The sequence below is a fragment of the Enterococcus sp. ZQ21 genome (assembly GCF_030053755.1).
Lineage (GTDB): Bacteria > Bacillota > Bacilli > Lactobacillales > Enterococcaceae > Enterococcus_B > Enterococcus_B lactis.
Genome location: NZ_CP125658.1, coordinates 2,467,672 through 2,525,342 on the forward strand (window position 1 = coordinate 2,467,672; position 57,671 = coordinate 2,525,342).

At 39.8% G+C, this 57,671-nt stretch carries 49 protein-coding genes, 3 pseudogenes and 1 other annotated feature (2 of these 53 only partly in view); of the genes and pseudogenes, 12 read left to right on the forward strand and 40 right to left on the reverse strand.

The window, feature by feature from the left end:
- The 5 genes from QK255_RS11945 to yfmF form a co-directional block, all read right to left on the reverse strand.
- On the reverse strand, nt 1-1,119 hold the 5' portion of the coding sequence (locus QK255_RS11945; protein WP_002293079.1) for a competence/damage-inducible protein A. Its footprint begins 123 nt before the window's first position; 1,119 of the gene's 1,242 nt are visible here — the first part of the coding sequence; the start codon lies at nt 1,117-1,119; its stop codon lies beyond the left edge, outside the window.
- Nucleotides 1,120-1,289: 170 nt separating this feature from the next.
- A complete protein-coding gene (gene pgsA / locus QK255_RS11950) occupies nt 1,290-1,868 on the reverse strand; it encodes a CDP-diacylglycerol--glycerol-3-phosphate 3-phosphatidyltransferase (protein ID WP_002293081.1) in 579 nt (192 codons plus the stop codon).
- Nucleotides 1,869-2,076: 208 nt separating this feature from the next.
- Nucleotides 2,077-3,000, reverse strand: coding sequence for a RodZ domain-containing protein (locus QK255_RS11955; RefSeq protein ID WP_002310444.1), 924 nt, complete (start codon nt 2,998-3,000; stop codon nt 2,077-2,079).
- A 491-nt stretch (nt 3,001-3,491) separates the two neighbouring features.
- Nucleotides 3,492-4,778 (reverse strand): EF-P 5-aminopentanol modification-associated protein YfmH, encoded by a 1,287-nt coding sequence (gene yfmH, locus QK255_RS11960; RefSeq protein ID WP_002293084.1) that lies wholly within the window; start codon nt 4,776-4,778, stop codon nt 3,492-3,494.
- A complete protein-coding gene (gene yfmF / locus QK255_RS11965) occupies nt 4,771-6,039 on the reverse strand; it encodes an EF-P 5-aminopentanol modification-associated protein YfmF (protein ID WP_002293085.1) in 1,269 nt (422 codons plus the stop codon). The genes yfmH and yfmF overlap by 8 nt, the downstream gene beginning before the upstream one ends.
- Before the next feature lie 250 nt (nt 6,040-6,289).
- On the opposite strand from yfmF, the gene mscL reads away from it, so the two are divergent.
- Nucleotides 6,290-6,751 (forward strand): large conductance mechanosensitive channel protein MscL, encoded by a 462-nt coding sequence (mscL, locus tag QK255_RS11970; RefSeq protein WP_002293086.1) that lies wholly within the window; start codon nt 6,290-6,292, stop codon nt 6,749-6,751.
- Nucleotides 6,752-6,811: 60 nt separating this feature from the next.
- Here the strand turns inward: mscL and QK255_RS11975 are convergent, their stop codons facing one another.
- The 12 genes from QK255_RS11975 to QK255_RS12030 all read right to left on the reverse strand — a co-directional run bounded on the left by QK255_RS11975 (nt 6,812) and on the right by QK255_RS12030 (nt 17,194).
- Nucleotides 6,812-7,258 carry a GNAT family N-acetyltransferase gene (locus QK255_RS11975; protein ID WP_002293087.1) on the reverse strand — a complete coding sequence of 149 codons (447 nt, stop codon included), beginning with the start codon at nt 7,256-7,258 and terminating at the stop codon, nt 6,812-6,814.
- Between the two features lie 92 nt (nt 7,259-7,350).
- Complete coding sequence (locus QK255_RS11980) at nt 7,351-7,596, reverse strand: Veg family protein (RefSeq protein WP_002287434.1); 246 nt, start codon at nt 7,594-7,596, stop codon at nt 7,351-7,353.
- A 114-nt stretch (nt 7,597-7,710) separates the two neighbouring features.
- A complete protein-coding gene (locus QK255_RS11985) occupies nt 7,711-8,289 on the reverse strand; it encodes a sigma-70 family RNA polymerase sigma factor (protein WP_002293088.1) in 579 nt (192 codons plus the stop codon).
- Between the two features lie 76 nt (nt 8,290-8,365).
- On the reverse strand, nt 8,366-8,896 hold the full coding sequence (locus QK255_RS11990; protein ID WP_002293089.1) for an NYN domain-containing protein: 531 nt from the start codon (nt 8,894-8,896) through the stop codon (nt 8,366-8,368).
- 3 nt (nt 8,897-8,899) lie between these two features.
- Complete coding sequence (gene rlmB, locus QK255_RS11995) at nt 8,900-9,760, reverse strand: 23S rRNA (guanosine(2251)-2'-O)-methyltransferase RlmB (RefSeq protein ID WP_002293090.1); 861 nt, start codon at nt 9,758-9,760, stop codon at nt 8,900-8,902.
- Complete coding sequence (locus QK255_RS12000) at nt 9,753-10,148, reverse strand: Mini-ribonuclease 3 (RefSeq protein WP_002293091.1); 396 nt, start codon at nt 10,146-10,148, stop codon at nt 9,753-9,755. The genes rlmB and QK255_RS12000 overlap by 8 nt, the downstream gene beginning before the upstream one ends.
- The gene (cysS, locus tag QK255_RS12005) at nt 10,145-11,557 is read right to left on the reverse strand and encodes a cysteine--tRNA ligase (RefSeq protein ID WP_002293093.1); all 1,413 of its coding nucleotides are present in this window, start codon (nt 11,555-11,557) and stop codon (nt 10,145-10,147) included. The genes QK255_RS12000 and cysS overlap by 4 nt, the downstream gene beginning before the upstream one ends.
- Nucleotides 11,554-12,090, reverse strand: a complete 537-nt coding sequence (epsC, locus tag QK255_RS12010; RefSeq protein WP_002293094.1) for a serine O-acetyltransferase EpsC — start codon at nt 12,088-12,090, stop codon at nt 11,554-11,556. Before epsC ends, cysS begins: the two co-directional genes overlap by 4 nt.
- An 85-nt stretch (nt 12,091-12,175) precedes the next feature.
- Nucleotides 12,176-12,416, reverse strand: a binding site (T-box leader).
- Entirely contained in the window at nt 12,413-13,873 is a 1,461-nt protein-coding gene (gltX, locus tag QK255_RS12015) for a glutamate--tRNA ligase (RefSeq protein ID WP_002293095.1), read from the reverse strand. It overlaps the preceding feature by 4 nt.
- A 169-nt stretch (nt 13,874-14,042) precedes the next feature.
- Nucleotides 14,043-15,200 (reverse strand): PIN/TRAM domain-containing protein, encoded by a 1,158-nt coding sequence (locus tag QK255_RS12020; protein WP_002287448.1) that lies wholly within the window; start codon nt 15,198-15,200, stop codon nt 14,043-14,045.
- 33 nt (nt 15,201-15,233) lie between these two features.
- On the reverse strand, nt 15,234-16,604 hold the full coding sequence (gene radA / locus QK255_RS12025) for a DNA repair protein RadA (RefSeq protein ID WP_002293096.1): 1,371 nt from the start codon (nt 16,602-16,604) through the stop codon (nt 15,234-15,236).
- Nucleotides 16,605-16,666: 62 nt separating this feature from the next.
- Nucleotides 16,667-17,194: a dCTP deaminase/dUTPase family protein gene (locus QK255_RS12030; protein WP_002293097.1), complete on the reverse strand. Its 528-nt coding sequence runs from the start codon at nt 17,192-17,194 to the stop codon at nt 16,667-16,669.
- A 229-nt stretch (nt 17,195-17,423) separates the two neighbouring features.
- On the opposite strand from QK255_RS12030, the gene proB reads away from it, so the two are divergent.
- From proB to QK255_RS12045, 3 genes are all read left to right on the forward strand, one after another.
- Nucleotides 17,424-18,230: a glutamate 5-kinase gene (proB, locus tag QK255_RS12035; protein ID WP_002287451.1), complete on the forward strand. Its 807-nt coding sequence runs from the start codon at nt 17,424-17,426 to the stop codon at nt 18,228-18,230.
- Nucleotides 18,227-19,474, forward strand: coding sequence for a glutamate-5-semialdehyde dehydrogenase (locus QK255_RS12040; RefSeq protein WP_002293098.1), 1,248 nt, complete (start codon nt 18,227-18,229; stop codon nt 19,472-19,474). Before proB ends, QK255_RS12040 begins: the two co-directional genes overlap by 4 nt.
- Before the next feature lie 75 nt (nt 19,475-19,549).
- Nucleotides 19,550-19,894: a hypothetical protein gene (locus QK255_RS12045; protein ID WP_002293100.1), complete on the forward strand. Its 345-nt coding sequence runs from the start codon at nt 19,550-19,552 to the stop codon at nt 19,892-19,894.
- Nucleotides 19,895-20,148: 254 nt separating this feature from the next.
- Here QK255_RS12045 and QK255_RS12050 read toward each other — a convergent pair whose 3' ends face one another.
- Complete coding sequence (locus QK255_RS12050; protein WP_002293149.1) at nt 20,149-20,469, reverse strand: hypothetical protein; 321 nt, start codon at nt 20,467-20,469, stop codon at nt 20,149-20,151.
- A 371-nt stretch (nt 20,470-20,840) separates the two neighbouring features.
- Nucleotides 20,841-22,043 (reverse strand): MFS transporter, encoded by a 1,203-nt coding sequence (locus QK255_RS12055; RefSeq protein ID WP_002329827.1) that lies wholly within the window; start codon nt 22,041-22,043, stop codon nt 20,841-20,843.
- A 116-nt stretch (nt 22,044-22,159) separates the two neighbouring features.
- Between QK255_RS12055 and QK255_RS12060 the strand changes: the two genes are divergently transcribed.
- Nucleotides 22,160-22,675 (forward strand): PadR family transcriptional regulator, encoded by a 516-nt coding sequence (locus QK255_RS12060; RefSeq protein ID WP_002310468.1) that lies wholly within the window; start codon nt 22,160-22,162, stop codon nt 22,673-22,675.
- A gap of 200 nt (nt 22,676-22,875) precedes the next feature.
- On the opposite strand, the gene QK255_RS12065 is transcribed toward QK255_RS12060, so the two are convergent.
- From QK255_RS12065 to QK255_RS12080, 4 genes are all read right to left on the reverse strand, one after another.
- On the reverse strand, nt 22,876-23,322 hold the full coding sequence (locus QK255_RS12065; RefSeq protein WP_002310470.1) for a DUF2798 domain-containing protein: 447 nt from the start codon (nt 23,320-23,322) through the stop codon (nt 22,876-22,878).
- 46 nt (nt 23,323-23,368) lie between these two features.
- Nucleotides 23,369-24,847: an ABC-F type ribosomal protection protein Msr(C) gene (gene msr(C) / locus QK255_RS12070; RefSeq protein WP_002329826.1), complete on the reverse strand. Its 1,479-nt coding sequence runs from the start codon at nt 24,845-24,847 to the stop codon at nt 23,369-23,371.
- Nucleotides 24,848-25,200: 353 nt separating this feature from the next.
- On the reverse strand, nt 25,201-25,830 hold the full coding sequence (locus QK255_RS12075) for a nitroreductase family protein (RefSeq protein WP_002310475.1): 630 nt from the start codon (nt 25,828-25,830) through the stop codon (nt 25,201-25,203).
- Nucleotides 25,814-26,278: a MarR family winged helix-turn-helix transcriptional regulator gene (locus QK255_RS12080; RefSeq protein ID WP_002315865.1), complete on the reverse strand. Its 465-nt coding sequence runs from the start codon at nt 26,276-26,278 to the stop codon at nt 25,814-25,816. The genes QK255_RS12075 and QK255_RS12080 overlap by 17 nt, the downstream gene beginning before the upstream one ends.
- Nucleotides 26,279-26,468: 190 nt before the next feature.
- Here QK255_RS12080 and QK255_RS12085 point away from each other — a divergent pair, with 190 nt between their 5' ends.
- Together QK255_RS12085 and QK255_RS12090 are read left to right on the forward strand one after the other, a co-directional pair.
- Nucleotides 26,469-26,675: a hypothetical protein gene (locus QK255_RS12085; protein WP_002342333.1), complete on the forward strand. Its 207-nt coding sequence runs from the start codon at nt 26,469-26,471 to the stop codon at nt 26,673-26,675.
- Nucleotides 26,676-26,740: 65 nt separating this feature from the next.
- Nucleotides 26,741-29,554, forward strand: coding sequence for a glucosaminidase domain-containing protein (locus QK255_RS12090; protein ID WP_196003305.1), 2,814 nt, complete (start codon nt 26,741-26,743; stop codon nt 29,552-29,554).
- A gap of 417 nt (nt 29,555-29,971) precedes the next feature.
- On the opposite strand, the gene QK255_RS12095 is transcribed toward QK255_RS12090, so the two are convergent.
- A complete protein-coding gene (locus QK255_RS12095) occupies nt 29,972-31,240 on the reverse strand; it encodes a glycoside hydrolase family 73 protein (protein WP_002329823.1) in 1,269 nt (422 codons plus the stop codon).
- Between the two features lie 353 nt (nt 31,241-31,593).
- Between QK255_RS12095 and QK255_RS12100 the strand changes: the two are divergent.
- Nucleotides 31,594-32,465: pseudogene (locus QK255_RS12100) on the forward strand (PRD domain-containing protein).
- Nucleotides 32,462-34,420, forward strand: coding sequence for an N-acetylglucosamine-specific PTS transporter subunit IIBC (gene nagE / locus QK255_RS12105; RefSeq protein ID WP_002329822.1), 1,959 nt, complete (start codon nt 32,462-32,464; stop codon nt 34,418-34,420). The pseudogene QK255_RS12100 and the gene nagE overlap by 4 nt, the downstream one beginning before the upstream one ends.
- A gap of 335 nt (nt 34,421-34,755) precedes the next feature.
- On the opposite strand, the gene QK255_RS12110 is transcribed toward nagE, so the two are convergent.
- On the reverse strand, nt 34,756-35,607 hold the full coding sequence (locus QK255_RS12110) for an SDR family oxidoreductase (protein WP_002329821.1): 852 nt from the start codon (nt 35,605-35,607) through the stop codon (nt 34,756-34,758).
- A gap of 122 nt (nt 35,608-35,729) precedes the next feature.
- Here QK255_RS12110 and QK255_RS12115 point away from each other — a divergent pair, with 122 nt between their 5' ends.
- Nucleotides 35,730-36,197: an Rrf2 family transcriptional regulator gene (locus tag QK255_RS12115; RefSeq protein ID WP_002314309.1), complete on the forward strand. Its 468-nt coding sequence runs from the start codon at nt 35,730-35,732 to the stop codon at nt 36,195-36,197.
- Between the two features lie 141 nt (nt 36,198-36,338).
- Here QK255_RS12115 and QK255_RS12120 read toward each other — a convergent pair whose 3' ends face one another.
- From QK255_RS12120 to QK255_RS12160, 9 genes and pseudogenes are all read right to left on the reverse strand, one after another.
- On the reverse strand, nt 36,339-36,821 hold the full coding sequence (locus tag QK255_RS12120; protein WP_002329820.1) for a GyrI-like domain-containing protein: 483 nt from the start codon (nt 36,819-36,821) through the stop codon (nt 36,339-36,341).
- 98 nt (nt 36,822-36,919) lie between these two features.
- Nucleotides 36,920-37,420: pseudogene (locus tag QK255_RS12125) on the reverse strand (GyrI-like domain-containing protein); the annotation flags it as partial.
- Nucleotides 37,413-40,802 (reverse strand): annotated as a pseudogene (gene essC / locus QK255_RS12130) (type VII secretion protein EssC); the annotation flags it as partial. The pseudogenes essC and QK255_RS12125, both read right to left, overlap by 8 nt.
- Nucleotides 40,783-41,952: a type VII secretion protein EssB gene (essB, locus tag QK255_RS12135; protein WP_002329816.1), complete on the reverse strand. Its 1,170-nt coding sequence runs from the start codon at nt 41,950-41,952 to the stop codon at nt 40,783-40,785. The gene essB and the pseudogene essC, both read right to left, overlap by 20 nt.
- Nucleotides 41,949-42,227: an EsaB/YukD family protein gene (locus tag QK255_RS12140; protein ID WP_002329815.1), complete on the reverse strand. Its 279-nt coding sequence runs from the start codon at nt 42,225-42,227 to the stop codon at nt 41,949-41,951. Before QK255_RS12140 ends, essB begins: the two co-directional genes overlap by 4 nt.
- Before the next feature lies 1 nt (nt 42,228).
- Nucleotides 42,229-42,738, reverse strand: a complete 510-nt coding sequence (locus QK255_RS12145; RefSeq protein WP_002329814.1) for a hypothetical protein — start codon at nt 42,736-42,738, stop codon at nt 42,229-42,231.
- Nucleotides 42,735-46,133: a type VII secretion protein EsaA gene (gene esaA / locus QK255_RS12150; protein ID WP_283341557.1), complete on the reverse strand. Its 3,399-nt coding sequence runs from the start codon at nt 46,131-46,133 to the stop codon at nt 42,735-42,737. The genes QK255_RS12145 and esaA overlap by 4 nt, the downstream gene beginning before the upstream one ends.
- A gap of 380 nt (nt 46,134-46,513) precedes the next feature.
- Nucleotides 46,514-46,807, reverse strand: coding sequence for a WXG100 family type VII secretion target (locus QK255_RS12155; RefSeq protein ID WP_002310516.1), 294 nt, complete (start codon nt 46,805-46,807; stop codon nt 46,514-46,516).
- A 559-nt stretch (nt 46,808-47,366) separates the two neighbouring features.
- A complete protein-coding gene (locus tag QK255_RS12160) occupies nt 47,367-48,254 on the reverse strand; it encodes an Rgg family transcriptional regulator (RefSeq protein WP_002329812.1) in 888 nt (295 codons plus the stop codon).
- A 459-nt stretch (nt 48,255-48,713) separates the two neighbouring features.
- Between QK255_RS12160 and QK255_RS12165 the strand changes: the two genes are divergently transcribed.
- Entirely contained in the window at nt 48,714-49,421 is a 708-nt protein-coding gene (locus QK255_RS12165; RefSeq protein WP_002315845.1) for an AzlC family ABC transporter permease, read from the forward strand.
- Nucleotides 49,408-49,731 carry an AzlD domain-containing protein gene (locus QK255_RS12170; RefSeq protein ID WP_002310520.1) on the forward strand — a complete coding sequence of 108 codons (324 nt, stop codon included), beginning with the start codon at nt 49,408-49,410 and terminating at the stop codon, nt 49,729-49,731. The genes QK255_RS12165 and QK255_RS12170 overlap by 14 nt, the downstream gene beginning before the upstream one ends.
- A gap of 85 nt (nt 49,732-49,816) precedes the next feature.
- Here QK255_RS12170 and QK255_RS12175 read toward each other — a convergent pair whose 3' ends face one another.
- The 6 genes from QK255_RS12175 to QK255_RS12200 all read right to left on the reverse strand — a co-directional run.
- A complete protein-coding gene (locus QK255_RS12175; protein ID WP_002336176.1) occupies nt 49,817-50,854 on the reverse strand; it encodes a zinc-binding alcohol dehydrogenase family protein in 1,038 nt (345 codons plus the stop codon).
- Nucleotides 50,855-51,178: 324 nt separating this feature from the next.
- Complete coding sequence (locus QK255_RS12180; RefSeq protein WP_002329810.1) at nt 51,179-52,162, reverse strand: tRNA dihydrouridine synthase; 984 nt, start codon at nt 52,160-52,162, stop codon at nt 51,179-51,181.
- A 289-nt stretch (nt 52,163-52,451) separates the two neighbouring features.
- Nucleotides 52,452-53,222, reverse strand: a complete 771-nt coding sequence (locus QK255_RS12185; protein ID WP_002287492.1) for an ABC transporter permease — start codon at nt 53,220-53,222, stop codon at nt 52,452-52,454.
- Nucleotides 53,215-54,150 (reverse strand): ABC transporter ATP-binding protein, encoded by a 936-nt coding sequence (locus QK255_RS12190; protein WP_002329808.1) that lies wholly within the window; start codon nt 54,148-54,150, stop codon nt 53,215-53,217. Before QK255_RS12190 ends, QK255_RS12185 begins: the two co-directional genes overlap by 8 nt.
- A gap of 315 nt (nt 54,151-54,465) precedes the next feature.
- Nucleotides 54,466-56,115, reverse strand: a complete 1,650-nt coding sequence (locus QK255_RS12195; RefSeq protein ID WP_002329807.1) for a MutS-related protein — start codon at nt 56,113-56,115, stop codon at nt 54,466-54,468.
- A 115-nt stretch (nt 56,116-56,230) separates the two neighbouring features.
- Nucleotides 56,231-57,671, reverse strand: partial view of a glycoside hydrolase family 38 N-terminal domain-containing protein gene (locus tag QK255_RS12200; protein ID WP_002329806.1) — the 3' portion only. It continues 1,163 nt past the right edge of the window; the window shows 1,441 of its 2,604 coding nt (coding positions 1,164-2,604); its start codon lies off the right edge, out of view — the gene reads right to left on this strand; the stop codon is at nt 56,231-56,233.

Here is a 57,671-nt window from a genome sequence, read left to right on the forward strand (position 1 = left end):
AGCGATCCATACTGTTCCTGCAGGGTGACCTTCTAACATGTCCGGTCCAGCCACTCCGGTGAAAGCTACACTGTAATCTGTTCTTGCTATCTCACGTGCTTGAATGGCCATCTGCTCCACACATTCTTTGCTGACTGTTCCATATTCTGCTAATAGCTCCGGATCAATCTCCAGAAAACCAGCTTTTGTTTGGAGCGAGTAGGTAACGAAGCCGCCTGGAAATACATCAGATACACCAGCAATATCGCCCAATGCGGCTTGGAAGGCACCGGCTGTCAAGCTTTCCGCCGCTGTTACAGTCTGCTTGTTTGCTTTCAGCAGTTCCACTACGACTTTTGCTAACGAATTATCATCGCCATATCCATAAAAATATTCTCCTACTCGTTCTTGAATCTTTTCTTCCAATGCTAAAAGAGCTTGATTTCCTGCCTGAACATCCTTTGTTTTCACTGTTAGACGCAATGTCACTTCATTTGGTTTGGCATAAGGAGCGATCGTTGGATTGATCTGTGTTTCAATCAGATCTTTTAGTTCAGTGACCAGTCGCGATTCACCAATCCCATAAAAGCGCAAAACTTTAGAAATCAGTTTTTCTTCAGAAGGAAAACGTTCCTCTAGTAAAGGACGTACTTGTTCCACAAACATTGGTTTCAACTCATTAGGCGGACCGGGAAGAAGGATATATGCATGTGTATCTGTTTGATAAAAAGTCCCTAAAGCAAGCCCTGTACGATTTGGTAGAGGAACCCCGCCTTCGATGATTTGAGACTGTTGCAGATTGTTTTTGGTCATTTTTCGATGGGTTGTTTCAAAATATGCCAATAATTTTTTGTATCCTTCCGTATTTTGTATGAGAGACTTACCGAGGTGAGCCGCAGTTGCTTCTTTTGTCAGGTCATCTTCTGTCGGCCCTAATCCGCCACATAAGAGTATGAGTTCACTTCTTGTTTCAGCTAGAGCAATCAACTCTTCTAAACGCTGCTGATTATCTCCTACGACTGTCTGATAATAAACTTCGATACCTAGATCAGCTAGCTGTTCTGACAAGAAAGTGGCATTCGTATTCACGACTTGTCCTAGTAAAAGTTCTGTTCCGACAGCTATTATTTCTGCTTTCATTACTTCCCGCTCCCTTATATAGTATACGCTGTACTTATATATTTTTTTATTTAAAAAGAGGGCAAGGCTGATCCATGGACCAGCCTCTCCCCAGTTCTTTTTTCATTATATGATCAAATTATTTTCGCTTTATCAAGAACCGACGAATCTGACCATCCACAAAACAATACCTACATTGATCCTTTGAACACGCCGCTATTTTTGATGAAGTAATCCGCACCTGAATAGATAGTAAAGATCAGACAAGCATAAAGCATGATTTGGTCTACTGGAATACCGATCAGATTGAATGGGATATTATTGATAAACAGCAAGATAATAGCAACCATTTGTGTAGCCGTCTTGACTTTTCCCGGCCAAGCAGCAGCCATGACTTCTCCATGTTCGACAAGTAGTAAACGTAAGCCTGTGACGGCTAATTCGCGGCAGACAATAATCGCGACTACCCAACCTGGGGCCTTTCCCTGGTCAACCAACATGATAAAAGCGGTCATAACTAGCATTTTATCTGCCAGTGGGTCCGCAAACTTGCCAAAGTTAGTGACAAGACCTCGTGCACGGGCAATTTTTCCGTCTAACCAGTCTGTGATGCTGGCTAATGCAAAAATAACTGCGCCTACTAGCTGCGTAACAGCCAGTGTGGTGTCCCCTACGTTAAGTTGTCCCCAATCTAACGGTAATCCTACAACCAAAATGAAAATCGGGATCATACAAATTCTAAGTACAGTTAATTTATTTGGTAAATTCACATTATCGACTCCTTTCTTCCCTATTCTACGTGACTATCCGCGAAGTTTCCACCGATATTATTTACTTTTCCGAACGAATTTATTCAACGGAGCACTTTTATTGAAATTGATCTTTTGGAAATAACGAAGAAGGACCGCGACACAGATTTGTCACGATCCTTCTTTTTTATACCTACAAGTAAATAGATGAATAAACTCATTTGTACGATCACTCTGCGTATTGGAGAGTCAGGTTCACATTTTTAGGACTCTGATTGTTTTCCCCTGGATTAACTGGTACGGATTCTCCATTCGCTTTGATCGTCGCATTGCTTGCTGCACCGATCGTAATGGTCGCATTGGCCGCTGTTTCCGGTAACACGGTACTTTGTGTTTCATTTGCTGCCAGTGTGCCTTGATAAACATAAGCATTGTCTACTAGTACACCGATCCACACACGATTGACAGCGGTAAACTCAAGAGTGACAGGCTTGGTAGCATCTGTAATATTTACTGCGATGGCACTACCGGAATCCTCTCCTGCAGCTATTGCCATTTTCTTTTCTTCACTTGATTCTGTTGTTGACTCTACTGTAGAAGACTCTTGGGTCTGCGTGCTTTGCTCTGAGGAAGAGGACTCCTCGACTGATCCTTCTACTTTGAGCGAAGAAGCTGTATCGCCGATTATTGGATCAGCTTGACGATCTTGCCAAGTCATATAGCCTACGACAACGACGATCGCCAAAGCAACCAATCCTAATAAAATGACAGGAAGACTTGTCCAAAAACGACTTGGATGCGATTCTTCTTGATGTATTGCTTTTCTGGAAGTACTTACTGTTTCAGGCTGCGGACGTTCAGGGACCGATCCTGTCAATTTGCTTTTTCCATCAAAAACATCGACTAAATGGTCTCCATCTTCTCCTACAGCTTCAGCATATTGCCTAATAAACGCCCGTACGTAAAACTTACCAGGCAATTGATCAAAATCATCATTGTCGATTGCTTCCAAATAACGTTTTTGAATTTTTGTAATCTGCTGTAATTCATCTAAAGATATCTTTTTATTCAGGCGTGCTTGCCGTAATTTTTCTCCGATGGTTTCAAAAGCCACTCGTTCATCTTCTCCAGTCTGTTTGATTCTCCGAAGCATCTGCTGTTGCAATGAAAGACGTTATGTTTGGGGGCTGTGACAAAAGTCGTGTCACAGCTCCTTTTTCCGAATAAACGGCGTTCTCCTGCCAATTCCTCGGTCAAAAGTCACAATATCCATAAAACATGAGCAGCTGTTTTGTGAACTTGTTCCTTATGACTCGGAGCTGAACGGCAGGCTCACGACCTCTTTCTTAAACGGTGTTCCAGAAGTAGCTTCTTCGGCAATAAGCCGAAATATCACAAAAATTTGAGAAGCAATTTTCGTAAATTCCTTCTTATTTCTTGAAGCTGACCACTTCTGTCACAACCTCTTTGATTACTTCGTTTGATTTTATTTTAATATAAGTTGATTAAAAGAGAGCATGATTTGTTTTATTTTCTCATTAATATTTCCAACACATCTAAGAATACCATAAAAGCTGGTTTTGGAGGAGGTTCCTGCTACAAGTCTAAAACGAAATTTAAGACTTTTCTCCATAAAATACTGGTTTATTTTGGTCTCATATAAAACTCACTGAAGGCCTCTTCACTTATAAATGCTTCTCCAGCTGCCAGTACGTCTTTCATTTGGATCGAATCGATGATTTCAGGAAGATCAAATAATGTTCGATCACCAAATAAACTTTGCGTAAATTGATTAGCAATATATTCGATTGAATTCAATGATTGGAAATATTGTCCAAGCATTTTCTTCTTCAGCAAATCGAGATTCATTTCTGACACTTCAGGATCATCAGCGAATCCAAGAATGATTTCTTTGACTTTTTCTGCTGCTTTCTCTGGTTCATCCGTATCTCCGCTGAAGTCCGCAAAGTGAAATTCACGATCCAAGCTGAATTCAAAACCAAAGCTGTCATCGATAATTCCTTGATTGTACATAGCTAGATAGTTTCGAGAAGTATTACCTAAAATCATTTGGAACAACAGATTGATAGCTGTTTTATAACGTAGTAGTTCTGTTCCTTCTTGCGGCAATGTGTCTAATCCTTTAATACCAAGTACAAATTTATCTCGTGTAATGGCTGCTTCCAATGCACTTTGTTTGATGATTTCTTTTGTGTTTTCTGGGAAATAACGTACAATTTCTTGCTTTGGCGGGAAATTTTTTGCTTCTTGGTTTTCCCGAATAAGTTTCATCAATTTCTCAGGCTCCATCTTACCAACTACAAATAAAACCATATTGCTTGGCTGATAAAACGTCCGATAGCACGTATACAAGTCTTGAGCTGTGATTTTGTCGATACTTTCAACCGTGCCCGCAATATCGATATGCAACGGGTGTGCAGGATACAAGTTATTTAGTATACCAAAAAACATCCGCCAGTTAGGGTCGTCTTCATACATTTGGATTTCCTGACCGATGATTCCTTTTTCCTTGTTTACAGTTTCTTCTGTAAAGTAAGGTGCTTGTACGAAGTCGATCAGTGTCGTCAGATTCTGTTCTACCTGATCAGTCGTAGAGAACAGGTAACTAGTTTTCGTAAAACTCGTGAAAGCATTAGCGGAAGCACCTTGCTGTCCAAATAATTGAAAAACATCGCCGTCTTCTTTTTCAAACAGCTTGTGTTCTAAGAAATGAGCGATGCCATCTGGGACTTTCACTTTTTCTTTTTCACCATAGGGAATAAATTCGTTATCGATCGAACCATAATTCGTACTGAACAAACCATATGTCTTGTGATAGTCGTTTTTAGGTAACAAATACACGGTCAAACCGTTTGGTAGTACTTCATGATAAAGCGTTTCATTGATTTGCTCATATTCTGTTTTATTCATTTGCATTTCCTCCTGCTAAAAAGAAGATTGCTTGCAATTCGATTTGCTCAGCTACTTGTTGTATCTCTTTGATCGTTACACTCTCCATACGTTTCAACCATTCTTCATCAGATAATTTTGTTTCCGGCAGCCAGCTATCCAAAAAAGAAGCTTCGATTGCCGCTTGCGGAGAGTCTAGAGAAAGCAGGTATTGGTTTCTTAGCATCGCTTTTGTCTGAGCTAGTTCCAAATCTGTTATTTCACCGTTTCGCAAGCTTTCTAATTGCTCGTGAATCAGGCGAAGTACTTGATTTCGGTTTTTTTCATCGATACCGGTCTGGACACTCATGAACCCTCGGAATGTATCCACACTGCTAGAGGCATAATAAGCTAGACTTTCTTTCTCTCTCACATTCATGAACAGTTTGGAGTGAGGAAACCCGCCAAATAAACCGTTGAAGACCATTAGCGCAAAACGTTCTGGCTCATCATAATACACATTTGTCTGATAAGCTAGATTCAGCTTTGCTTGAACGATTGGCTCACGGACTTGTCGTTCCTTGACGATATTCACTTGAGGCTGGGTATAAAACAATTCTGGATGAGCTGTTTCACGCGGCTCAAATGGTAATTGCCCCACAGCTTCGGCTGCTTTGTCCGGATCAACATCGCCGACAACAAAAATGTCAATTTGATCGTTCGCCATCATTTCTTGATAGTAAGCCGCTAGCGAACGAGCAGTGATCTTGTCTATTTCTTCCACTACGCCTAAACTTGGAATTTTTTGTTCCGGGCTGTTTTCAAAATAAAGTTCTTGCAGTGCATAGGAAGCAAAAGTTTGTTTATCTTCCTTCAAACTTTCCAAATAGAGACGCAGATTGTTCTTTTCCAAGTCAAACGTCAACTGATCAAACTGTTGATTTTTGATATTTGGATAAAATAAAACCTCTTTTAAAAAATCCACCGCTTGAGAGAAAAGGTTCGGATCATTGACATATTCGCCGTTCACAAAGCTGATTCCTACGTTTAGCCAATGCAAGTTCCCTTTTTTCCTTACTGATAGTCCGAAGCTTGCACCATAAAGCTCAGCAAGTTTCGCACTTAACTTTGTCTGATCCGGATAATTCAAACTATTTGTTTCCAGCATACTGCTGAGTAGTGAACGTTTTGTAATGACTTCTTGTTGCAGACGTGCAGTAAAACGGATAAAAATCCGAATCGTTTTGTATTGTTTTGTTGGTAAGACATGAAGATTCACGCCTTCTGCCAATTGATACACCATATTTATATGCTCCTTTTCATAGATGATTGCCTCTTACTCTTTTAGTAGGACAATCGGCCTTTTTTACTTATGCATCTGCTTGAAATATATAAGTACAGGCAATTCGCCGATTTTTCTAAATGATGTTACACTTTATAGTATAGCATAGAAGTTTTTTATCAAAAGGGACAGACGGCTAAAAGCGTATATCGTTTTTTTATTTTTTATTTTTCGATATACTAAAGACATACAAAAGAAGGGAGGGTCATTCATGATCAAAGAATTCAGAGAGTTCATCATGCGTGGTGATGTCTTGGATCTTGCTGTCGGTGTTGTTATCGGGAGTGCGTTTACAAGTATCGTAAACCAAGTGGTACAAGGATTAATCACTCCGCTAATTGGTTGGATTGTCGCTATGATCACAGGAACTTCTGATTTAGAAGGAGCACTTTCAATTCTTGACTGGTCGCCGACAAAAGGTGTCACATTTGCGTTTGGTAACGTTATTAGTGCTATCATTACATTCCTGATTACTGGTTTTGTCTTATTCTTAGTTGTCAAAGCGGCAAACCGTGCGAAGAAATTACGCGCCAAAGAAGCAGAAGAAGAAGTGGAAGAAACACCTACTGCAGAAGATTATCTTAGTGACATACGCGATCTTCTTGCCAAACAAGTGGCAGAAGACAATACGCATCCGGTAGAGCAAACAAATCTTTCAGATACTTCTAAATAATGAAGAATCTAAAAAAAAAAGAAAGCCGATTTTCAGTGTCGGCTTTCTTTTTTTAGATTCTTAACTTGTTACCTGTTCTTTTTTCATGTCGATATGCGGAATATCATCTTCCAAATACACATCTGAGATTGCCTTGAATCCAAAAGACTCATAAAAGGCCTGTAGATATTCTTGTGCACCGATCACAATTGGTTTTTCTGGAAATTTTTTCTGGATCATGTTGATCGTTTCTTGGACAATCTTTCTTCCTAAACCGTCTTTACGGTTATTTTGATGAACAAGAACGCGACCAAAATGGATGCACTCTGCTTCTTCATATACCCGCGTGTAGGCAAGGATCTTCCCATCAGTATCTTGGAAATACGTATGCCAAGCTTGTCCATCGATATCATCAACTTCTTGATAAGGGCACTGTTGCTCCACAACAAAGACTGCAATCCGTTCTTTGACGATTGCATAAAACTCTGCTGTCGACAATTCTTCAAATTTCTTTACCTGGTATTCCACTAAGTAAACGCCTCCTACTTTTTTATTATTAGCATACCGATTCATACACAAAAAAGCAAACGAACCTTACGAATCTCAGGCTCGTTTGCTTTTTAAACTGCTTCAGTTAAAAATTCGATCTCAACTGTCCGAGTAAGTACATCTGAATAGCTGTAAGATACTCGTTCAAAAGAATTTTCTTCAGGATCCAAGTCAACAACGAATACTGAAGGATAGGTTTCTGTTAAAACGCCGCGGCGTTCTGTTTGACGCTTTCTTCCTGTCTGAGCAACCAACATGATTGGGCTGCCGATACGACCTTCTAAATCTTTCTTGATTGAAGCTAAAGTTGTTGGCATACAGTTCACCTCTACTGCTAACTATACCACATATTTTTAAAATTTTCAAGTTTACCATAAAAAAAAAAGAAATGCAATAAAAATAAGTAAGAAGCTCATTAAGATTTTTCTAAATTATTCCTCATTATAAAATTTTAAGTGTTTTTTTATTTTGAGTTTTACCCTTCCATATGCACTCATCACTTGCTTGTGATCCATTGACAAACATTCAGCCATCTCCGCAAAATCAACCCCTTGCATGTAATAATGAAAAATTTGTGCTTCTTTTTTTGAAAATCGGATCTCGCAATTTTCGATTGCTTCTTTTAACAAAAGATGCTGAATCGCTAAAGGTTCCTGCAAGGTGATCTCTGCTAAAAAATCTGGTCCTTCTGTCTCTATTTTTTGGTCGATCGAGACTTCGTCTTTTTGGTCACGGCGCTTCAGCGCGTTCTGTTTTCTCAATAAAGAATAAATTTGATTGCTTATGATACTTTTATAATAACTTCCAAAGCTGACTCCTTTGCTTTTTTCGTAAGTTCTCAATGCCTGATATAAAGCGATCCTCGCTTCTTGTTCCCAATCCTCAGTAACATAATTTCTTAAATAGTAAGTGTTTTTCAAACGTAGTAAGAGTGGAAAATATTTTTGATACAGGGCAGCAAATGCTTCTTCGTCACCATTACGTGCAGCGCGCAATAACTCCTCAGACATAAAATAATTCCTCCATAAATTCGTTTATGGAGGAATCTTATCATCAATGATTCATCGAACTGATTAGAACGATATGTTATTTATTTTTTCTCATTAAATCGTCCAATTTTTGGGACAATTTTTTTAACTGCTCTTCATTCCACGGAGAATTACGTCGAAAATCAACAAAATGCATATCTTTATTTTCTTGGGCTATTGTTTTTTCCGTTTTTTTAATCGTTTTATATAACTCGTAAGCAGAAGTTCGCAACGCCCCCTGAGAAAAAATCATCCACTGTTCTGCTAGATCGCTTGTCGCCACTGTTACTTGTGTCAAACGATCATTCAGCTGCCCAGCGATTCTCTCGATATAACTGTCAGCCGTTTCATCTTCTTTCGTAAAAACAACATCCAACTGATATTTCCTATAATTTTGCTGGATGCCCGGTACTAATTGAGCATCGAAGACAACGATGACTTCCAGTCCTTCATATTTCGCATAATTTGATAAACGATGCAAAAGAGCTTCTCTTGCATCTGCCATTTTGTCCTGCTTTTTAAGCTGGACCAGTTCCGGCCACGAACCGATCATATTGTAGCCATCTACAATCAACAGCTGTTTTTTCATGACCTACTCCCCCTGACGTTGGGAAAAAGCCTGATACATCAGCAATCCAGCAGCAACACTGGCATTTAAACTTTGGACGTGCCCAGTCATTGGAATCGTCAGTAATTCATCCATTTCTTTTTTCAATCCTGGACTCATTCCTTTGCCTTCATTACCAATGACTAAAGCAATGGATCCTTTGGCATTCCATTTTTGGAAGTTTGTGCCGGTCATATCTGTGCCAAATACCCAAAATCCTATCTCTTTGAGCTGTTGCACAGCTTGTACCAAATTCGTCACACGTGCAACAGGCACATATTCCACTGCACCAGTGGAAGTCTTTGTTACGATAGGCGTGATTCCAACTGCTCGGTGTTTTGGTATGATCACACCATCAACGCCACTTGCGTCTGCTGTCCGTAAAATCGACCCAAAATTGTGTGGATCTTCGATACTATCCAAAATCAAAAAGAAGGGGTCTTCTTTTTTCTCTTTTGTTCGTTCAATCAGTTGGTCAAGGGATAAATATTCATAAGGTGTAATCGCAAGAACGACTCCTTGATGCACGCCATGATTGCTCAAAGTTTCTAATTTTTGTTTAGGGACCCATTTGACCGGTACAGCTTGCTCACGTGCGATTTCTTTCAGTTCTTCTACTTTTTCTCCTCGTGAATCTTCTTGAAGAAAGAGTTTATTCCCTCGCCCTTGTTGTAGCGCTTCTACTGCGGCATGGTGTCCAAAGACGAAATTATCTTCTAATGCTTCTTCATTTTGATCAGAAACTGACTGATTTCGTCCAGTTTGCTTTTTATTTGGATATCTATTTTGTTTTTTGTCTTCAAATCCACGTTTCGATTGATGTTTGTTTGTTCTTTCTTTACCCATTTTTTTCACCAACTTTCTGAATACACCAGCGGATCAATTCTTCCATCCGCTCGGTTTGTTTTGTCAAATGCAGATAACCCATCAGTGCTTCGAACCCTGTTGCGACCCGGTAAGTCGTAACGTCAGCATTTTTTGCACTCGTATGGCTTTTGGCATTTCTTCCTCTGCGATAATAAAGCTCTTCTTCTTCTGTCAAAAGATGTTCCTCCAGCATTTGCTGAATCAAAAAAGCTTGTGCATTCGCAGAAACATAATTCGTTGCCGCACGATGCAGCTTATTGGGTTTTGTTTCTCCTTGATCGATCAGGTGGTCGCGAACATAGATTTCGTAAATCGCATCTCCCACGTAAGCCAAGGCTAAACCGTTCAATTGTGTGTAATCTCTCATGCTTCTCTTCTCCATCGGGTTCCTTGGGGTGTATCTTCTAATAAGATCCCTTTTTCTTTCAACAAATCACGGATTTCGTCGCTTCGGGCAAAATCACGATTGCTTCTTGCTTGATTTCGTTCTTCGATCAATTGTTCAATCTCTTCATCCAATAATTCTTCTGCTGTAAATAAAATACCGAAGATCGAAAGCCATTGCGAGAATAAAGCTTCTCCCTGTGCCAAGACAGCGGCAGAAACTTCCGGCTGGTCTAGATAAGTGTTCAGCCATTTAGCAAGCTCATAGACCACTGTGATCCCATTTGCTGCATTAAAATCATCGTCCATTTCTTCGATGAATCGCTGTTCCAAATTTTCTAACAAAGCGATTTTATCCGCATCATCTGCCAAATTCTCTGAGGCAGTTTCTTGGCGGAATTTCAAATTGTCAAACGTATTCTTCAGTCGTTGTAAATTGGTGGCTGCTTCTTTCATCGTCGTTTCACTGTAACGGATCGGACGACGGTATTGTGTGGTCGCCATGAAGAAGCGCAAGACTTGTGGATCGACGTTTTGGATCATTTCATGCACAGTGATGAAATTCCCTAGAGATTTACTCATTTTTTCATCGTCTTCGCCAATCGTTACATAGCCATTGTGCATCCAGTAATTAGCGAATTTTTTCCCTGTTTTCGCTTCACTTTGTGCGATTTCATTTTCGTGATGAGGAAATTCCAAATCTTGCCCGCCACCATGGATATCGATCGTTTCGCCTAAATGTTTTGTTGCCATGACGGAACATTCGATGTGCCAACCGGGACGTCCTTTGCCCCATGGTGAATCCCAAGAAATCTCGCCTGGTTTTGCTTGTTTCCACAAAGCGAAATCTAATGGGTCTTCTTTTTGCTGCTGTTCTTCACCAGTACGCTGACTTGCGCCGACTTCCAATTCATCGATGGATTGGTCACTTAATTTCCCATAGTTTTCAAATTTACGGGTACGGTAATACACATCACCTGAAGATTCATAAGCATAGCCTTTTTCAACCAACACTTGAATAAATGCTAAAATATCTGGCATATGGTCCATGACTCTGGGATGCAGTGTAGCAGGCTCGACATTCAACGCTTTCGTATCTTCTTCAAATGCTCGGATGAAACGATCAGCGACTTCTGGTGCTGTGATGCCTAATTCGTTTGCTGTACGGATGATTTTATCGTCTACATCCGTGAAATTCGATACAAAATCGACTTTATAGCCTCGATATTCAAAATAGCGTCGAATCGTATCGAAAGCAATGGTACTACGAGCATTTCCGATATGGATATAATTATACACAGTCGGTCCGCAGACATACATACCGACATGTCCCTTTTGTATAGGAATGAATTCTTCTTTTTTTCTGGTCAATGTATTGTAGATTTTTATCATTCTGATCTCCTCACTTTTTCTCCTTTGATTCGAACGACTTTTGCTGGTACTCCTACCGCTGTAGCATCGTCTGGAACATCTTTCAACACAACGGCACCTGCACCGATTTTTGCGTTTTTTCCGATCGTTACCGGTCCTAATATCTGCGCATTCGCAGAGAGCATGGCTCCTTGTTTGACCGTTGGATGTCTTTTACCTGTTTCTTTTCCCGTACCGCCTAATGTTACGCCATGGAACAAAATCACATCATCCTCGATTTCTGCAGTTTCGCCAATGACGATTCCCATTCCATGGTCGATGAATACACCTGTTCCAATCGTTGCTCCTGGATGGATTTCAACACCTGTCAGGAAACGCCAAAATTGAGCATTGATCTTCGCCAATAAAAAGAGCCGATGCTGATATAAAAAATGAGAGAAACGATGCCAAAACAAGGCATGAAAACCAGGATAGGTCAAAACGATCTCCGCTGTCGAACGTGCAGCCGGATCGTTTCTCTTTGCTGCATCAATCGCTCGGGCAAACCAACTCATGACTTTCCACTCCTTTCGTAAGTATTTTATGTAGGAAAACAGCTTCTTATAAAGAAAAGAAGCGCCTTTTAAATAAGTTTCCTTATCAAAAGACGCTTTCCGCGTGGTTCCACTTTTCTTCATAATCAACGATTATCTCTGACAGCTAACGCCTGTTATACGTTCTTGGCTACTTCGTTTCCTGTAAAACAGTTTCTCCTGTTTTCTGTATTTTCGCCAAGACCACTCCCAGAGGCATTTCGGCAACCATTCATTGATACCTTGCACCACCCGGTATCTCTCTTGTAATGATCAGCTGCTTACTTTTTTCTGTTCATCGTGTTTAGTTCAGTACTTGATTTAAATGTGCTAATGATTTTTCACGACCAAGCAATTCGATCGTTTCAGGCAATTCTGGGCCATGCATTTGTCCTGATACAGCTACACGGATCGGCATGAAAAGATTTTTCCCTTTTACGCCAGTTTCTTTTTGAACAGCTTTGATGGCAGCTTTTACAGTTGGAGCATCTACTACTTCCATTTGTTCTAGCTGTGCTTTAAATGCATGGAGAACAGTAGGAACTGTTTCACCAGCAAGTACTTCTTTTGCTGCTTCATTCAATACAGGATGTTCATTGAAAAATAGCGTAGACAGATCAACGATTTCTGCAGCATAGCTCATTTGAGGTTGATACAGGCTAACGATCTTCTTCACCCATTCGATTGTCTTTTCATCTGGGTTTTCTGCTACACGACCATCAGCGATTAGATAAGGCAGACACATGTCAGTAAATGCATCTAGATCCATTGCTTTGATGTAATGGTTGTTTACCCATTGCAGTTTTTTCGCATCGAAAGCTGCGGGTGATTTACTTAGGCGTTTTGGATCGAACATTTTGATCAATTCTTGGTGTTCGAAGATTTCGTCTTCGCCCACAGGTGACCAGCCCAATAATGCGATAAAGTTGAACATTGCATCTGGTAAATAACCTAATTCGCGATATTGTTCGATAAATTGTAAGATTGATTCGTCACGTTTGCTTAGTTTTTTGCCTGTTTCACTGTTGATGATCAACGTCATATGTCCGAATGTTGGTGGCGTCCAGCCAAATGCTTCATAGATCATCAGTTGTTTTGGTGTATTGGCAATATGGTCATCTCCACGTAAAACGTGAGTGATTTTCATCAAATGATCATCGACCGCAACAGCAAAGTTATAGGTTGGCATACCATCGCGTTTTTGGATGACAAAGTCGCCGCCGATATTATCGGATTCGAACGAAATAGCGCCTTTTACCATATCTGTAAATGCGTATTCTGTATTGCGAGGCACACGGAAACGTACAACAGATTCTAGACCTTGTGCTTCTTTTTCTGCTTGTTCTTCAGGTGTCAAGTTCGCACATGTTCCTGCGTAATGAGGCATTTCTCCTCTTGCGCGTTGTGCTTCCCGTTCTGCTTCTAATTCTTCTTCTGTGCAATAGCATTTGTATGCTCGATTGCTAGCAAGTAACTGATCAATCAGCGGTTGATAGATTTCTTTACGTTCAGATTGACGGTAAGGGCCGTATTCTCCAGGATTTTCAGGAGATTCATCCCAATCCATTCCCAACCAAGCAAGGTTTTCCAACTGGCTTTTTTCGCCATCTTCGATATTACGTTTTTGGTCAGTATCCTCAATACGAATAATAAAGTCTCCATCATTGTGGCGGGCAAACAAATAATTGAACAATGCAGTTCTTGCATTTCCAATATGCAGGTGCCCAGTTGGACTTGGTGCATAGCGTACGCGTACTTTCGTCATTTTCTTCCTCTTCTTTCAAACTAGACTTTGACTAACAGTAAAAATTCCGTCAGTTACGGCTTCTCAAATATCATTTATTTAAAGCCACTCAGCACAAATTTTACCTTTTCTAAGGTAAATAGTAAAGCCAACTGGTTGAATTTCCTTACCAGTTGGCTGAATTTCTTTTTTATTTTGATTGTTTTGTCTTTTTCTCTGTCTCTTTTTTATTGTCGATCCCTCGTCCTGCATGGGCAGGTTTAGCAAAGATCATGCGTCCAGCGGCTGTTTGAAGAGCGCTTGTCACAACGACTTCGATACGTTCATTCATGTAATGCTGTCCATCTTCTACGACAACCATCGTGCCGTCATCAAGGTAGGCTACCCCTTGCTGGCGTTCTGTCCCAGCTTTTACTACTAGAACATTCATCGTTTCGCCAGGAATGACGACTGGTTTCACGGCATTTGCCAACGCATTGATATTAAGAACAGGTACATTTTGGAATTCAGAGACTTTATTCAAGTTATAGTCATTGGTTACGATGACACCGTCTAAAAGCTTGGCTAATTTGATCAATTTGCTGTCTACTTCGCTGATATCTTCAAAGTCTCCATCATACATTTCGACAGATATACCTTCTTCTTTTTGCAAAGCATTCAAGATATCTAATCCGCGACGACCACGCACACGTTTCAAACTATCCCCTGAGTCCGCGATGTATTGTAGTTCGTAAAGAACAAAATTAGGGATCATCAAGGTTCCTTCTAAGAATCCAGTCTTTGTAATATCATAAATCCGACCATCAATGATCACGCTTGTATCCAAGATTTTATATTTATGGAAATTTTCTCCTGATTTTCGTTCTAACAGTTGGCTCTCCACTTGGCTAGCTGTTTCTTGCTCGATTTTTTTACTTCGTGAACCAAAGACTTTCTTCCATTCTTCGATTCGTGTCGTTCCCATTCTCAATCCCAGATAACCTAAGATGATCATCAGTAAAATCGGCAATACACTATTGACGAATGGAATTTCCATATTGTAAAGAGGGGTTGAGATCACAACGCCCAAAGTCAATCCGATGATCGCACCGATCGCACCGAAGAGAAGATAAGTCAAACTGACCTCGCTTAGTTTTTGTTCTACTTGTTTGATAATAGCTGAGATATGTTTGGCCAACAGCAAAGATAATAAAAAGAAAATAAGTGCGCCTAACAAGCTGTTGGTAAATGTATTATTCAGCCACCCATTTGACTGTTGACCAATTGCCTGCCAAGCTGAGGGTAAAAATGAAATACCCAAGCTTGCGCCGACAATGATCATCAGCAACGTAATGACACGTTTTTGCATCGTTTTTCCTCCGTTTCGACAATCATTTATTATTTAGCGGAACACACGCTTCAACGTTTCAGCCAAAGTTGCTACTCCAACGATCTCGATTCCTTTTGGCGCTTCCCAGTTGCCTAAGTTGTTTTTAGGCAGGTAAACTTTTGTGAAGCCGAGTTTTTGGACTTCTTTGACCCGTTGTTCAATATGACTGACACGTCTGATTTCTCCAGTCAGTCCGATTTCACCGATGAAACATTCCGTCGGCTGTGTTCCTTTTTCTTTGTAGCTTGAAGCAATACTGACAGCGATAGCTAAATCAATCGCTGGTTCATTTAATTTTACCCCACCTGCAGCTTTTAAGTAAGCATCTTGATTCTGAAGAAGTAGTCCAGCTCTTTTTTCCAGCACTGCCATGATCAGAGATACACGATTGAAATCAAGACCTGTTGTTGTTCGCTTAGCATTTCCGAACATAGTAGGTGTGACTAATGCTTGGATCTCTACCAAAATTGGACGTGTTCCTTCCATTGCTACAACGATAGCAGAGCCAGTCGCACCGTCTAGGCGTTCCTCTAAGAAAATCTGTGAAGGGTTAGCGACTTCTTCCAATCCATGCTCATGCATTTCAAAAATCCCAATCTCGTTCGTTGAGCCAAATCGGTTTTTTACCGCTCGTAAAATTCGGAAACTATGATGTTGTTCACCTTCAAAATATAACACTGTATCCACCATATGCTCTAACATTCTTGGACCGGCGATCGAACCTTCTTTCGTAACATGACCGACGATAAAGATGGCAATCCCATTTGTTTTAGCGATTTTGAGTAATTCTGCAGTGGTTTCTCTTACTTGGCTGACGCTTCCTGCCACACTTGTGATGTCTGGCTGCGTCATCGTTTGGATGGAATCAATAATAACATAATCAGGGGAGATATGTTCGATGGCACGACTGATTTCATTCATATCTGTTTCAGCGTATAGATAAAATTCTGTGTTGATACTTCCGAGGCGCTCCGCGCGTAATTTTATCTGTTCTGCGCTTTCTTCGCCGGATACATACAAGACTTTCCCGCCTATGGCTGCTAATTGCTGAGAAACTTGTAATAGCAAAGTGGATTTACCAATACCTGGATCACCACCGATCAAGACCATGGATCCCGGTACCACACCTCCACCTAGCACACGGTTCAGTTCTTCTAATTTCGTTTTGACCCGAGGTTCTTTTTTAGGGACGACGTCTGCTATTTTTGTTGGTTTCGCTTTTTCTCCTGTCAAACTTGTTCGCGTTCTGCGGTCTGTTGTATCTTGTTCGATTTCTTCGACCATCGTATTCCATTTTCCGCAATTTGGGCAGCGTCCCAAGAACTTAGGCGACACATACCCGCAATTTTGGCAAACAAATTGTACTTTTGATTTTTTTGCCATTGTACCGCCTCCTTTTATTCTAACCATGAGACATTAAATCAAGCTTAAATTTCTTTATCGTTTTATTTACTGGAAGAACCAAATCCGCCTTGACGTTGAGCAGTCGTTTGATCTTGATCTGCTTTTAAAAATGGCAAGAAGATCCCTTGACCGATACGCTCACCTTTTTTGATCACTACATCCTTGAAACCAAAGTTGGTGAATTGGAACATGATATGGCCTTCATTTGCCTCATTATTGTAATAATCGCTGTCAATCACACCCACGCCGTTCGTCAACACTAAAAACCGCTTCAACGGATTGCTTGAACGGTTAGCAAGCTGCAAAAATTCATCTTCTCCCATGTAGGCTTTGATCCCAGTAGGTACGAGGATCGGTTTCAACTGTTTTTCATTTTCTGATACGTCTTTTTTCAATGTATCTGCGATTGTTTCCAATCCTTTTTTCCAGCCTGCTTTCCAGATACTTGGAATCACGACCTCTTCTGCTGCTTCAAAATCATAGCCAGCAGCATGATGTGTAGCGCGCTGCGGTAGATTGATATTTTGCTCTTTATATTTAGAAATAACTTCAAATCCTCTTTTTCTCACCGGTTTTCCTCCCTAAATAAACTACTCCTATTCTAACATATTCGAGGCTATAAAAGACTCTCTTTACAAATTCTTCAAGAAATTCTGCTATCCTAAAGTCAACCATTAACGCGTTCTTTTACCGAACAACTGCAAGTTGTACAAAAAAACTATTTTTTACATGACTTTACTCGTCAAAACAAGTAGAATAGAACGAAATTAATGAGTGGATATTTGATTGAGGTGTCACATGCGTAAAGAAATAAAAAATGCAAAACGAATTATTGTCAAAGTAGGAACAAGTACATTGATCTATCCCAATGGAAACATCAATCTTGCGGCGATCGATCAGTTAGCTTTTGTCCTTTCCGATCTTAGAAATCGTGGAAAGGAAGTGATCCTAGTCTCATCGGGAGCTGTAGGCGTCGGTATGCATAAATTACATTTGTCAGAACGTCCGACTTTGATCCCTGAACAGCAAGCTGCGGCGGCTGTTGGTCAAGCCGAATTGATGAATATCTATAATCAAAGATTCAGTGTATATAATCAGCAGACAGCACAAATCCTCGTGACAAGAGACGTGGTAGATTACCCTGAAAGTCGTAAAAATGTGAGGAATACATTGGAACAGCTTTTGATCATGGATACGATTCCTATCGTGAACGAAAACGATACTGTCGCAGTAGATGAATTAGATCATCTGACAAAATTTGGCGATAATGATCAGCTGTCAGCAATCATGGCAAAACTTGTCGCGGCAGACCTTTTGATCGTTCTTTCTGATATCGACGGTTTTTATTCAGATAATCCGACTACAAATCCCGAGGCTCAGATGTATCGCTATATCGATAAAATCGATGAAAAGATTCTGGCACAAGCAGGTGGTGCAGGCAGCACCTTTGGAACAGGCGGTATGCAAAGTAAATTAAAAGCAGCTTCTAGGATATTTGAAGCAAACAGTGCAATGATTCTAGCAAATGGAAAAAATCCGGCAATCATTTTTGATATTCTTGCAGGAAAAGAAGTAGGTACTTTATTTAAGGAGGACTTGAAATGACTGATTTGATGCAATTAGGGCAACAGGCAAAAGATAGTGCGCAACAACTAGCACTTATGCCTACAAACCGTAAAAATGAGCTACTTGTTCAGATGGCGAAAACCATCAAAAAGAATCAACAAGCGATCATCGAAGCAAATCAGAAAGACTTAGAAAAAGCAGTCGAAAACAATATCAGTGAAACGATGCAAGACCGCTTGCAGCTGACACCTGAGCGAATCAATGCCATGGCTGCAGAGATCGAAAAGATTGCTTCGTTAGACGATCCTATTGGAAAAGTAGATGAGATGTGGACGAACACCGACGGATTGAGAATCGGCAAAAAGCGCGTGCCCCTCGGCGTGATCGGTATCATTTACGAATCTCGTCCAAATGTCACGACTGATGCAGCCAGTCTAGCGTTCAAATCAGGGAATGCCGTTATCCTTCGCGGTGGCAAAGAAGCATTCTTCTCGAACCAATTACTGGTCCAACTATTGCAGCAAGTACTGGTCAGTGCTGGCGAATCTCCTTATGCCATCCAGTTTGTCGATGATACTTCACACGAAACTGCAGGACAGTTAATGCGATTGACAGAATACTTAGATGTGCTGATCCCTCGAGGCGGAGCAAAATTGATCCAACGAGTCAAAGAACAGGCAACGGTACCTATCATTGAAACAGGTACAGGAAATAATCACGTATACATCGATAAAGAAGCACAGTTGTCTATGGCAGTGAAAATCATCGTCAATGCAAAAGCTTCCCGTCCTTCTGTCTGCAACGCGGCAGAAACATTACTGATCCATTCTGAGATCGCACCCTTTTTCTTACCAGCCATTGAAAAAGAACTGGTAGAACGCGGCGTCTCTTTACGTGCGGATGCTCGTGCGTTAGAATATCTAGAGACAGCTGCTTTAGCAGAAGAGGCAGATTGGGATACTGAATATCTAGATTATATCCTTGCCGTCAAAGTAGTCGATTCTTTAAGTGAAGCAATTGCGCATATCAACCGACATAACACCAAGCATTCAGAAACAATCGTGACAGATAGCTATTCGGCTAGTCAGCGTTTCTTGAATGAAGTGGACGCGGCGGCTGTCTATGTCAATGCCTCCACTCGTTTTACAGACGGATCGGTATTTGGTTTTGGTGCAGAGATCGGCATCTCCACTCAAAAGCTACATGCCCGTGGTCCAATGGGGTTAAATGAATTAACTTCCACAAAATATATCATTTATGGCGATGGACAAATCCGCGAATAATGTTTCGTGTGAAACATTATTCACGCCTTTTGCCTTTTTACTGTAAAGGTTCTATCCAATTAGAAAGGTGTCAATATGTTTGAAATTTTAATGATTTTTTTTATTTACCTTATTTCTCTGAATATCGCTGCTTTTCTAGGAGTCGGTATTTTATCCCTTTTTTTTCAGTTCAAAAAACGAAGCATAGGGAGTCAACGGGAAAAATGGGCGCAGTATTTTGACAAAATTGGGCCAAAAGGTTTGGTTGCTCGCTTACACATCAGCTATATGGTTGCATTATGCCTGTTAGCTGGAGTCAATTACTATTCTTTTTTCGATCATTCAATTGCCTATACGATTACGTTGCTGATTGCTGGTATCTTTCACTTATCTTATAAATATCAGCTGAATAAAAACCACTTGAATCGGACTTTCCGCTAAAAAATATCCGTACGATAAGTAGGGTGCTTTGAACATCGGCAAAAAACTGCCGAACTTTTTAGAGCGTGGGACAAAAGTAAAGAAAAACTTTTGTCCCACGCTCTAAACATGTATAAACGGCGGGAGCAGAAGCAACTCCTTCGGAAATAAGCTGAAATTCGCAAAAATTTGAAAAGCAATTTTCGTGAATTTCTTCTTATTTCTTGGAGTTAAACGCTTCTGTCCCAGCCTCTTTCCATATAAACGGTGTTCTCCTACCAGCTGCCTGGTAAATCTGTTTCCTCTTCGTTAAGAAGTGAAAATCCGTCAAATGTTTCGCCATCATAATAACGAAGCAGCTCATCCATGGACAAGTTCATCGTTTTTTCTTCTTCCGCTGATTCTGCCAATAGCTGTTCCCGATACACCTGATACATACCAGCTATTTTTTGCTGCATCGCTTTTCTAGTTTCACCTTCCGCGTTGATCATTGGCAATTCTTTGATATAGCCACGATAAATCAACCGATCATCTGAAAATTCAATGGGTAATTCAACGAGTGTCAACCCGACTTCCTGAAAATATTCTTCCAGCATCTATTATCCCCCCATTCTTTTTCTTAAATGAATTTTAGCTTACCTACTGAAAATTTTCCAGTTTCATTATTTTGAGAAAAAAAGGGAATGTGACAAAAATCGTGTCACATTCCCTTTTTCCGAATAAACGGTGTTCAATCAGCTGTCCTTCGGTATTCGCTCAACAAATGGCAAAATATGAAGAACTACTTTTCCGTTGCTTCTCTAATACTCAGGTCAAAGCGCTGATTTCACAATCTCTTCCTTAAACAGTGTTCAAAAGCTTGCATCTGCGGTAATAAGTCCAACCAAACGAAAAATAGGAGGAGCTATTTTTGTTTGGCTGTTCTTATTACTTGATGCAGGACAGCTTTTTCACAACCTCTGATTTCTTATTCTTCTTCATTTGTAGCAAAATAATTACGGTGATAAATGATACAACATACACTGATAAGAACAATGGCCCCTGCAAAATAAAACGCATAGCTTTCACCAATATGTTCGCCGATCACACCTGCAATAAATGGTGCTAAAGCTCCACCGAAAAAGCGGACAAAACTATAGCTGGAAGAAGCAACGTTTCGTTGCAGACCGGGTATTTCCATAGCAATCGTCGTCAACAGTGTATTGATGATTCCTTGGAAAAATCCTGCTAACACAATACTGATCGGTACAAGGACTGGCATAGAAGTTCCAGCTCCTAATAACAGCAAACAAATAATGAATAAGACAAATGCAGCTAAAATCGTCCGATAAGTCGTAAACTTCCGCTCAAGAGCTGGTGCAACGAAAATCGAAGCAATAGCCAGAAGCACACCCCAGCCAAAAAATACAAAACCGACTTCTAATTCAGAATAGCCAATCAATAAAAATGGCGCATACGCAAGTAAAGTAAAGAATCCGAAATTATATAACAATGCGATCAGTCCAACTGAACGAAGTTTATGATTGCTTAACGCTTTGACACCTTCCCAAAGGCCTACTTTTCTCTTTGATTTCTCAGTTTCAGGTAAAAGTACCGCTAGGGCTATAAAACCGCAAAACATCAAAAATGCTACCCCAAAAAATGGATAACGCCATGAACCGCTGCCCAAGACCCCACCGACTAGCGGGCCAACAGCCATTCCGCAGCCAAGAGCTGCTTCATACATCATGATTGCTTTTTCTGTGTTACCGACTAAAATACTGACGATCGTTGCTAAAGCAGTAGAGACAAATAAAGCATTCCCGACTCCCCAGCCAGCACGTAACCCAATCAACATACCGATATTGCCAGATAATCCACCAAGACCAGCGAATACAACGATGATAAACAATCCGGTCATCAATGTTTTTTTCAAGCCAATCCGACTAGATAGGAAACCTGTAAATAGCATCACCACACCAGTGACTAGCATGTAACTAGTAAATAACAGGGTCGTTTCAGCTGGCGTAGCGTTTAACTGTGCAGCAATCGTTTTTAAGATCGGGTCTACTAGGCCCACTCCCATAAAAGCGATCATACAGGTAGCTGCTACAACTAGCGCCGAACTTTTCCCCTTTGTTTCTTCATTTGTTTGTTCTTGTATATCTATTTGATTCTCCAATATATCCATCCCTTTCTCTCTATTAGCATCATACATGATTTATTTTACATGTAAATATGCACATGTAAAACATGGATATTTTACTGTGATATAATAAAGAAAATAAGACGAGAGGTAGGATTTTTATGAATACTTTAGCCTATATATTATTATGCGTGCTTTTATCCAAACCGCGTTCTGGGTATGAATTGAAGCAGCTGATCACGATTTTTTGGGAAGCTCATCACAGTCAGATTTATACGACGCTTGCCAAGTTAGACCAGCAGGGTTATGTGACCGTTTTGGACAAAGACGAGCACTCTCAAAAAAAGATCTACCACTTGACTGATGAAGGACGTGCCCTTGTGGAGGAATGGATCAAAGAGGAGACCCCAGCTCCTACACAAAAAGATGAATTTTTAGCAAAAATCTATGCTTTTTCAACACTCGACAAAACAACAGCTACTGGACTGCTATTCACTAGAGAACAACAGCTGAACAAAATCATGCAAAAAAATCAAAAAAAATTGAATGACCTCTCGCTAGACAAGAGACAAGAATTTGGGCGTTATGTTGTGATCCAGCGCCGAATCATGCTTTGTCAGCAGGAACTCCAATGGTGTCAGCAAGTAAGAGAACAAATGCAGCCGTTTTTTGAGTAATGGATAAACAGAACCTTTCTAGATTTATCTATTAAGCAACGAATCCTCTTCACTAAAAGAACGATACAGCTGAAAAAGAAAAACGATCCGAAAGACAGGCAAAAACCTATCGTTCGGATCATTTTTCTTTCTAGAACTGCATTGAAGGGACTGTGACAAAAAGCAAGTCACAACCTTTTTTTCAAATAAACAGTATTCCATCATTCATTGCTTTGAATGGCTTTCAACACACTTCTTGAAAGTGGGCCAACGATGATCAACTGCAACGGTAAAGCGGCAATCACATTCATTTTCCAAGCATTCATATAAGCAGAGAATAATTGATCAGGTATTCCTTGTTCCATGATCACACCAAACAAAGACATACATGTGACCATTCCTAAAACCATCAAGCAGGAAATAGTTAAGATCATTTGGATCTTGCTTTCTGGATTTACTGGTAGTTTAAAGGCAATTTTTTTCGCCAGCACACCGATGATGAAGACATCCAAAATGAAAGCCACCACGAATCCAGGCACTAGACCAATCAACAAACTTGATAAATGAAGATCTTGATGCAGCCATAAATTATACGCGCTCATCCCCAAGACCATCAAAAAACACATCATTGTTGTAAAAATTATTCCTTCTTTTTTATTTGTAGGCAATCTGTACCACTCCTTTAAATTTGTCACGAAAATCATCGTAGCACATTTAAAAATTTCTCGTAAGTACTTTTTTTATTTTCTGCCCTTTTATTTCATAAACTTCATCAGCCGTACGTTCGACAAAGTAGGAATCATGAGAAGTAAACAAAATCGTTCCCGGATATACTTGCATCAGCTGCTCTAAAGCTTCGATCGTTGCCATATCAATGAAATTAGTCGGTTCATCTAACAGCAACACATTACTTGGCTTAGTAAAAAGCAAAGCAATCGTCAAACGGGTCGCTTCTCCCCCACTTAACGTACACAACGGTTTCGTCAGAGTTTCCTGAGCAAACCCTAAGTGATTCAGCAAACTACGGACAAGCGATTCCGAAAACTCTGTTTGTCTCATGACAAAACGAATGACGGATTCTTCAGATGTCATTTGATAATCCTTTTGCTGATAGACTTGAAAGCTTACTTTCGGCGAAAGGAGGATTCCTTCTCCTTGTTTGCGGATATGTTCCAATAAGGTTGTCTTACCTGAACCATTTTCGCCGACAATCGCGATTTTTTTACCTAAAGAAAATTGAAAATCGCTATTTATCAGTAATATTCTCCCGTTTCTTTCCAATTGGATATTTTGTCCCATGATTGGATAACGATTGTGGAGTGCAAGAGATTTTGGTACTGGAAAACGGATTTGTTTCATCTGTTGCGGCTTAGTTGTTTCTCCTATTTTTTGGAGTCTTCTCTCTAATGTTTTCGCATTCTTTTGGATGGCTTTTTGTACACTGTCTTTTTGTTTAGAGGAAGACAACCGATCCGGTCTGATTTGTTGCTTTTTCTTTTTACTAGACACTTTTTCCAACTTTTCCGCTTGTTTTTTCTTTTCTTGGATCGATTTTTCCAATCGTTTTTTCTCTTTCATGATCGACTCTGCTTCTCGTAGCTGAGTCTTTTTCTCCAATTCCTTTTGAGTGAGATAGGCACTATAATTCCCCGAAAACTCTCGGATTTCTCCGTCTTTTACTTCCCAGATTTTCGTTGCCAGCTCATCTAGAAAATAGCGGTCATGACTAACAAAAATCAGCGTGCCATAATAATAACGAAGCTCTTCAATCAGTCGATCCACACTTTTTCTATCTAGATGGGTCGTCGGCTCGTCTAGAAGCATCCCTTGTTCATAAGAAGAAAGAAGACGTATCAACTCGATCTTTCGTTCTTCCCCTCCACTCCATTTCCGTTCCGAAGTTTCTTCCAGTTTTAACTGGAAATGACTGGCTAATTCCAAATTCAGATCCTTTGTTTCAGCAAGATAGGTTAATTGAGGCAGATAGTTGAAAGTGATCTCTGTTTGGATTTTCCCTTGATTGGGGATAAGTTCTCCGGCTATCAGTTTCAGCAACGTTGATTTACCGACTCCATTTTCTCCTATGATTCCTATCCGATCTTGCTGATAGACACGAAGAGAATCAATAGATAATTCTAACTGGTTACCAAAACGAACTTGCAGGTTTGTTATATTTATTGCTAAATTTTCCATATGTTTTACACTCCTATTTCATGTAAAACAACAATTATCGATACTAAAAAAGAGCAGAAAAATCTGTTTGCAAAAAAACTGCATAACATCTTTTCCTACTCTGAACGAAATAACTATGACTAAATCATCAAATCTGTCATAGCTTTCACCTATTCTACTGTCGTTCGAAAAAATGGACATACTCCACCCATGAAATTGTTGTTTATACATGTCTTTTGAATTTATTTAGTTGTTATTCAAAAGTTCAAAACGTAATTTCATCGATGCAGTCATTTTTCCGACCTCCTTTTTTATTAGGTTACCACACACGATTCAAAAAAAGCAATAGCTACTGAATAGTAACTGAAAACCTTTTATTTGAACGTAGTGATCTTTTCTGGTGCTAAACGAACAGACTCATAACCTTCTTCTACCGCTTTTCCTATTGATAAAATAATAACTGGAACATAGCGGTCTTTATCCAAACCAAATGCCTCTGCCAACTGATCTGCTTCGAATCCACCAATTGGATTTGTTTCATAGCCATGATCACGTGCAACTAACATGAATTGCATAGCCGCTAAGCTAGAATCGACTTTGACTACATCGTTCATTTCTTCTCTTGAAAAGCTCTTGTAATAAGGAATGATCGCAGCTAATTGTTGATCTCTGACTTCTTTTGGCATCTTCCCTGATTCGTAAGCTTGGTTATAGATTTCTTCGCCATATTCGTAACATTGCATATCGCCAAAAATCATGACCATTGCAGAAGAAGTATCATTTTGTCTCGTATTGAAACGGATCAAAGGACGCAAGATTTCTTTTGCTTCCTCGCTTTCAGCGACCACAAAGCGCCATGGTTGCATGTTGACAGAAGAAGGAGCAGTCGTCGCTTCTTTGATCATTTCCAGCATTTCTTCGTGTGGGATTTTGTATGTTTCATCATATACGCGAACGGATCTTCTACCAGTCATAATTGTTGAAAAATCATTTTTTTGTTCCATTATTATTAACCTCTTTCGTTTCTGTTGTTATATTGCAAAGTTGGGTATTCAATTTATCTAAAAGTGTTAGGAATTGTTTCATTTCTGCATCGCTGAAAGCTGGGGACAGCACGGAACCTGTATCTTTATGGTCCATTTCACAATGCTCGATTTTCTGCTGGGCTTTTTCTGTCAGTGCTACGTACACTTCCCGGTTGTTCTGAGGATTTCTCTGACGCGAAACATAGCCGTTTGCTTCTAAAACCTTCAGATGACGTGTAACTGCTCCTTGATCAATCTGCAACTTTTCTTGCAAACTGCTTTGCAGCAATGGATTTTCTTCTTTCAGTCTCATCATGATCTCATATCTAGTAAGACTTATACCGATATTTTCCTCAAAGATCTGGACGATTTTTTGATCGGCTAATTTGATTTGATATAAAAGGTGGCTAATCTCTTCTAAAGACATAATTTCCTCCTCTCTAATAATTGACTAGTCAACGATTGACTTGTCAATAATAGAATAAAAAAAGAAAAAAGTCAAAGAATCAGCTGTGAAATTAAAAAACAAAGGCTTTCAATAGAAATGAGTGTAAATAAAAGAAATCTCTTGTAGAATGAAAAGAAGGAACAATAAAAAAGAAAGAGAGGATAATGATGTGAGAAAAAGAATAGTAGCCGCAGTATTTCTCTTAGTGAATGCGACGTTGTTACCTAATAGTCTCGTATTTGCTGATACCGCTTTGGCAAATGTTCAAACAACAGAAACATCTACCCTATCAGAAGATGAAAGCGCACCATCCCAATCAAGCCTATCTGGAGAGAATTCCTATCAAAATCTAGAAGACAGCTCTTCTGCAGTATAAAATTTTACACCGCCAAAAATCTCTGGAAATCCCTCTTTGCAAGGAGCAATGGTAGATTTGAACAAATGAAACCTGATAAAATCCACCTTTCAGCTTCAAAACAAACAAAGGAATCGTTCATTCAGCAGCAATCTGCTCATAGCTACATTGATACGCAAGGTGTGTATGAGATTGTCTCTACTGATGTCCAGCTATCCGATGGACAATGGGTGGATAAAGGAACGATCCAACTAGTCATACCAACAGAGCCAACAGAACAAGTCACCAATTATCTGGCCTATTATGTAGCAAAAAAAATCAAAACCTATTCTTTACCCTTGGAAAAATCAGCAGATTTCTTGATGTTTGACGATTCGATCACTCTAGACAAGGAGCATTTTCTTTCTTCCGTACGTGCGTATTACTCAGAAGTTGCAGCTGGTCCTATCATTCAAACACATATAAGTATGACAGAAACCTATACGACTCTGAATGAAACAGATATTTATCCTACCTTCTATCGCCAAGAAGAACATCAAAAAATATCTGGACCAGCCCTCATCACGGATAAAGTAGCGTTATCGGATCAAACAACTTGGGTACATATCCAAACAGCAAACTATGAAGGATGGGTAGCAGCAAACTCTGTAACTGCTCATGAGCCAAAAACAGTTCCAGTTGAAGCATCACAAGGTCAGCTTTCTGAATCAGCCGTTGCCTCTCTGTCACTTGATCAAGCTTGGTTAGAACAATCAGAGGAAACCATTTCACATTCAGAAAGTTATCACGTACAAAGAGCAGTCCAAATCAGCGATCAAGTGTTTTATGCGCTGACAGCAAAGGATTCTTCAATCGTTTTTGTCTCACAGAAAGAATTCCAACCAGAGGATCCAGTATCAGCAGAGACTGATTTCTCAAATGAACAGATAGTAACAGCTGAAAGTACAGCATCTGATTCAAAAGAAACAACTGATTCTTCTTTCCAGCCGCAAAACAAAGTGCCACAGACAGATGAATCTACCTTGCGTACTGCACATCCATCTATTACTTATAGTACACATGTCAAAAATCGTGGTTGGCTGCCAAATGTTTCTAGCGGTCAACTTTCAGGAACAACAGGTCAATCTTTACAAGTAGAAGCTTTTCGTATCCATCTTTCATCCTCCCTCTCTGGTGCTATTGAATACACCTCTTATGTCCAAGGTTCAGGATGGCAAAATTGGGTAGCTAATGGCGCTATTTCTGGAACGACTGGACAAGTCAAACAGATTGAAGGAATCAATATTCGATTAACTGGACAATTAGCAGCAACTTACAATGTTTATTATAGAGTCCATGTACGAAATTTTGGCTGGCTTCCTTGGACAATGAACGGAAATCCTTCCGGAACACTTGGGTACGGTCATCAAATCGAAGCAATTGAAATCCAATTATTGGACAAAAACAGTTCCGGCCCTGCTACTAACGGTATTTCTTATATCGAAAAGGAACCATCCGTATTGGCGAATACTCACGTAACTAACAGAGGATGGTTAGGCCAGACAGATGCTGCTACTCAAGCTGGTACGACTGGCCAACGGTTAAGTCTTCAAGCAATGCAACTGCGTTTATCTGAAAATACAATTGGTGGCGGTATCACTTATCAATCCCATATCGCTAACAAAGGTTGGGAAACCAACTGGGCACAAAATGGCACGATTTCTGGTACGACTGGACAAAATCTGCCTATTGAGGCGATCCGCATCAATCTGACTGGCACAATCAGCACCCGATATGACGTTTATTATCGTGTACATGCACAAGAATTCGGCTGGATGAACTGGGCAAAGAACGGTGAATCAGCTGGTACACAAGGCTATGCTTACCGTGCAGAAGCGATTCAAATTGTATTAGTAAGGAAAGGAGGAGCCGCACCTGGTGCAACTACTCGCGCCTTTCGTATAGCTCCACCTAGAATCACGTTGCAAGGACATGTATCGAATATTGGCTGGGTAAGCCAAACGAGCCTGAACAACTCGATCAGCTACGCAAATCAAGGAAGACAATTTGAAGCGATTCGCGCAAATTTAAGAACATCAAGGTATACTGGCGGTATCCAATATGATTCACACATAGCTGACAGCGGTTGGACCAGAACTGTATCCAATGGAGCGATCTCAGGAACGACTGGACAAAATCGCTCTCTTCAAGCCTTTTCCTTTCAGTTAACAGGAGAACTTGCTGAAAACTATGATATTTATTATCGTGCCTTTGTTCGTTCCAGAGGCTGGTTAGGCTGGGCATCAAATGGACAAAAAGCAGGCTCTGTCAGAATGAATTTGCCTGTTGAAGGTATCCAGCTAACCATTGTTGAAAACGACCGGCGGCCAAGCGGCTATCAGCCAAACCAACTGACGATTCTAGGACAAGTGAATGATCAGACACCTCAGGGAAGATTCATCAATTCTGTCAGCCAAAGTGCGAATCGTATCGCGCCTGCTCATGGCTTGTATACTTCTGTCATGTTGGCTCAAGCGATCCTAGAAACAGGATATGGCACAAGCTATCTAGCTCAGCACGCGAATAACTTCTTTGGGATGAAATTCAAAGACGGCGAAGATGAAGGAAAGTATGGCTATATCTGGCATATATCTAACGAAGTGATTAATGGTGTCGTTGTCCCTGTCAATTCAAAATTTCGGGTCTATCAGTCCACTGACCAATCCTTCTTAGATAACGCCTTAAAATTAAGATATGGTGTTTCTTGGGACCCAAACCGATATGCGGGGACATGGAAAGTCAATGCACGTTCTTATAGAGATGCTACCCGTGCATTAACAGGAACATACGCGACAGATCCTGATTACGGTCAAAAATTGAATAATCTGATCGAATATTGGAAGCTGGATCAATTTGATTGAACGGGTATAAAAAGAGGTTGTGACAAGAATGTTGTCACAACCTTTTTTGAGTAAATGGTGTTCAAAAACTTGCATCTACGGTAATAAGTCCAGCCAAACGAAAAACATGAGAAACTGCTTTTGTTTGGCTGTTCTTATTACTTGATGCAGGACAGCTTTTTCACAACCTCTTCCTTAAACGGTGTTCAATCAGCTGACCCTCGGTATTAGCTCAAAAAACGGCAAAATATGAAGAACTATTTTTCCGTTTGTTTCTCTAATACTCAGGTCAGGACGCTGATTTCACAACCTCTGATACATGGTGTTCCAGAAGTACCTTCTTCGAGAATAAGCCGAAATCTCACAAAAATTGGAGAAACAATTGTCGTCAATTCCTTCTTATTTCTTGAAGCTGACCACTTCTGTCACAACCTCTTTTTAATAACCATAAAATCCTATTCCTTCATATCTCCAGCCCATTGGCGTTAGCCAATCTCTTTCTTTCGCACTTAAGGTATAGTGATGGGTACCAGTTTTTTCATTTGGATTGAATAGTCGATAGATTGGCTTGGAACCACCAGAGTAAAAACTTAGACCTTCATAGCGCCAACCGATTTTTGTTAAGGAGTTGATCTCAGATTGCGCCATTGTGTAATGATGGTCTCCGCTGTAAGGATTGTATAAACGGTAGACAGGCTGTCCACTGTTTGGTGCTTGCCAAGCAATTCCTTCATATTCCCAGCCTACAGTTGGCAGATAATTTTTTTCACCGGCATTCAATGTATACAAATGCTCTCCTGTATGACGATTATATAAACGATACATTGGAGAAGTTGAAGTTGGTGCTGTATCATACTGCGTCAGATTGTAAGTCTCGATTACATTGTTTAGTGTAGCACCATAATTAGGCGCAGTGGCATAACGACCGGTCAACCAAGCTGTAGCATCCTTGTAAGAGTTCGTATTGCTTTTCCATGCACCAGAATAGTAATACACGCCCGGCTGGAAAGAAGTCGTCTTCAATACCGTCACATTATCTTGTAATGATTCTTTGTACGAAGGATATTTTCTAAAAGCAGCATTTACCGTAATCCATTGTCCATTGACATATTCCGAAGTAGGCATCGTAACAGATTGGCCATTATAGCTTCCTTTGATTCCAAATAGATTGTAATTAGGAGCAGAAGCCAAGGTACTGTTCCCCCAGCCGCTTTCAACGATTGCTTGTGCAATCATGACTGATGCGTATAAGTCATTGGCACTTGCCAAGCTTTGTGCAGTGGATGCAATACTATCAATGAATGCTTGTTGAGAATTAGCAGATGAGCGGGCAGAAAAAGCGTAGCCAGTATAGTTTTCGAATTCAGACAAATCTGCTTGATGGGTATGTGTCAATGTTTGTCCATCTGTCAATTGGTTCGTGATTTCTTCCGCATTCTCTGGATTTTTCTGAGCTTCTGCTGATGTGCTTTCTTCCGTTTGCGGTTGTTCTGTTGTCCCTGTTGTTGATTCTTCAGTTGAAACCGTATTTTCGGAGACAGTAGCTGACTGCAACGTACTTTCTGTATCGTTTTCAATTCCTATTTCTGAAGAACTCGTTGTCTGAGCTGTGACTGTTCCTGTCGTTTCTTCAGCTAGCACGGTTGTGTTGGCAACTGCTAGATTTCCTAAAAGAATAACGCTAAATAATAAATTTCTTGCTTTCATTCTTTTTCTCCTTTAAATATGAAACTTTACCTAAATAACAGTGTAACTAAAAAAGTAAAAGTAAGTCAATGCTCATAATTAAATAACGTACGTTTCTTTATTTTGTGCTCTCAATGATCCTCATATATTCCTTTAAATTACTATAATTATAAAAAAAGAATTGACAAAACATAACTGTCTATATAAAATGATTACGTTAACAATAATTCGTTTCATGTGACTAGATCATACTAGGCATGAAAAATCTCTGAGGAACATGGTTTCCCTAGGAGGTTTTTCGTGTCTATTTTTGTTTGGTCGCAATCAACTGGTCTAGCAGACATGAAAACCAAATCTTCAAAAAGGGTGCGCGCATGAAAATCAAAAAGATCTTTAATCAAAATGCAGTATTGGTAGATGACGGTGGGCAGGAAAAAGTAGCTATTGGAAAAGGAATTGGATTTGACAGAAAAAGAAATGATTTGATCTTTGATCGTGATATTGAGCGGATATTCGTCATGGAGCCAGAAGGACAAATCAAATTGCAAAATCTACTCAATCAGATCGATGAACGCTTTTTGTTTGCAGCAGAAACAATCATCGATCATGCGGAAACTGTCTTGATGGAGAAACTGAATGAACATGTGTTGATCGCTTTGACCGACCACATTGCTTTTTCTGCGGAGAACATCAATAACGGTATCGTCATCCGCAACAAGCTTTTGAGAGAAATCGAAGTGCTTTACAGTGATGAATTCAGTATTGCTCAATGGGCAGTAGAATATCTGACAAAAGAGCTTGGGATTCCATACACTTATGACGAAGCAGGATATATCGCAATCCATATCCACAGCGGACGAAGCGGTCGAAATAATAACCATCGCAGTATCCGTGAAGTGACGATTGTATCTGATATCATCCATTTAGTGGAATCAGAATTGGAAACAGATATCCATTCAGAACCATTTTCACTGAATTATTCAAGACTGGTGAATCATTTACGACTGCTTCTACAACGAACCCATGCACAACAATATGCTGTCTTAGATACGGAAATCGTAGAAATGGTCAAACGAAAATACCCAGAAAGCTATAAGATTTCTAAAAAAATCCGTGTGTTGCTGACCAAAGAATACCAGCTCGCGATCACGAAAGAAGAACTGGGTTACTTGGCCATCCATATCGAGCGTTTAAGAAGCGCAATCGTACAAACAAATGTTAAAATCATGAGGAGGAAAAAAATTGAAAGCATATCTACAACGAATGGGACGTTCCCTTCAACTCCCAGTTGCGGTCTTACCTGCTGCTGCTTTGCTAGTAGGGATCGGAAACTGGTGGGCATCTTATAGTAACGACATTGTCGCTCATTTTTTACAAGCTGGCGGTAACGCAGTTTTAGGTCAATTGCCTTTGCTGTTTGCTGTTGGGTTAGCACTAGGGATGTCAGTGGACAAATCAGGTGCTGCTGCCTTGGCAGGTTTGGTTGCATTTGAAGTTCCCGTAAATGTTTTAAAAACTGATTCAGTAGCCACTTTATTGAATATCAAACCAGAATCAGTTGATCCATCTTTTGCTCAGATCAGTAACGTATTTATTGGTATTATTGCCGGATTGATTGCGGCAGCTCTTTATAATCGTTTCCACGAAGCAAAATTACCGATGGCTTTATCTTTCTTTAGCGGCAAGCGTTTAGTGCCAATCTTAGCTGCCTTCGTCATGCTGCTGATCAGTGCAGTGCTACTGCTCGTATGGCCTCCGGTTTACTCTGCTTTAGTTTCTTTTGCTAAATTCATTTTGAGTTTAGGATGGGTTGGTGCAGGTCTTTATGGCTTCTTCAACCGTTTACTGATCCCTACAGGATTGCATCAAGCAATGAACTCCGTGTTCTGGTTTGACGTAGCTGGAATCAATGATATCGGTAAATTCTTGGCTTCTGAAGGAACAAAAGGCGTAACAGGAATGTATCAAGCTGGATTTTTCCCAATCATGATGTTCGGGCTTCCAGCAGGAGCATATGCTATTTACAGAAATGCACGTCCAGAAAACAAAGCAAAAACAGCTTCATTGATGTTAGCAGCAGCTTTTGCTTCATTCTTTACTGGTGTAACAGAACCACTTGAATTCTCATTTATGTTCGTTGCTTGGCCATTATATGTTTTGCATGCCATTTTCACTGGGATTTCTTTAGCAGTGAGTGCATTCTTCCATTGGACAGCAGGATTTGCCTTTAGTGCCGGATTTGTCGATTACTTCCTATCTTTGAAAAATCCGATTGCGAATCAGCCTTTGATGTTGATCGTCCAAGGGTTAGTAACAGCAGTAATTTACTACTTTGGCTTTAACTTTGCTATCAAAAAATTCCATCTGATGACTCCTGGCCGCGAGGAAGCAGATCTTTCAGATGACGATACTGCAACGACTAATTCAGACAATAAATATGCTGCACAAGCAAACAAAATCTACGCTGCATTAGGCGGAGCTGACAATGTAACTTCAATCGACAACTGTACTACACGTCTTCGTTTGCAAGTCAAAGATACAGGCCTGATCGATCAAAACAAAATCAAAGCCACTGGCGTACCTGGAATGAAAATCATTGATGGGAAAAATGCGCAAGTCATCGTAGGTACAGAAGTACAATTCGTTGCAGATGAGATGGCAAAATTGCATGGTGGCGCTGCAGCACGACCTACACAAACAAACACTGTGGTTAAAACAGAGACGTTTGCCGGTGGAACGATCGAACAAGATATTTACGCTATCGCAAATGGGAAACTGATTCCAATCACTGAAGTTTCAGATGATGTATTCGCAGAAAAAATGATGGGTGACGGCTATGCTGTATTACCAGAAAATGGAGAAATCTTCTCTCCAATCGCTGGTACGATCACAAACATTTTCCCAACGAAACATGCCGTTGGTATCCAAACTGATTCTGGTATCGAAGTCTTACTTCATATGGGCATCAACACCGTTGACTTAAAAGGCGAACCATTCACTTTATATGTAGAAGAAGGTCAAAAAGTCGCAAGAGGTCAATTGATTGCTTTAGTTGATCTTGCTGCTATTCAATCTGCAGGCAAAAACACGGATATGGTCGTTGTATTCACAAATGGCGACAAAGTCCAAAACCTAGAAATTAAACCCGCACGTGATGTAAAAGCAAATGATAAAATCGGCTCTGTTTCCAACAAAGCCTGATCCATCGTCTTCCCCAGACTTTTTTATCGATAAACAAAAGCAGCTGAGACAAAAATCTTGTCTCAGCTGCTTTTTTCGAATAAAAACGGCGTTCTCCTGCCAACTCCGCGGTAATAAGTCCAGCCAAACGAAACATATGAAGAGCTATTTTTTATTTGACTCTTCTTATTACTTGATGCAGAACAGCTTTTTTACAACCTCTGGTAAACGGTGTTCAAAAACCAGTTTATCGGCATGAAGTCAAATTTATGCAAAAATGTGGAAAGCCATTTTCATAAAATTTTTCTTCATACTCAAAACTAAGCGGCTTTTTCACAACCTCTTTATATCATCCATTATTCCTGATCCAATATTTCTTTCAATGCTGCTTCAAGAGAGACTAATGGTTTTTCCAAAACTTTTTCTAAATCATCAGAAGAAACAGCTAACTGACCCTTTTTGATATCATGTTGGATCGCTAAAAACATGTCAGCTGCTTCTTGAGGGAATCCGGCTTCTTTTAGATTTTCGACAAACGCTGCATCACTTGCTTCAATAATTTCTAACTCTTTACCTGTCGCACGCTCTAATGCCTTGGCTAATTCTTCATAGTCAGTTAGATGGCCGGATAATTCTAAGATTTCTAGGGAGTCATTCTCTACTAGTACTTTTGCTGCGGCTTCTGCATATTCACGTTTCAATGCCCAACCTGTTTTTCCATTTCCTGCAGCATAAACGAATTGACCAGTTGTTAAAGCTTGCCCAATGATAGGTAATTCATTCTCTACATACCAATTGTTCCGTAAAAATGTATGGGGAATACCTGAATCCTTAATCGTTTTTTCAGTGAATTGGTGATCTGGCGCTAATACACTGATTGAGTGATCGGCATCTGCAAAACTTGTATAAGCGATATAAGATACCCCGGCTGCTTGCGCTGCTTTCACTACATTCTCATGTTCGGCTTGGCGATTTCCTGGAACGCCAGAGACAAAAAGCAATCGATCTATTCCTTTCAACGCTTCTTTCATTGAATCTAAATCATCATAATCACCAATACGTATGTTAAATCCAGCTTCTTTCAGTGCTTCTCCTTTTTCTTCACTACGTACTAGTGCATAGATTTCATTTTGTGGAACCATCTTTTTTAAGAATTCCAGCGCATAACCACCAAAACCTCCAGTTGCTCCTGTTACTAAATAATGCATCTTTCCCACTCCTTATTCCTTTTATTTGTTAAGATTTACAGCTGTACATTTATAAATTACACCTTTATCATAAAGAGTGTGGTAAGATAAGTCAAGCAAAAAAAATGAAAGGATGACAATTGATGAAGTATTCTCTGCAATTTAGTGATGCAATCCATGTACTTGCCTATATTGAAATGTTTCAAGATACCCGATTGCTTTCTAGTGAGATGATTGCCAGCAGTATCGAAACAAATGCAGCAAATGTACGTAAAATCATGAGTCAGCTCAAAAAATCCGGCTTGATCCTTACAAAAACCGGAAAACCGCAACCTTCCCTTGCCAAAAGACCAGATCAGATTTCTTTACTAGATGTCTATCGTAGCATTGAAGGTAATACACAGCTTATCCAAGTCGATCCAAAAACAAACCCAAATTGCGTCGTTGGTGCAAATATCCAGGAAGCTTTAGAAGAAAGCTACGCTCGGCTGCAGAAAAAAGCAGAAGAAGAAATGGCTAAGATCACACTTGATAGTCTGATACATAAAATAGCCGTTTTGGAAAAAGAAAAAAGACCAGAAAACACAGGCCTCGTAGAGAGATTTTTATAATTCTCTCTCCTGGGCCTGCATTTTTCTGATCGGAATCGTCTACATAAATTCTTTTATTCTCCCAGGAACAAAATCCTTGTCATGCCTCTTTTTCCTCTCTAATGCTCAGGTCAAAACGCTACTTTCACGACCTCTATATTATCATGGTTTGTTGACTACCGGTATCCAGATTTCTCCAATGTATTTCCCATCGGCAACACCCATTTCAACGACAGCATTCGGTCCCCCAACATAGGCGTAATCTTCTACTTCTCTTAAAACATGTCCAAAGGCCGTATTCGTCAAATCATTTCTCAACTCTTCAGACGACTCAGCAGAAGCGCTTACAATGAGATAGGTTCCTTTTGGAAATGGGATGATTCTCGTAGTGTTAGGAATATCCTGACTCGTTTGAACACCGACATAGTACATCATTTTCCCGTCATAGGGTTCGTTGACTGTAAAGAAATAATGATTTTCAGCAGATTGTTTCAAGGTGTCTATTGTTCCGTCACTGATGACTTTTTGCTCAAAGGCTTGCTTCTCTGCTGCCAAACCGACAAAATCTGTATTGCTACTTTTCAATTCCACACCAATACCTGTCACTGCAAACTCTGGTTTTTCTTCAATCTTATACTTTGCCATTTCTCCCACCCTTTCTATTATGTTAAGTTCATCTTACATAAAATTAAAGAGAAATGACACGATTACGCTCTTCTTGTAGGGATACTTTCATTTTTTAACTATTTTTTTGCTTTCACTGCAATCCAAATTTCACTGTAAACATGACTGAAGTCCTCTCCCCATTTTGTAAAAGAGATCTCGGGAGCTTCAACTAACTCATAATCTGAAGAAGGAAGCCATTCTGCATAGATTTTCCCCCAAGTGTCTTGTAAAGTTTGGGGAAATGGTCCTTTATTAGGAAAAATGGCCCAAGTGTGTTCTTCTATAGCAAACATTTCTAAATCAGCGTACGGATTTTCTTTTGTCGTAGCAAAGCCGATCATGTGCATCAAACTACCCTTTTCTTCCAAGCGGTCTCCATCAAATCCATAAGAAGCGTTGATTACTTGATGTGGATATAAATCTCCTAACTTATGCATCTCTTCCCTTTGAGTCTCCGTGATCGTCTGCGCTAACTTTTGTATTTCTTGATTAACTCCTTCAAATTGGACAGGGACTTTTTTCGCCACACCTGCCACATAAAACTGTTCTTTCTTTTCGATACGAAATTCCATCGATTTTTTCCTTACGCGTATCATCCGTGCTTAGACCATCATAACTATCAAGGACTGTAACAACGATTGGTAATGTTATTTGCCTTTTCGTTTCATATTGTTCAAGATTTGCTACGCCGCATTCTTTGAATAACTGTTTTCTTTCTGTTAATACAAGAGAAATCCTATCCAACATTTTTTGCAGCTTTTCGTCTTCCTCCAAAGTGACAATGTCTGCTGTGTGAGGCAAATTTTTTAATGGCAATAGACCATTATTCCCAAAGTCCAATAAATGAAAGTGAATCTGATCCGGCGTGTTCTGACGTGAAAGATTCATCGTAATCGTTTGCAATATTGTTGATTTTCCGTACCCCGGACTTGCAAATATAGCAGTGTGGCTAGCTTTTACCAAATCATAATTATAGATTTCTTGTGTTTGTTTGGACGGTATGTCTACTACTCCAAGCGGGATATCCATTTTTCTTTCTTTCGTTTCTTTCACAGACGGCGTCACGATCTGGTCTTCCAGATTGGGTAACCAAGGCTTCTCGGGGAGGATATAATCCGACTGTTGAAAAATTTGATCGATCTTGTCAATCACTGCCTCTAGTTGCGTTGGTAATTCGCTAGTATCTTTTCCTTGAATCACTTCCTCACCAGGATCATAGAGCACCTCTGATTGCCCTAAATCATTGATCATAAAAATCCGTTCGTCCACATTCTCTTCGATTATTTTGTCTGGATCATATGAAACACCGGCATAACCGCTTTGGAATAATTCATATACTTCATTTTCGCCAACTTTAAGATAACCACGACCAGGATTTATGATTTGAGCAGCATCTGGGGTTTTTAGTAATTCATTCGAATCTTGGACACTAGCCATTTTAAGTGCGATTTTACTTGTACTATTTGCTTCAATCTGGTCATTTACCACACCAGATGGCTTTTGTGTGGCTAGAATCAAATGGACTCCTAGCGATCGGCCGATTCGTGCTACTGAGGTCAATTCTTCTAAGAATTCAGGAACATTTGCTTTTAATTCAGCAAATTCATCTGAAACTAAAATCAAATGTGGTAATGGTTTACTAGGATAAGTGATAGCTGGATTAGGGTTTAGACGTTGTTTATATAAACTCATGTATCCATTGATATTGTTTACTCCATATTTAGCAAACTCTCTTTGTCTTTTGTTCAGTTCTGCTTTGATACTTGCCAATGCACGAGCCGTCCCTGCACCATCTAGATTAGTAATTGCCCCCATGAAATGAGGTAATTTTTCTAATGTATTTGCAATTCCTCCACCTTTCCAGTCAATAATCAGCATTCCGATATCCTCTGGAGAAAAATTAATCGCCAAACCTAGCAAATAGGTGGTCAAAAACTCCGATTTTCCTGAACCAGTCGTTCCTCCAACGAGTGCATGTGGACCATGAACCCGCTCATGCAGATCCCAATAGACATACTCCGATTTTCCTCTCCAACCAATCAAAGAACGAATTGATTTGTTTGGTTCAGCTTTCAACCAGCGAGTCCGAATAGAAAGTTCTTCTATTTTTTTCACTTCGTATTGATCTAATAAACTAAGACTTTCCGGCACCGCATTCTTCTCCACTTCCACGTGCTGCAGGTTCGCTAAACGCTGGATGGCTTGCTCCAGTGGATAGCTAGTTGGCAGATGATTTGGCAAGAAGGTCTGATTGATGTATTCGCTGTTTTGATTGATCAGGGTAGCAGATTCACTACTTTAATATTCGATGAGCGTTGTCGTTGTCTCCGGCAGCATGTTCAAGGCTTCTTTTCCCCAAATGACTGTCACACCGTAAAGACTCATGTCTTCAGCCAGAAATTCATTCAATCCATGACCTGAAAGCCAGCTTTCATCAAGGATCGAAAAAATGTAATGCGGCTGAAAAACAACTGTTTCATTTCCGGCTTCTTTGACTTGCTGGCGTCGCTTTGTCAGCATTTGATAAAAGGAATTCAGGACCATGTCCCGTGACTGTGCGTGATGGACGATTCCCCGAAGATTCAAATGTCGGATCTTCGTATGGGGCAGCCAGCGCCAGGCACTCCACTCCTTTTGATAATCCGCTTCCGGAACCAATGTGATGAATTCGACATCTCGGTACGAATGAAGAACCGATAATTGGAAAAGGATGGTTTGGACGGCGGTTCGCAGTACAGCAGATGGTCCTGCTAATCCTAGCGTCTGATCCTTTAGCGGAACGACGATTGGCGCTTCGTCCAACTGTTTATAAGGCCAGACGAGCTGTTCTTCTGCTTCTTTGCTCAAATCATCTTCTTCTGCTGGCTGGTAGTTCGTCTTGAAACTGGAGATGATTTCTCCTGTGCCCACTCGAATATTCAAAAAATCTTCATTGCGGCTCATACGCTCATAGATCCGCGCATGATATTCTTTAGCCATCACAGCCAAATCATCTATAGAAGGATTCATATACGCTAACGCTTCTTTTTGTTTTTGCTGCAGCTTGTTCAGTTCTGATTTTTTTTGAAGCATATACTGGCGGTAGGTGGTTTCCCGTTCCTCGTTTGTTCGTTTCGTTTCTTTTTTTTTGGTCAGATAACTGGAAACTGAAAAACCAGCTGTCAATAGACTCGCACCACCCATGCTCAGCATCATGATCGGGTTTCCTCCGCTAAGAAAACTTGTGGCACCGCTTAAAACGACCATACCAAGTGGTGGCACGATTGTTTTCAATAAGTCATTCCTGCCTTCTGTTTCTTTTGGTTTCGGTGCAAGGATCTCGATTTCATTCGCTGGTTCTTTCAAATGGATACGCGGGCTTCTTCTAAAAAATGGGAAATCATTCGGATATTCGGGAAGAAACGTTTCTTCTACCAGTTTCCATGGATCCAGCTGATAGTTTGTGCCCAGACTGGTGAAACGCAGCTGCTTTTCCCGGACTTCGATCACTAAACGATCGACCATCAACCGATCTCCTACGCCAAACGAAAATGTACCTTCTTGTATAAGCTGATCGTTGTAGTAAACACGTTCCTTACTCGGATAGATCTTCAGCTGATATTCTTTGGTTTTAGGATCGATAGGAATTGAGATCAATGCATCTGTTTCTAAAAAAACTGCCGATTTTTTCGCTCCGGAGATCAGAAAATCTTTTTTGGGTTTATTCGTAAAAACAGTTTCCAGCTCTTCATGTCTTAAAATCAGCAAGTGTTCATCTGACTTGATTGGTTTTCCGTCACACAATAACTTCTGGTCTTCATAAGTGAAGCTTTGACCGTTAAGTACGACTTGACGCTGTTTCTCGGTGAGTTGTTCATGGACGAACGTTTCACCAAAATAAAAAATATCAAAGAGGATCTTTACAGATGTCCGGATTTGATCACTTAATGGGACGAACCGATCAGTTGGCTTCATTTCCATCTTCTCCTCCTAACAACTTCATGTATTTATTGATCTCTTCTTCATACTTTGTGAGCAATTCTTGTTTTTTCTCACCTTTCATCTTGTTGTTGGTCTTTGTTGCATCGTATAACTTGGTATAAGTGTGTAAGATATATTGATTGTCACCAAGATTCTTAGCGACATCCAGTGCCTTATCGAAGTTCCCTTTTCCAGCATAGATCCAGTAAAGCAATGTGTTGTCGCTCGATTTAAGGGACAAGTTATTTAAAATAGCTGCCTTTTGTTCATTGGACAAATTGTCCAGTTGTACGGCACTGACTGCGGCAACATATTTAGCACCAGTGGGCAGTTTTTCAGGTTCGTCTTCTTTCAACGTATTCAAAACACCAGCGTAATCATTGGCGATATATTGTGTCTCAGCGGAACTGATACGCTCTTGTGCCGGGAGTTTATCCAGAGCATAGATCCCTGTCGCAACAGCAAATCCGATTGTCGATACCCCCAATACCAAGCTGCTCCATTTAAAAATCTGATGATTTCTTTTACTGACCACTTGTGTTTCTTTGGCTCGTTTTTGCTTTTGCTTCAGAATCTCCGTTGCTAGCAACTGATCGATGATTTCGATCGTATCTGCTTCGTTTATTTTTTTTGTAAAGGCATCTTTCAGCGTACCGCTGCCTTCGATCAGCAGTTCATAGTTTAATCTAGGATGCAGGATATAAAGGACCAATGCCCGATATTGCTTGATAAAATCATCTTCTTCATTGATATAAGGGACGATCGTTTCCATAAATCCTCGGTGCCCGATAACTAGTTCTTCTCCACGAACGAATAGATTAGCAGGATGGAGGAAAGGCTGAGCTGGACGGTGTAGAAAATCCGTTAAGAAATGGATTTTTTGTGCCAGCAGCAAACGTTGGAAAAGTTCTTCTTTTTTGACGACTTGTTCAAGCGGCAAGGTAGCCGTTTCTTTTTTATAGCGAATAACCAGCTTTTCTTCTGTTGCTTCTATAATCTCTCCTGACAGCATTCGGATACCAGGTGCTAAAAAGTGCTGATACTGTGTCAGTTTGTCCAGCCTATACTGATTGGCCTGCAGAGTCACCTCTACAGCGTTAGTCTCATTCATAAATCCAATGGTTTGGTCGATGTTCTGTATTTCTCTCACAGTGGGTTTTCCTCCCTGTTTTTTTGTCTTTCGATCACTTGTAACTGATCGCCATTGCCTAAAGAATAATCAGCTAAGATGGCCTCATTTCTCAAATGAATGGGTTTATTCAAAAGAGCCAATTCAAAATTTTCGGGAAGTCGGATATGAATGATTGGAAACGACTCTTGTAAAATTGTTTTCAGTCGTGCCACAGTGACTTGGCTTGGGACTTTCAGATCGATGATCCGATCAACTGTATGCAGACTGATACTGATTGTTGTACCTTTTTCCATGCTACACGCCACTCCTGCTCCTTTTATTTTTGTGATAAGCTAATTGTTTCCCTAAAAATAGACCGATTCCTATGCATAGGCTTCCGCCAAGAACATAGCCGCTAAAGGTAACCAGCTGATTTACTTTCCTTTGCTGCATGGTTGAAGAAGAAGTACTTTGGACTGAAGCAACAGTGTCTCCTTCTTTGAAGAGATAAGGCATTACTTTTTGGTCAAGAGCTTCTGGCTCAGTCGTTTCCTCAAAAAATATTTTTTCCTGTGCAGTTGAGACCAGTTCTTTTTGTTTTGCTTTCAATTGCTGATCTTTCGCTTCTTTCTCCGCCAAAAACAAGTCATTGATGGCAAAAGAGACCTCGTTTCCGCCTGCTTCCGTTTGCTGATCCTCATAGATTACCTGATTGTTGATTGTAAGAGACCCTTGTTCAGCATGCACACGTGTTCCGTCGAAGCTAATAGGAAAAAGAACACTCAAAATACCGATGATCCAACAGATTTTTCTTTTTTTATTCATGATTCACGCTCTTTTCTATCTTGTTCTTCAGGAAGAACAATGAGATTCAGAAACAGTCCTAAAACAAGAAGGATGGCGATCACAAGATAACTGACCCAACCGATACGGCCGCCATTCAGCAGGACTGTGAAACCATTTTGGATATTTTGGAGCGGTGACAGCCGATAGAGAAACTCGGTGAATGAACCTATTTTGACCGTCACTCCTAATAATGGTGTGAGTATGAAATACAATCCTAGAACGCTGCCGTAACCATATAAGGTAAGTTTCTTGAATTGCCGTAAACAGCCTGTGACAAGCAGCTGCATGCTGGCAAAGGTCAAAAAGGCATAGCTGAACCACAACAAGCGATTCGCCGTGCCAGCACTTGCACTGGTAGCACCAGCATAAAAACCGGCAAGTAAGATCGTCACAAACGAAAGAAGGAAGACATTAGGAACGTTCAGCCATATCCTTGTCGGCTGAACCAGCAGATTGGCTTCTGTCACTTTACGTTTTTTCATAAATCCTAGTAATGAAAGCCCTGCGACCATAAGCAGAATCGCGCCAGTTAATGTTGCGTAATAAGGAACTAACGAGATTTGTCTTGTTTGTCCGAACACACCTTTTCCTTGGATCGGCCGTGACAGAAAATGGAAAACTTGTGTATTGTCTGCTCCGCCGTTTTTCGTGTTGGACAACACTTTTTCAAAGGTCTTTGCATATTCTTCGTTTTCTTTCGTTATTTGCTTCGATTGTTGAATCGATTGATCCAGATTGGTGAGGATCGTTGTTGCATTTGTCTGAACATCAGCTGTCGTTGTTTTTAATTCTTCGATTACCGGCGCGATATCTTTGACTTCTGCAGCAGATTTCTCGGTGCTAGCAGCCGTTTCTTTGGATGATCGCATCAGTTCTTGCATCGTTTGGACTAAAGACTCTGTTTGGGTGGCAATTTGTTTCGTCTCGTTTTCTTCAGGATGCGGATTTTCTTCATTGATCACTGATGCGGCTTCGATTTTTGCTGTTTCGCCCCATGCATTGTATGAATCCTTGATTTGCCGGTTGGCATCTGTGAACCATCGATTCAATTTATCTGCTTCCTGTAGCAGTTTTTCCGGGATGGTCATCAGATTCAATGTGCCGTAAAGCGTAGGGCTGGCTTCTTCTTTATTCTGATCTGTTTCATGCCCAATGACCGCTTGCAGTCGATTGATCTGAGTCTCGGTGTCCTTGTAGATCCTGTCTCCTGATTTCTTGTATTCTTCATATAATTTATCGGTAATGACCGTTTGTTTCTCAGCATTCGTAATATTGTCATACCGACGATAGATCGATTGGTCTTTAGCTAGTTCCAGAACTGTTTTCCCTTGGTTTTCTGATGCACGGATCATGGCAGCATAAGACTGGACTGATAACGACTGGTTCGGATTACCGAAAAGAGTCGCGATTTGCTGCGCAGCAGTATCCAGTGCTTGTAAATGTGTCAGAATTTTAGGCACATCATCGATCAGCGGCTGATCCATCGGGAGATAGACGGCATACTGATGATCGCTTTGGACCGTTTCGTTCCTGCACCATGAATAGTAAAGTTCATTATAAGATGTCGCTTGTTCTATTGAGTTCAAATGCCAGATGATCGGCAGGTTGACCGTGAATGTCACCTGTTTCGGCAATTCTTTTTCTTGCGGGTCATCTGTTGAATCTTGTGTACTTTCTTCCGTTTCTTCGATTTTTTCAGGTGCTGCGAATGTAAATTGATGATCTGAATGGTCGATGATCGTAGTTTGATAGCGATAAGGATGCAGTTCATCATTCACTAACTGTTCGATTTCTTGCAGCTTGGGACCATCTAGCATCACACTGACTTGTTCTTGCGAATCAGCTGGTAATTGGATTGAATAAGTATTCTCTTTTGTCGGGTCCATGGAAAGCGTGACTGTTTGCTGCGGAATGGTGATCATTTCAGGATGTCCTTGTCTAGGATCTAAATACGTGAAATGGACCTCTTTTCCCAATGGCTTGTTCAAATCATTGGCGTATTTTCGGACGATTGCCAGTTCATCCAAGTAAAGGGAAGCTTGATCAGGTGTGATCACTTGCTGTTTTGCTAATTCGTCCACTAACTGTTCCAAGCTCTTGTCTGGGATCTGAGCCAATGAGGTCTCTAGTGTTCCTTGATACTCAGCGTTCAATTTGGGTGCGTTCCCTCCCAAATCGGAAATCAGCTGGAGGATAGCTGTTTTCACTTGCTCGGTGGTTGCTGTATCAGGAGTAGCTGCAGGATCGTTATAATAAGTCGCTGCAATCTGGCTTTTCAACTGGGTCAACTGTTCTGTCTGGGCTTGTAGCTCACCGATTTCTGACTGAAGTTCCGTGATTCTTTTTATTTGTGTCACTTGGAAAAGAACCGATTCTGATAAAAAACCGGCGTACACACCTGTGCTTTCTTGTTCATTGCTGGTATAAAAATCACCCAACTGGGACAAGATTGTTTCATTCAATTGATCATGCTGCTTTTTATAGTCTGCCGTATCTGTTTCCCATTGTTCGTTGAGCTGCTTTTTTTGCATCGCTACTTGATCATTGAATTGTCTGATCGATTCTTTCAGTTTTTCATTTGCCTGCTTCGTGTAGTCCTCGACCGATTCTTTGACTGCTTCAGTCGATTGGCTGCCTCCTTCTAATCCTTGATTGTTTCTGTCCAGCAACTCTTTGACCGACTGGACAAAGGCTTGCTGCTGGGCAGTAAAAGACTGATTGTCTGTGTCTAAAATACTGGCTGTTTCCAGCACATTCGTATAATTGCCTGGGATTTCTTTGAATGGACTGTAAATAGATGATTCCAAATTCGTCTGATAGTTTACTTGTGTTCCGGCGATTTGATTCACATTTTGCTGTGCTTCAAATAAATTCCCGACGATACTGGAAAAATACATTTGGATAATCCGCTGATTGAAGTCCGTTAAGATCGTGTTGACATTGTCTTGAATCATTTGATTCGTGATTTCATTTTGTCCATCTCGAACTTGATATTCGATCAATGCTTTTTCCGGATTGATACTTTTCAGCGAGAGCAATTTTTCAGAAAAATCTTGGGGAATGATGATTTGAGCATCAAATTGCCCGCTTTCTACACCAGCTGTAGCGATGTTTCGAGTGGTGGTTTCCCAGCGATTTTTACTGTCTTTATTGATCAATGTCACAAAATCCGAACCTAATGAATAATTTTTGCCTTCAAAGACTGCTCCTTTATCTTCGTTTACTAGTGCATATTGCATTTTCCCTGTAAGATCAGTTGTACTGATCGTGACGTTCTCATCTTTGAAACCTAAGTAAAGAAAGAAAAGCAGTAAAAATAAGCTAGCGGCAATTGTTAGAAATAATGAAATGTTCCTTCTAAAATCAGTTAACATCTAAACTCTTCCACTCCTTAAAATAAATGCGGTTAAAAACAATTGGCTCTACGCAGTAAGACAAATTTTTGCAGAAACTTCTTCAAAAGTTTGTACAAAAATTGGCCTTAGTGCAGATAGTTTCTCAGCGCACTTTTAGCCAAAAGCAGGAACAGTGAGGAGAGGCTGGAAAAATAGTGGCTCCAGCCTCTTCTTGCTCCTGAATCTGGCTTCATGTGCCGATTCAGTTTTTCAGTGAGAAGCGAACGCCATCAAAAAATGCAGAAAAACATTGTCATCCATTTTTTCTTACGATATTAAGCCGTGAGGAACGACCATGCTCGATGAGGTCATGTGTCTGCTGATCACTCAAAACTGAATAATTATTATTGCCTTATTGCTTAAAATCCAAATGAGCCAGCGTCTTGACGATCCCGCTCTGCCACAGTGTCAGCATACTTGTTCAACTGTTGATTGATGCTTTCCAATAACTGCTCCATCTGTTTGACATTTCCTTCCAGCTGATTGTATTGCTCTAAATATGCTTGGAAGGCTTGTCCTTTCCATTGTTGAGCGATTTGTTGGTTCATGGAATTGACCTTTCTGATCGCATCTTGGATTTGAGATGCTGCCTGCTGGTAGACCTTTGCCTGTGATTTAAGCTGTTCGGGTGTGACTGCAATTGCTCCTGCCATGTTTGTTCCTCCTAATAAAAAGTTATTTTTTGTTACGCGTACATCATAAACTATTTTTTGTCTCTGTGGTCAAAATGTAGCATTCACGCACATCATGTGTCGTATACGACGTGTTATTTTGCCTCCTTATTCCTCCTTTTTTGACTGGTCAAAAATCCAAGAAAAATAACTATACAAATTATTTCTAATCTCACATATTTTTCTAAGTATGACCTTTTTAAATTTATTACAAATCACTTTGAAATAATTCTTAAAAACTGGCTGATATTTTAATGTTTTATGTTCTTTCTCAAAAAAATATAAAAAAAACGGCTAATATTTACTTGACAATACTCCTCTGTCCCCCTTTTCTTTCTATCCAGAACGAATATTCCCTCTTGTAAATGCAGATGATCCTCCTTCGTTTTATATGTGGTGAATATTCTCCCATTTATTAAGTACGTAAATATTTGAAAAAATTTTTTTTGATTTGATTTTTATTGTCTCATTATCCTTTTGATATTTTTCATGCAAAAAAATACCCAAGGTATTTGATGTAACACCTCGGCTGTCTCTCTTTTTATTTGTCTACTACTAGTAATTCGTCTAATTGAAAATCGATTTCATAGATTCTTTCTACATTTCTCAAAAGTTCATGATTCATTTTATGATATTTCGTTGCACCAAGTTGCTGACAAATCTGCAACGCTTGGTTTACTTTTTGTCTTCCTTTTTCATTTCCTTTGATCATCTCCCAGATTCCAGTGAGTAGGGAATACTGATTTCGTTCAAAGAACATATCTTCTTCTAAAAAGACTGCTTCAAGTTTTGAGATATATTTCCAAATTAGTCCGCGTTGTTGCTGCTGGATAAAATGGATAATCGCGTTTGCCAGCATCCGAAAGCTCTCATTCTTTCGATCCTTGCTGTTTTGATAAGCGGAAATACTGACTAATGCTTTATCTAACACTAAATCGATAAAGAATGGATCAAAAGCATACATACAATGATTGAATAACACCAACTCATAGTTCGTCCATGTCTGTGCATAAATCAGATACTGATAAACTTCTGAATCAGCAACATCAATTGGCTCATCTACTATACGAGCAATCAGTAATTTGCATAAACTAGCTAGATGTCTCTCCTTTTGAGTGATGTCTCCTTTTTCTTCGCACAGGCTGATCAAATGTTGCAATTCTTCTTTATCTTGATTCATAAATGCTAAAACCATTTCTTTCATCATCCGGTCCATGTTTGCCACTTCCGGCGGATAATCGAATATCCTCAGTTCATCATAACCAAGATTGAGTTTTTGTAAAAAATATGAAAATTTGCTAACTGTCGTGTCTGCTTGATTTTTTACAAACCGTTCGTAAACGGATCGGCTGACTTCCTTTCCGCATAATTCTGCTACGGAGATACCTTTTTGCTTTCGAACAAATTCGATGATCTCCCATACTTCCATTTTGCCAACTCCTTTATAAATATGGCTCTCCTTCAGTTGAAAACAATCGCAACATGATTTTGTATGAAATAACATATACCAATCCATCAGATCTTCATTTTTCATTTCTAAAAATCATTTTTTCGTAAGACGTTCCTTGTTTTTCATGATATCATCGCTGTTAAAACCAATTGTTCATTTACCAGTATTTTTAAAAAAACTTAATCATAATAGTTGTTTTATAATTTTGCAATCCATTAGGGGATAAAGAATAAGCGGTAAATTAATACATATAATACGTTATTTTATTTTTGCTATATGAAAAATACTCATTTTTATTTTTTCTAGTAGAATTTTATCTTCTAAGTATGCCCCTCGTATGAACTATTTACCATTGACAAACGTTAAATAAAAATTTAGAATATTCACAAGTTTGACGACAATTATGAAAATTTATGTCGTGCTAAAGGAGTTTTGTTATTGGATGAAAAGTTAGATATAAAAACTGCGATCAAAGACACGTTACCTACCGTTTTTGGTTATATCGGTATTGGACTTGCATTTGGTATCGTTGGGAAAGCTGCCGGGTTTCATCCGCTGGTCGTCACGTTGATGTCCCTGCTGATTTATGCTGGTTCCGCCCAATTTATCACGGTTAGTATGCTTGCTAGCCACAGTCCGTTGCTTTCCATCGTTCTCTCGACCTTTCTAGTCAATTCCCGAATGATTTTGATGAGTATGACGATCGCCCCTTATTTCAAGAAAAATCGGCTGATTCAAAATCTGCTCATTGGCACATTGCTGACAGATGAAAGTTTCGCTCTGGGAATGAATAAATTGAACTATACGGGACAAAAGTTAAACTTTCGTTGGATGAATACAGCTAATTGGATTTCTTATTTGACGTGGGTGGGTTCTTCTCTTGTTGGCGCACTTTTAGGTAATTTTATTACTGATCCGAAAAAGTTTGGTTTGGATTTCGCCATCGTCGCTATGTTTATCGGCTTACTTTATCTTCAAGTCATTTCTGATAGAAACACCTCTAAACGATTACAGTTGATTCTGATTGGTCTCACTTTGATTCTGGTATATGTCGGACTGATTTTTATCCCAAGCAACTTAGTGATCGTAGTTGTAACACTGATCGGGTGCGGATTGGGGGTGTGGATCAAACATGCCTTCTTTTGAGTTTACATTGCTGACTATTTTAGGTTGTACTCTAGCGACTTGGCTTTCTAGGGTCCTACCGTTTGTCTTACTGAAAAAATTCGACTTACCGCGACCGTTGCTTGAGTATTTAAGTTTTGTCCCAATCGTCATTATGTCTGCTTTATGGTTCAGCAGTCTATTTACCCAGAACATCGGACATCTGCCGCAGATCAATCTCGAAAATGCTTTGGCTTCAGTTCCTACGCTTTTAGCTGCTATTCTTTCAAAAAGCTTATTGGTGATCGTCTTGGTAGGTATTCTTTCCCTTTCATTGATTCGCTTATTATAAATAAAAAAACAAGAGCTTATGACAAATTACTGTCATGCGCTCTTGTTTTTTATTTATAATAAGAAGAAAATCGGCGTATTATTGCTTATCCGTTGAACGGACCACTAACAACGACTTTTCCTAACATATGTCCTGTTTCTACGTCTTTGGTTGCTTGTTTCAAGTTCTTCGCATTGATCCCATCTGAATAGACCTTGCTCAATGTACTGCGGATAATCCCTTCGTTTGCTAAAGCAGCAATGTGCGCTAAAGCTTCTCCTTGCGTTTCGATTTCATAGTTATAGTCTGTTTTAGCGAACATATACTCCCAGTCGAAACTGATAGATTGGTTTTTCCAAACACCTATGTCTAACGGCTCTTTGATTCCTACGATCGTTCCCACATGTCCAAATGGTCGGACAAGGTGCTTGATTTGATCAAAATAGCGGGTAATATCGAATAATACAGCGACATACTCTACTTGATCGATTCCCAATTCACGAAAACTTTTACTTAAGTCTTGATGATAATCGATTGGATAGTCTACGCCTGTTTTTTTCAGCCATTCAAAATTCTTCGGACTTGCAGTCGCATAGACTTCTAGACCAGCCCAATGCGCTAGCTGATTCAAAATCGAACCGACGCCCCCAGCTCCGTTAATCACTAAGATTTTTTTCCCGCGGTTGGCATTTTCTTCTGGAATCAGACCAAATTTTTCAAATAACAATTCATAAGCGGTCAATGAAGTCAATGGCAACGCTGCGGCTTCTTCATCTGACAGATTTTTCGGTGCAAGAGCGGCAATACGTTCGTCAACCAGTTGGTATTCTTGATTGCTTCCTGCTCTTGTTGTTGTACCTGCATAAAACACGCGATCGCCGACAGAAAATTTTTGCACTTCATCACCTACAGCAACGACTTTCCCGACCCCATCAAACCCTAAGATACGCAAAGCATTTCTTATCCCATTATCTTGGCGAAGTTTCGTATCGACAGGATTGACAGATACTGCGTTGACTTTTACCAGAAGATCCTGTGAAGTGGGTACAGGTACCTGTTCTTTTTCATCCATAAAGCTTTTTGGATCATCAATCGGCAACCCTTCATAAAAACCGACTACCTTCATTAATTCCTTTTCTGACATACGAATTCCTCCTTAGCTTCATCAAGTTGGAGCATCCATACAATGTTCATTTCAATATATATAGTATGTTATTTGTTCCACCTTTTTTATCCATCATAATTATTCTCTTACTTAAAGTAAACTATTTGCACTTTTTTGGTTAAAAAAGAGGTTGCGACAAGACTTTTGTCACAACCTCTGATAAACGGTGTTCTCCTACCAACTCTTCGGTCACAAGTTACAATATTCATAAAATATGAGGAGCTATTTTTGTTTGGCTGTTCTTATGACTTGATGCAGGACAGCTTTTTCACGACCTCTGATTCACGGTGTTCAAGCAAGAAATCATTGTTCACTGAAAAGTGTTGGATGTTCTTTTTCAAAGGTGTCTAAGATCTCTCGTACTTCATCGGTAGATTTCGTATTCATCAACTGAACACGCAAGTCATTTGCTCCTGGAAATCCTTTGATATAGATTTTAAAGAAACGATGCAGTCCTGTGATCGAACGTGGGATGATTTCTGAATAATGATCTTGCAGATCTAGTTGCAGACGAAGTAGGCCAATCAGTTCTTTTTCTGTATGTTCTCTCGGTTCTTTTTCAAATGCATAAGGATTTTTGAAAATCCCCCGGCCAATCATGATGCCATCTACGCCATATTTTTCAGCCAATTCTTCTCCTGTCCGGCGATCGGGGATATCTCCATTGATCGTGATTAGTGTTTGCGGAGCGATTTGGTCACGTAAAGCAATGATTTTAGGAATGACTTCCCAATGTGCATCTACTTTACTCATCTCTTTACGCGTACGCAAATGGACAGAAAGATTGGCTATATCTTGATGAAGTAGGTGACTGATCCATTCTTCCATCTCAGACATTTCCGTATAACCGATACGCGTCTTGACGCTAACAGGCAAACCGCCAGCTTTAGCTGCTTCAATCAATTGTGCCGCTACTTCTGGACGAAGGATTAAGCCACTGCCTTTTCCACGTTCTGCTACATTAGGAACTGGGCAGCCCATGTTGATATCGATTCCTTGGAAGCCCATTTCTGCCATAGCAATGCTCATTTCTCTAAAAAATTCTGGCTTGTCTCCCCAAATATGGGCAACCATCGGCTGTTCATCTTCTGTAAAGGTCAATCTTCCTCGTACACTATCTTTTCCATCTGGATGACAGAAACTGTCTGAGTTTGTAAACTCAGTAAAGAAGACATCCGGTGCTGCTGCATGCTTTACGACATGGCGAAATACAACATCTGTTACATCTTCCATTGGTGCTAAAACAAAAAAAGGCTTTGGCAGCTCTTTCCAAAAATTAGTAGTCATTTGTTTGTTACTCTCCATTCTATCAAGCAGTGAAGTCGCAATCTTTCTCAAAAACATTGTCATTATACTAGGAAACAAAAAAAGAAGCAAAGTGAACAGCTTAAAAGATGTTTCTGATTGAACAAAAAAGACTGTGACAAAAATCTTATCACAGTCCATTTTCCGGAATAAATGGTGTTCAATCAGCTGACCCTCGGTATTCGCTCAACAAGCGACAAAATATGAGGATCTATTTTCCCGTTTGTTTCTCTAATACTCAGGTCAAAACGCTGATTTCACAACCTCTTTTCTAACTTCTCAATCCTCTTCCTTTATTGATCAAATACCAAGTAACGGCGTACAAAACAACGATGAATAACACAAGTACGATCATCGATGTTGCTACTGGCACATCGATCGTTCCAAGGAATCCGTAACGGAAACCGGAGATCATATAAACGATCGGATTGACTTTCGAAACAGCTTGCCAAAAGGGCGGTAACATCGAGATGGCATAGAAAACGCCACCTAGATAAGTTAACGGCTGCAAGACAAATGTAGGCACGATCGATACATCATCATAAGACTGAGCAAAAATCCCGTTGAGCAGTCCTGCTAACGAAAACAAAATCGCTGTCATCAATAATGTAATGATGACCATGAACCATGAATACACATGAAGTGGTACAAAAAACAAGGAAATGATCGTTACGAGAGAGCCGACGAGAATACTACGACCCACTCCGCCAATCACAAAGCCCCAAATGATCACATGGGTAGGAACAGGTGCTACCAAGATTTCTTCGATGTTTTTCTGAAATTTTTGAGAGAAGAAGGACGAAGAAACGTTGGCATACGAACTAGTGATAGCAGACATCATAATCAAACCAGGCACGATGAATTCCATATATGAAAAACCACCCATGTCACCGATCCGACCACCGATCATTTTTCCGAAAATAACAAAATACAAGGATGTCGTGATCACTGGTGGAACCAGTGTTTGGACCCATATACGCAAATAGCGGTTCGTTTCCTTGATAGCTAAACTTTTTAATGCAGTAAAATAAAGATTAAACATTTTTCTCCTCCGTATGATCATTTTCTTCTGTGATTTTCAAGAACAGTTCTTCTAAACGATTCGACTTATTCCTCATAGAAAGAACTTTGATTCCTTGTCTTGTCAGCTGATCGAAGATTCCGTTCACCCCTTGATTTCGTTCAACTTCGACAGCGATTGTCTGTTCATCTTCAAATGTACAAGCGTATCCTTCAATCACAGGTTTGGTCTCATATGGCGCTAAATCAAAGATAAATGTTTCAAATTGCAGTTTGGATAGAAGCTCTTTCATACTAGTATTCTCAATCAGTTCACCTGATTGGATGATCCCGATGTTGCGACAAAGCATTTCAGCTTCTTCTAGATAATGCGTTGTCAAAATGATCGTTGTACCATGTTCGTTCAATTCTCGGAGAAACTCCCACATCTCGCGTCTCAATTCAATATCGACTCCTGCTGTTGGTTCATCCAAGATCAGCAAACGTGGTTCATGCATCAATGACCTAGCAATCATCAGTCTTCGCTTCATCCCCCCGGAAAGCATACGTGCACGGACATTTCTCTTTTCCCAAAGATTGGACTGCTTCAAATATTTTTCGCTGCGTTTCATCGCTTCTTTGCGAGACACACCGTAGTAACCTGCTTGATTCACGACGATTTGCTGGACCGTTTCAAAGGGATTGAAATTGAACTCTTGCGGGACTAATCCAATCTGTTGCTTTGCTCGGACTAGATCCGTATCCAGATCATAACCGAAGACTTTCACTTTTCCAGATGTTTTATTGACTAAAGAAGTAATGATTCCGATCGTTGTAGACTTCCCAGCTCCATTTGGTCCTAATAGCGCATAGAAATCTCCTTCTTTCACGGAAAGATCGATTCCTCGCAATGCTTCGACCCCACTTCCATAAACCTTTTTCAAATTATTTATTTCAAGCGCATTTGCCATTTATTTCCTATCTCCTTATAGACATGATTCTTTATTGTATCATGGAATACAGCAGATGAAAAAACAACTTGGTTCCAGCGAAAAATCAGGTTGCTGGGCTCAGGAAAATCTTCTAATAAAAGACATCAATCGGATGAAGTCAGACAACCTTTTCAGAAAAAACAAATCGAAGATAAAGGATTACTATTCATATGTGCAACAAAAGGAGCGTGAGACAAAAGTAAAGAACACTTTTGTCTCACGCTCTAAACACGTATAAACGGCGGAAGCAAAAGCCAAGATTTTTGATCCAATGAATACTTTCGATCACTTCGCCTATCCCAATACATGCCACTGCCGCTTTTCATCAAATGACGCGGCTTCCGTTTTTGCGGTTTCTACTAAAGTCTCTGGGTAATCCAAAACTTTCAGCAAGGCAATCGCATTTCGGGTCCTTGAAGGTCCTTCTTTTAATTTGAAATCAAAACTGATTCCTTTTCCTTCTGTTACTTGTTCTTCAAAGTGGACATTCTCACAATAATTCTTTAAAATCTCTGTCAATTCGATATCATGTGTGGCGACAAATGCTAAAGATGGATACTCCGCAAGCCACCGAACGACTGAAGCGGAAGAAGCAATCCGTTCGATCGTGTTTGTCCCTTTTAAAATCTCATCTACGAAGCAGTAACAGCGTTCTTTGGAAGCCACTTGGTCCAGCAAACGTTTGATCGATTTGATTTCTGAAACAAAATAACTATCGCCTTCAAATAAATCATCTTCGATTGCCATGGAAGTCAACACATGTCCAGGTTGCAGGATAAACTGTTCTGCAATCGCTGTTTGGATCGTCTGTGCTAGAATACAGCTGATAGCTATACTTTTGACATACGTAGATTTTCCTGATGAATTGGAACCCGTGACTAATGTATTCTTCTGCCAGTTGACTGGATTCACTACCGCTTCTTTTAACAATGGATGATAGATATCTTTCGCTGTCACACCGCCCTCAGTAAATTCCGGACGGCAAGTGATGGGCATATAAGTACGGTAATTCAATATTGCAGCAGCTACTTCTAATTCTCCCAGCAATTCCCACAGCTTGATGGCTTCAGTTGAATGTTTTTCTAATTTAGTGAGAACGAAATGATAGGAGATAAATGGCAGCATGAACATGATGTTGACATATTCAAAAATCAACTCTGCTTCACTCCCGCTCTTCATACGAAATGAAAAACCTAATTTAGGGATGTCTCTTAATGGTTTAGTTTGCTGTTTCAGCTCTTCTTGAAGTGGTGTCGGCAGTTTTGCTAACTGATTAGCGGCTGAAATCGTTGAAACCAAATAACTCATGCTATTCAGCTCTGTTTCTAGTGTTTGTTTCTTCACTAGATAATAGACCGTATTGAATACTAACCCACCGATTGCCAAATAGATTCCTAGTACTTGACCTAAAAGAAGCAAACCTACACCCACCAGCGGAAGCAAGCCAAGAAAAATAAATAAACCTACGCGTCCAATCTTTTTACTTTTTCCATCCGCTAGATATTGTTTTGCAAAATTATGATCTTTTTTTCCTAAACGAGCGAATTGATATTGGATTTTTTCTCTCAGTTGAGGATTTTCCTGATAAAAAGCAATCAGTTTTTCTAACTGCTGATCTTCGCCAAAATCAAAGCTGCGTAAACGTTGATACAACGCTTCTGAACCTACACTAGAATAGGTACTGTTGATCCCTTCGAATACTTCGAACATATCCAGGTCATACCAAGTAAGATCGTCGATTTCGCTATCCCATGAACGGAACTTCTTCTCCGTGAGCCATGCTTCCTTCAAGCTTTCTTCTTTATCAAATCTCGGTTGATAAGGAATTTTTCCCCATTTGCTACGAACTGTTTCCTTTAATTTCAAACGTGAAAAAATGTCTAAAATGACCAATAAAATAACAACTGCAATAATAATTGAAACGATAAATTCTCTTTGACCCATATCCCTCTCCGTTCCTTTATTTGTTAGCTTTAGTATAGCACTGTTGCGCTATTTGAAAAGGGGGTAAAAAAACACCTTTCAAAATAAAAGGTGTTTTTTCTTGTATATTACATATTTATCTCTCATTTATCAAAATTGACAAATAATCATAGGGAGGAATTGTTGTTAATTCTTGTTTATTCTCCAGTGCATTGACAACTGTCCCAAGGGAAAGGATAGCCTCAGGTACTATTTTTTCTTGTTCTGTTGGATTAGCTAAGCGAAGAACAAATCCTTGTTCATGAAAATAAGAAGGATAAATCGATGATACAATTAAGTCTTCAGGTAATTCAATCAATGAAAATTTACGAGGAACATCAAGTTCGTTTTGTAATGGCCAAATCTTGTTATCTAACCTGTGAATAAATACATTCAGTTTCTGCTTTTGATAAGAAATAGATTGTTCTAACCGTTTTTCTGCCTGTTTTGCCACTTTGAACTCATTAAATCTTCCTTCTTCTACATTAAATCCAAAAGTGACTTTATACTCACCTATTTCTTGAGCTAGCGGTGTTTCCATCATGACATGCCCTTCATTTGTCGTATCTCCTGAAGCTCGCCCAGGTCGCCAAGCAAGATTAGGTTTTCCAAGTTCCCCTGTTGTTGAAAATAAGGTTATGATCAATTGATTTTCTATACGTTCATACTCTTTTAAACCATCTGCATAAAAAGTAAAATAATGATCATTTTCTGCCACAGAGACACTCTTATCGAATATTTCTAAATTAACAGGTTTCTCTACCATAGTTTCTGACCAATCCGGAGGAATGACATCAGGGGTATTTTCAATAAATCCGTTTTGAATTTGTGCAATTGATTTTTCAGATTTATCTAAAACATTAATTGCTAAGCGCATACGATGCGAGTAAACAGTATTATGAATTTTGAGTGTGCCTTCAACGATTTGACTTTCTCCCAGACTGAACGATATTTCATAAGATATTTCTTCCATTTCGGGTTTTTCAGATAAACGATCTTTTAAATTTTTAGGAAGTTGAGCTTTTCCGTAAACCACTAATGTTTCTTGTAAAGAATCTTTATATACTTTAGCTGTTTCAAATTTTAGAGATAGTTCTGTATCTCCTTCTAATGGTGAATAATCATACGTATCGCCATCATTTGCTGAATCGATCAAATGAACGAAATCAAGATATTGTCTATCTCCAACTATCAAATTCAAGTGCCCATCCTTAAAAGAAAGTTTATATTTATTGTTACTTATCTCAGTTTTGTCTATCTCGATTGCTGTTTCTAATTTTTCATTATTTTTCTCAAATTCAACAACAGTGTATCCTAGCGCTGGCACATTTACATTTATTTTTATGTCAAGTTCATAATAAGCTGGTTCATCAAAATATTCGAAACCTGTAGCAATCATCCGATAAGCATTTTTCCGTTCTGGAAAATAAACTTCTTTTTCAATGATATTATAGGGACTGCCTTTGAAATGTATTTTCTTTGAATCAGCTACTACATGCACGATTTTCGATCCACTATAATTCTCAGTCGTTGTGTTG

Excerpts from the sequence above, each read along its gene's own strand:
- proB (WP_002287451.1), top strand. The coding sequence starts at position 17,424 with ATGCGTAAAGAAATAAAAAATGCAAAACGAATTATTGTCAAAGTAGGA.
- QK255_RS12190 (WP_002329808.1), bottom strand. The coding sequence starts at position 54,150 with ATGGCAAATGCGCTTGAAATAAATAATTTGAAAAAGGTTTATGGAAGT.
- mscL (WP_002293086.1), top strand. The coding sequence starts at position 6,290 with ATGATCAAAGAATTCAGAGAGTTCATCATGCGTGGTGATGTCTTGGAT.
- QK255_RS12170 (WP_002310520.1), top strand. The coding sequence starts at position 49,408 with ATGCCTTCTTTTGAGTTTACATTGCTGACTATTTTAGGTTGTACTCTA.
- QK255_RS12080 (WP_002315865.1), bottom strand. The coding sequence starts at position 26,278 with ATGTCTTTAGAAGAGATTAGCCACCTTTTATATCAAATCAAATTAGCC.
- QK255_RS11980 (WP_002287434.1), bottom strand. The coding sequence starts at position 7,596 with ATGCCAACAACTTTAGCTTCAATCAAGAAAGATTTAGAAGGTCGTATC.
- QK255_RS12195 (WP_002329807.1), bottom strand. The coding sequence starts at position 56,115 with ATGGGTCAAAGAGAATTTATCGTTTCAATTATTATTGCAGTTGTTATT.
- QK255_RS12145 (WP_002329814.1), bottom strand. The coding sequence starts at position 42,738 with ATGAATAAAAAAAGAAAAATCTGTTGGATCATCGGTATTTTGAGTGTT.
- QK255_RS12120 (WP_002329820.1), bottom strand. The coding sequence starts at position 36,821 with ATGGCAAAGTATAAGATTGAAGAAAAACCAGAGTTTGCAGTGACAGGT.
- QK255_RS12060 (WP_002310468.1), top strand. The coding sequence starts at position 22,160 with ATGAATACTTTAGCCTATATATTATTATGCGTGCTTTTATCCAAACCG.
- QK255_RS12175 (WP_002336176.1), bottom strand. The coding sequence starts at position 50,854 with ATGTCAGAAAAGGAATTAATGAAGGTAGTCGGTTTTTATGAAGGGTTG.
- rlmB (WP_002293090.1), bottom strand. The coding sequence starts at position 9,760 with ATGGGTAAAGAAAGAACAAACAAACATCAATCGAAACGTGGATTTGAA.
- QK255_RS12160 (WP_002329812.1), bottom strand. The coding sequence starts at position 48,254 with ATGGAAGTATGGGAGATCATCGAATTTGTTCGAAAGCAAAAAGGTATC.
- QK255_RS12180 (WP_002329810.1), bottom strand. The coding sequence starts at position 52,162 with ATGACTACTAATTTTTGGAAAGAGCTGCCAAAGCCTTTTTTTGTTTTA.
- QK255_RS12040 (WP_002293098.1), top strand. The coding sequence starts at position 18,227 with ATGACTGATTTGATGCAATTAGGGCAACAGGCAAAAGATAGTGCGCAA.
- QK255_RS12050 (WP_002293149.1), bottom strand. The coding sequence starts at position 20,469 with ATGCTGGAAGAATATTTTCAGGAAGTCGGGTTGACACTCGTTGAATTA.
- yfmH (WP_002293084.1), bottom strand. The coding sequence starts at position 4,778 with ATGAATAAAACAGAATATGAGCAAATCAATGAAACGCTTTATCATGAA.
- QK255_RS12115 (WP_002314309.1), top strand. The coding sequence starts at position 35,730 with ATGAAGTATTCTCTGCAATTTAGTGATGCAATCCATGTACTTGCCTAT.
- QK255_RS12155 (WP_002310516.1), bottom strand. The coding sequence starts at position 46,807 with ATGGCAGGAGCAATTGCAGTCACACCCGAACAGCTTAAATCACAGGCA.
- epsC (WP_002293094.1), bottom strand. The coding sequence starts at position 12,090 with ATGAGTTGGTTTGCCCGAGCGATTGATGCAGCAAAGAGAAACGATCCG.
- QK255_RS12110 (WP_002329821.1), bottom strand. The coding sequence starts at position 35,607 with ATGCATTATTTAGTAACAGGAGCAACTGGAGGTTTTGGTGGTTATGCG.
- QK255_RS12020 (WP_002287448.1), bottom strand. The coding sequence starts at position 15,200 with ATGCAAAAACGTGTCATTACGTTGCTGATGATCATTGTCGGCGCAAGC.
- QK255_RS12000 (WP_002293091.1), bottom strand. The coding sequence starts at position 10,148 with ATGAGAGATTACACACAATTGAACGGTTTAGCCTTGGCTTACGTGGGA.
- cysS (WP_002293093.1), bottom strand. The coding sequence starts at position 11,557 with ATGATAAAAATCTACAATACATTGACCAGAAAAAAAGAAGAATTCATT.
- radA (WP_002293096.1), bottom strand. The coding sequence starts at position 16,604 with ATGGCAAAAAAATCAAAAGTACAATTTGTTTGCCAAAATTGCGGGTAT.
- QK255_RS11955 (WP_002310444.1), bottom strand. The coding sequence starts at position 3,000 with ATGCTTCGGAGAATCAAACAGACTGGAGAAGATGAACGAGTGGCTTTT.
- QK255_RS12095 (WP_002329823.1), bottom strand. The coding sequence starts at position 31,240 with ATGAAAGCAAGAAATTTATTATTTAGCGTTATTCTTTTAGGAAATCTA.
- QK255_RS12090 (WP_196003305.1), top strand. The coding sequence starts at position 26,741 with ATGAAACCTGATAAAATCCACCTTTCAGCTTCAAAACAAACAAAGGAA.
- esaA (WP_283341557.1), bottom strand. The coding sequence starts at position 46,133 with ATGTTAACTGATTTTAGAAGGAACATTTCATTATTTCTAACAATTGCC.
- QK255_RS11985 (WP_002293088.1), bottom strand. The coding sequence starts at position 8,289 with ATGTCTGAGGAGTTATTGCGCGCTGCACGTAATGGTGACGAAGAAGCA.
- QK255_RS12055 (WP_002329827.1), bottom strand. The coding sequence starts at position 22,043 with ATGGATATATTGGAGAATCAAATAGATATACAAGAACAAACAAATGAA.
- QK255_RS11990 (WP_002293089.1), bottom strand. The coding sequence starts at position 8,896 with ATGAAAAAACAGCTGTTGATTGTAGATGGCTACAATATGATCGGTTCG.
- QK255_RS12140 (WP_002329815.1), bottom strand. The coding sequence starts at position 42,227 with ATGGAAAAAGGTACAACAATCAGTATCAGTCTGCATACAGTTGATCGG.
- yfmF (WP_002293085.1), bottom strand. The coding sequence starts at position 6,039 with ATGGTGTATCAATTGGCAGAAGGCGTGAATCTTCATGTCTTACCAACA.
- QK255_RS12185 (WP_002287492.1), bottom strand. The coding sequence starts at position 53,222 with ATGTTTAATCTTTATTTTACTGCATTAAAAAGTTTAGCTATCAAGGAA.
- QK255_RS12045 (WP_002293100.1), top strand. The coding sequence starts at position 19,550 with ATGTTTGAAATTTTAATGATTTTTTTTATTTACCTTATTTCTCTGAAT.
- QK255_RS12075 (WP_002310475.1), bottom strand. The coding sequence starts at position 25,830 with ATGGAACAAAAAAATGATTTTTCAACAATTATGACTGGTAGAAGATCC.
- gltX (WP_002293095.1), bottom strand. The coding sequence starts at position 13,873 with ATGACGAAAGTACGCGTACGCTATGCACCAAGTCCAACTGGGCACCTG.